28 protein-coding genes are annotated in these 42,435 nt (G+C 49.4%); 14 read left to right on the plus strand and 14 right to left on the minus strand.

From position 1 onward, the window contains the following. On the plus strand, positions 1-780 hold a 780-nt coding region (locus HAL07_RS08025), incomplete at its 5' end, for a PBECR3 domain-containing polyvalent protein (protein ID WP_503089850.1). 117 nt (positions 781-897) lie between these two features. Here the strand turns inward: HAL07_RS08025 and HAL07_RS05145 are convergent. Both HAL07_RS05145 and HAL07_RS05150 read right to left on the minus strand, forming a co-directional pair. Then, entirely contained in the window at positions 898-8,742 is a 7,845-nt protein-coding gene (locus HAL07_RS05145) for an outer membrane protein (RefSeq protein ID WP_053945356.1), read from the minus strand. A gap of 26 nt (positions 8,743-8,768) precedes the next feature. After that, the gene (locus HAL07_RS05150; RefSeq protein ID WP_053945357.1) at positions 8,769-8,972 is read right to left on the minus strand and encodes a hypothetical protein; all 204 of its coding nucleotides are present in this window, start codon (positions 8,970-8,972) and stop codon (positions 8,769-8,771) included. Between the two features lie 164 nt (positions 8,973-9,136). On the opposite strand from HAL07_RS05150, the gene HAL07_RS08205 reads away from it, so the two are divergent. After that, positions 9,137-9,460, plus strand: a complete 324-nt coding sequence (locus HAL07_RS08205; protein ID WP_053945358.1) for a hypothetical protein — start codon at positions 9,137-9,139, stop codon at positions 9,458-9,460. Between the two features lie 43 nt (positions 9,461-9,503). Continuing rightward, positions 9,504-17,108 carry an outer membrane protein gene (locus HAL07_RS05160; RefSeq protein ID WP_053945359.1) on the plus strand — a complete coding sequence of 2,535 codons (7,605 nt, stop codon included), beginning with the start codon at positions 9,504-9,506 and terminating at the stop codon, positions 17,106-17,108. A 216-nt stretch (positions 17,109-17,324) separates the two neighbouring features. Here the strand turns inward: HAL07_RS05160 and HAL07_RS05165 are convergent, their stop codons facing one another. The 3 genes from HAL07_RS05165 to HAL07_RS05175 are packed head-to-tail and all read right to left on the minus strand — an operon-like array spanning position 17,325 to position 20,575. Continuing rightward, positions 17,325-18,356, minus strand: a complete 1,032-nt coding sequence (locus HAL07_RS05165; RefSeq protein ID WP_053941066.1) for an outer membrane beta-barrel protein — start codon at positions 18,354-18,356, stop codon at positions 17,325-17,327. Next, positions 18,357-19,346, minus strand: a complete 990-nt coding sequence (locus HAL07_RS05170; protein WP_053945360.1) for a tRNA dihydrouridine synthase — start codon at positions 19,344-19,346, stop codon at positions 18,357-18,359. A gap of 5 nt (positions 19,347-19,351) precedes the next feature. Beyond that, a complete protein-coding gene (locus HAL07_RS05175; RefSeq protein ID WP_053945361.1) occupies positions 19,352-20,575 on the minus strand; it encodes a CCA tRNA nucleotidyltransferase in 1,224 nt (407 codons plus the stop codon). An 18-nt stretch (positions 20,576-20,593) separates the two neighbouring features. Between HAL07_RS05175 and queC the strand changes: the two genes are divergently transcribed. The 3 genes from queC to HAL07_RS05190 are packed head-to-tail and all read left to right on the plus strand — an operon-like array spanning position 20,594 to position 22,630. Then, entirely contained in the window at positions 20,594-21,334 is a 741-nt protein-coding gene (gene queC, locus HAL07_RS05180; RefSeq protein WP_082346378.1) for a 7-cyano-7-deazaguanine synthase QueC, read from the plus strand. A 57-nt stretch (positions 21,335-21,391) separates the two neighbouring features. Beyond that, complete coding sequence (locus HAL07_RS05185; protein WP_053942031.1) at positions 21,392-22,261, plus strand: DnaJ family protein; 870 nt, start codon at positions 21,392-21,394, stop codon at positions 22,259-22,261. Between the two features lie 9 nt (positions 22,262-22,270). After that, positions 22,271-22,630, plus strand: a complete 360-nt coding sequence (locus HAL07_RS05190; protein ID WP_053940577.1) for a heat shock protein transcriptional repressor HspR — start codon at positions 22,271-22,273, stop codon at positions 22,628-22,630. Between the two features lie 93 nt (positions 22,631-22,723). Here HAL07_RS05190 and HAL07_RS05195 read toward each other — a convergent pair whose 3' ends face one another. Both HAL07_RS05195 and uvrB read right to left on the minus strand, forming a co-directional pair. Continuing rightward, positions 22,724-23,728, minus strand: a complete 1,005-nt coding sequence (locus HAL07_RS05195; RefSeq protein WP_238374492.1) for an SAM-dependent methyltransferase — start codon at positions 23,726-23,728, stop codon at positions 22,724-22,726. Beyond that, positions 23,728-25,686, minus strand: a complete 1,959-nt coding sequence (uvrB, locus tag HAL07_RS05200) for an excinuclease ABC subunit UvrB (RefSeq protein WP_053945362.1) — start codon at positions 25,684-25,686, stop codon at positions 23,728-23,730. The genes HAL07_RS05195 and uvrB overlap by 1 nt, the downstream gene beginning before the upstream one ends. A gap of 58 nt (positions 25,687-25,744) precedes the next feature. Between uvrB and HAL07_RS05205 the strand changes: the two genes are divergently transcribed. From HAL07_RS05205 to HAL07_RS05220, 4 genes are all read left to right on the plus strand, one after another. Then, a complete protein-coding gene (locus HAL07_RS05205; RefSeq protein ID WP_053945363.1) occupies positions 25,745-27,616 on the plus strand; it encodes a primosomal protein N' in 1,872 nt (623 codons plus the stop codon). Between the two features lie 55 nt (positions 27,617-27,671). Next, complete coding sequence (locus HAL07_RS05210) at positions 27,672-27,902, plus strand: cell division protein ZapB (RefSeq protein WP_053941127.1); 231 nt, start codon at positions 27,672-27,674, stop codon at positions 27,900-27,902. After that, positions 27,899-28,117: a hypothetical protein gene (locus HAL07_RS05215; RefSeq protein ID WP_053941126.1), complete on the plus strand. Its 219-nt coding sequence runs from the start codon at positions 27,899-27,901 to the stop codon at positions 28,115-28,117. Before HAL07_RS05210 ends, HAL07_RS05215 begins: the two co-directional genes overlap by 4 nt. 62 nt (positions 28,118-28,179) lie before the next feature. After that, positions 28,180-31,323 carry an Eco57I restriction-modification methylase domain-containing protein gene (locus tag HAL07_RS05220; RefSeq protein WP_053945364.1) on the plus strand — a complete coding sequence of 1,048 codons (3,144 nt, stop codon included), beginning with the start codon at positions 28,180-28,182 and terminating at the stop codon, positions 31,321-31,323. Here HAL07_RS05220 and HAL07_RS05225 read toward each other — a convergent pair. The 5 genes from HAL07_RS05225 to HAL07_RS05245 form a co-directional block, all read right to left on the minus strand. Beyond that, the gene (locus HAL07_RS05225) at positions 31,315-31,827 is read right to left on the minus strand and encodes a DUF3972 domain-containing protein (RefSeq protein ID WP_053941129.1); all 513 of its coding nucleotides are present in this window, start codon (positions 31,825-31,827) and stop codon (positions 31,315-31,317) included. The genes HAL07_RS05220 and HAL07_RS05225 overlap by 9 nt on opposite strands. Before the next feature lie 2 nt (positions 31,828-31,829). Beyond that, positions 31,830-33,206 carry an aminotransferase class V-fold PLP-dependent enzyme gene (locus HAL07_RS05230; RefSeq protein ID WP_053945365.1) on the minus strand — a complete coding sequence of 459 codons (1,377 nt, stop codon included), beginning with the start codon at positions 33,204-33,206 and terminating at the stop codon, positions 31,830-31,832. Continuing rightward, positions 33,188-33,523 (minus strand): histidine triad nucleotide-binding protein, encoded by a 336-nt coding sequence (locus HAL07_RS05235; protein ID WP_238374493.1) that lies wholly within the window; start codon positions 33,521-33,523, stop codon positions 33,188-33,190. The genes HAL07_RS05230 and HAL07_RS05235 overlap by 19 nt, the downstream gene beginning before the upstream one ends. Before the next feature lie 56 nt (positions 33,524-33,579). After that, positions 33,580-35,829, minus strand: coding sequence for a TonB-dependent receptor family protein (locus HAL07_RS05240; RefSeq protein WP_202903482.1), 2,250 nt, complete (start codon positions 35,827-35,829; stop codon positions 33,580-33,582). An 81-nt stretch (positions 35,830-35,910) separates the two neighbouring features. Next, positions 35,911-36,582: an outer membrane beta-barrel protein gene (locus HAL07_RS05245; RefSeq protein ID WP_238374494.1), complete on the minus strand. Its 672-nt coding sequence runs from the start codon at positions 36,580-36,582 to the stop codon at positions 35,911-35,913. A gap of 112 nt (positions 36,583-36,694) precedes the next feature. On the opposite strand from HAL07_RS05245, the gene HAL07_RS05250 reads away from it, so the two are divergent. The 4 genes from HAL07_RS05250 to HAL07_RS05265 are packed head-to-tail and all read left to right on the plus strand — an operon-like array spanning position 36,695 to position 40,044. Next, entirely contained in the window at positions 36,695-37,807 is a 1,113-nt protein-coding gene (locus HAL07_RS05250) for an MlaE family lipid ABC transporter permease subunit (RefSeq protein WP_053941120.1), read from the plus strand. After that, the gene (locus HAL07_RS05255) at positions 37,800-38,573 is read left to right on the plus strand and encodes an ABC transporter ATP-binding protein (RefSeq protein ID WP_053941119.1); all 774 of its coding nucleotides are present in this window, start codon (positions 37,800-37,802) and stop codon (positions 38,571-38,573) included. Before HAL07_RS05250 ends, HAL07_RS05255 begins: the two co-directional genes overlap by 8 nt. After that, positions 38,558-39,412, plus strand: coding sequence for an MlaD family protein (locus tag HAL07_RS05260; RefSeq protein ID WP_053945368.1), 855 nt, complete (start codon positions 38,558-38,560; stop codon positions 39,410-39,412). Before HAL07_RS05255 ends, HAL07_RS05260 begins: the two co-directional genes overlap by 16 nt. Continuing rightward, positions 39,409-40,044, plus strand: coding sequence for an ABC-type transport auxiliary lipoprotein family protein (locus HAL07_RS05265; protein ID WP_053945369.1), 636 nt, complete (start codon positions 39,409-39,411; stop codon positions 40,042-40,044). Before HAL07_RS05260 ends, HAL07_RS05265 begins: the two co-directional genes overlap by 4 nt. Positions 40,045-40,120: 76 nt before the next feature. Here the strand turns inward: HAL07_RS05265 and HAL07_RS05270 are convergent, their stop codons facing one another. Beyond that, on the minus strand, positions 40,121-41,338 hold the full coding sequence (locus tag HAL07_RS05270; RefSeq protein WP_156295950.1) for a sensor histidine kinase: 1,218 nt from the start codon (positions 41,336-41,338) through the stop codon (positions 40,121-40,123). Continuing rightward, positions 41,320-41,940 carry a copper response regulator transcription factor CrdR gene (gene crdR / locus HAL07_RS05275; protein ID WP_274377885.1) on the minus strand — a complete coding sequence of 207 codons (621 nt, stop codon included), beginning with the start codon at positions 41,938-41,940 and terminating at the stop codon, positions 41,320-41,322. Before crdR ends, HAL07_RS05270 begins: the two co-directional genes overlap by 19 nt. Between the last annotated feature and the right edge of the window lie 495 nt (positions 41,941-42,435).

Here is a 42,435-nt window from a genome sequence, read left to right on the forward strand (position 1 = left end):
GGGGGAGGAAACAACAAGAAGCCATTTAGGGAGAGTGGAGGGAATGGAGGCGATAGAGCGGATAGTGGAGATGTATTCGACCCTAACAAGCCCCTAAGAAAAGTCAGCAAAGAGGACATCACCCCCGAGTTCTTAGAGGAGGTTAAGAGGCGCAAAAACGAGAAGGTGTGGCTAGGCGAGCTCACAAACCCGCAAATCATCGAACATTTAGGGTTTGACCCCAATAAGCCTGTTAAAATGGTTTTTGACGGGGACGCGCTAAAGCACATTGAGCAAAGGCATGGGGTGGATTCTAAACTAGCCAAGAATGGACAACCGCCTATCACGAGTGCAGACATCGCCATTTACCCGGACATCATCAATCATGGCGACTTAATGAAGGTAGAGGACACGCCTAAGGGCAAGTATCTTTTAATCGGCAAACAGATTAACGGGTATATGGCGGTGGTGGAGGTGATAGGCACGAAAAATAACCAATTAACCCTAAAAACGATGTATAAGGAAAACGGGAAACTAGCCAATGCCAAAGAGTTTAAAAAGTCCATCAGTAACCACGATGTGGCGGATTCACGCCCGCTAAACACGGGTGATTCCTTAGATACTGCTATGGACTTATCTAAGCCTACCACCCCAACCCTTAAAAAGCAAACCACAGCACAGGGGAAAAACTACCTAAAGAGCCTAAGCCCTGAAGAGTTAAAAAAGGCAGATGCACAAAAAAAACATGATGTTTCATGGGTTAGGATTTTTCAGTTTATTTTTCACTTTTGGAAAGGCTAAAGCAAGAAAGATCACTTAAAAACAAGAAAGGGGGCGTAGCCCCCTCTTAAAGACGAGCTTAAGGCAAAATCTAAAGGCAAACTCAAGGGAGCACAAGGCCCCCCCTTGGTTTATAACTTAGAAGTTATAAACATAGTTGAAGAAGACGGACACATTGCGTTTGTAAGCAATGTCTAGTTTTTGACCAGCGGCGCTCACACCCTTGAAGTAGTAGTTGGTTGCAAGGGGGATTCTCAAGCCGATTTCAAACCCATTGTGCTTATTGACATTGGTCCTAAAGCCAATGTTGATCGGGATTTGGAAGTAGCTCGTGTTCATTGTGGCATGCCCACCTGTGGCGTTAAAGGCATTCATCATGGCTTGGTAATAGCTTTGGCCTTTGACCGCCCAGCTAGAGCCCTCAAGCATCAACCCAGCAAATAAACCGCTGGTGTATTTGCCATCTTTGCTCTCATAGAAGTTGTAAAGCGCATCCACACCCGCCCCATAGACGAAGTTATCCAATTCGCTGGCATCGCTGGTCATGAAAGTGCCGTGTTGGTAACTGAAGTTGGCGTAGTAGCGCACACCCCAGCGTTTCTTTTTGCCAAAGAATTGTTTATAACCAAACTGCACATCGATGCCATACATGTTGCCATTGGAGTTCATGGTTTGCATGGGCATGTGAGAGGCAGTTCTGGTGGTTGCCACTGCCATGCTCTTCAGATCGCTGTTAAGCTTCATCAAGCTCGCCTTAGCGAAAGCAGAAGTCGATTGCAAATTCTGCAACAAGGTTTTGAGGGCGTTGATTTGCTGTTGAGGGTTGCCAGCGGGCATTTCAAAGAGCTTGCTACCACCCCCTTGTTTGTCAAGAGTCACCATGAGCACGCCGCTATGCGCCTCGCCTCCACCTTTCACCGATGCCATCACTTGGGCTCCGCCATTTTGTTGGGTTTGTCCTGCGCCGTTTTGTTGCATAAGCCCTGCGAGGGCGTTAACGACTTGATCTTGTAAAGAGCTGATATCGCTAACCAAGTTTGCAAGAGATTGTGTGGCGGCTGAGGGGTTAAGATTGCCGCTTTGCATGATGGTTTGATAAGCCGTTGCAATGGCTTTAAACACCCCTTGCCCATTGTTGCTGTCAAAATCGCTTTTCAAGCCGTTTAATTGAGCCATCAAGGCGGGCAAGTTGTAGTTGGCCGCCATGTACTCAGCCTGCGCTTGGGTAACGGTGGCGACCTCGTTAAGGTAGTTGCCGACCGTTTGGGAGTTAAACTGCGTGTTGCCCAATATGGTGAGTGCATTTAGGTTAGCGTTCATCGCATTTTGGGCTGTGATCGCCGCCTCAATTTGTTGCGCTTGTTTAGCGGCTGCAGAGGTACCGTTTTGGATCGCGGTGCTGGCGGCGGTGTAGGTCGCGCTGTTGGTTTTCATGTTGGCTAAAGTTTGCTCGATTTTAGCGATGATTTTGGACGGTAAAAGCCCCGTGCTAGAAAGCCCCGTGCTAGAAACATTGCCCCCACTCAAATCAGTGGCGCTGGGGTTTAATTTACTGAGCAAGCCTTGTAGGCTGGAGGCGTTGTTTAAAGCCGCATTTAAGATGCCCTGTATGCTGGCTTTAGAGCTATTGAGCATGGGTTGGAGCGTATTGCTGTTGTTGGTGTAGGTGCTAATTTGCTCCAAAACACTTTTGAGGGCGTTATCGACCACGGGTTGCATCATCGTTGTGGTGAGCGCAGAGTTAGACAGAGCCGCATTGACGGCAGCACTGAGTTGTGCTGGGGTGGCAGCAGTGATGGCGGCCCCTGCTTGGGTTACGTCTTTGATGGCAGAGACCCCTGGGTTTTGTTGTTGCAACTCATAAGCCACGAGTCCGGCAAAGGAAGCACTGCTTAGGGCGTTAGATTTAGGGATAGAAGCAGTGCTAGAAGTCTGGCTTTGCGCGTACTGCAAGGCAGCTTGATCGGTGTTTAACACCCCGCCTGTGTCGGTGGCACTAGAAGAAGAAGTGCTATTGCTCATGATCGCGTCTGCTTGGGTTACGATTTGGCTGATGATTTGGTATTCAGAGGGTTTAATGCCTATAGCAGTATCAGCAGCCGCAGAGCCCGGGAGAAGGACAGTGGAGTTGGCAGCAGCTGAAGCCACAGTGGAGGCTTGGATGGTTGTGTAAAGCGCTTCTAAAGTCTGTGCCTTTTGGATGAGCTGGGGGATCGCATTGACGATGTTGGCGCTGTTGGGGGCGATGTAGTTAGCCATGCCAGAGTTGAGGATTTGTAACAATCCCGCTAGAGATCCAGAGCCCCCATCTGTTTTAGCCCCGCCAGTTACGCCCTCAAGGCCCACGAGTTTTTGCGCCGCTTGCAAAAGGGTGACGGTGTTGGCTGCACTTGAGACACTGGGGGCGACATTTCCAGCATTCTCTTTGCCCACAATGCTTGTCAAAGCATTTTGTAGGCTTGTCCATGCCGCTGTCTTTGCACTGCTCCCCGTAAAATTATTATTAACAGCGGTCGCATCAATGGCAGTAGAGCTGTTGATGAGGCTAGCGGCAGTGGGGTTGTTCTCCAAAGCTTGCAAGACCTGCACCATCTTGCCGCTGTACTGATAGGTGAGACTCGCGTTAGTCGCGTAGTTGGTGCTGCCACCGGAGGTTTGGTTGAAATTAGACATCAAGTTTGCAATGGCAGCGTTGATAGCCCCCCCAGTGGCAGCTGTGATGTTGTTGCTAGGTTGGCCCGCACTGCTCAAAGTCGCGATGCTGTTTGTAAAATTAGTGTAGCCTGTGGAGGCAGCGTTGCCAGCAGCGTTGGATTGGATCGAACCAAACAAGCCGTTAAGATCGACAATCGCTTGCATGCCTTGCAACACGGTGGATTTATTGGTGGCCGCACCGGCTTGTTCTGTTGAAGCGGTCAAGAAACTAGAGAGAGAAGACACAGCCCCAGAGCCAGCAGCCCCACTAGCACCCGTAGAGAAAATCCCGGTGATGGTGCTGTTAGCCGTTTGCCCGGGGTTTAAGCCCAATGCGCTGTTCATGGTTGTGTAGGCGTTGCTGATGGTGTTAAAGCTCGAGGTGTTCGCGCTTGTGCCCCCAGCAGCCGTGGGCGCGCTCACGGGCGCAAAGTAGTTGGTGATGTTATAGACGCTTTTAGCGATGTTGTTTAATGCAGTTTGCGCCGCGCTCTGCTCAACGGTGGAGTTAGGGTTTAATAGAATGCTGCTGCTGGAGTTGCTCAAATCGGCGATCAAACCATTGTAATTGCTCAAATTCGCCATTTGATAACCCATGGTGCCATCCAAGCTGGCAAAGTTAGAGCTCATGTCGCTTGTGGGAGTGTAGGTGGTGACCCCATCTGCTGTCTTAGAGCTAAAGAGCGTGTTGCCCGTGGCAGTGTTGAACAAGCCCGTAGAGCTAGTAAGAGCCTTACCAGAGGCTTGCAAAGCCGTGGAGCTGGCGGCTTGGCTTTTGCCCATCACCAGCGCATAGGGGTTGTTGTCGATGGCCTGTTGTACTTGGGCTTGCAAGCCTTGGAGGTATTGCAAGCGGTTGAGCAAGCCTTCTAATTTTTGGGCATTCGCTTGACTCGCGGTTTGCAAGACATTGCCCATGCTTGTATTTTGTTGCAAGTAGTTTAGGATTTGCGAAGCCACGCTCGCCCCAGCTTGCGCCCCTGTGCTGGTGGGGGCGAGGTTGTTTAAGAGGGCGATGTTGTGGTTATAAGTGTTTAAATCTTGGATGAGCCCGATGACATTGCCAGCCACAGTGCTTGCGCTGTTGCTAGAGCTCACGCCTCCGTCTTTGAGCGCACTGATGAGTTGCCCTAGAGCTGTGGCAGCATTGGTGGCTTGGTTAAACGCCGCTGCATTGGTGCTATTGACACTGAGCAAGCTATTGCTAACTTGTGCTCCAGCCAACCCACTAGAGCCGGTGAGGCCAGCGTTGGCGTTGTATAGATTGTTGGCATCGTTTAAGAGCTGGATGACACCCGTAGCACTGGTCGCGGCACTGGCATCGCCCACTAAGGTTCCCATTTGTGTGAGCAAGCTTTGTGTCCCCGCTGGAGCGCTAGAGGACGCAAAGGCGATGGCACGCCAAGCGGTGAGGGCGTTGTAAAGGTCGCCACTAGAAGTCCCATTCCCCGGAGTTGTGAAGAACGCCTTGAGGGCATTCATATCTGCTGTCGAGATGTTGCCTAATGTCACGCCAGGGCCGATCGCGTTGCCCAATTTGATGAGCTCTTGCACAAAGAGCGTGGCATCTTCACCGGTTTTAAAACCAGATGCGGGGCTAGTGAGGTAGGCGAAGTTGTTGGCAGTGCTGCTGGTGTAGTTCATCACGCCATTGACAACCCCATTGGCAGTGCTACCAGCGCCATTGGTGACGCTAGTAGAAAAGGCGGTGGTGTAGTTGCTGCTGATGGCTGGGTTGCTAGCTGTCCCGCCCACGACATTGCCCAACAAGTCGGTGATGGTGTTTAAGTTCACCAAGTTTGTGAAGTAAGCGCTAGCCGAGGGGTTTTGTTGAAAGCCACCGCCCACGCTCGTAGAGCCGATGCCTTCAGAGGGGTTACCTTGCACTGCCCCGTTTTGTAAAACGAGGTTGCCGACATAAATATTGCTGATGTTGTTTAGGTTGCCCGCACTGGCAGTGGTTTGCGTGCCTGCAGCGAAGAATTTAGGGTCGGCTTTGAAAAGGGCGGCCACAGCGGTGTTGAGATTGTATAAGGTTGTGCCGCTGGTGTCGATCGCTCCTAGAGTGCTTAACGATTTAGAGAAGCTGCTGCTGGTGAAGGTTGTATTGCCCACTGCAGTTTTGATGGCATCTAAAGCACCTTGGATGCCATTAGCCGCTGTGGTGGCAAAGCCTAGATCGATGCCCGGTTTCGCCCCGGCTGCAGAAAGCAAGGAGCTTAGGGTGTTGGAGCTGAGTTGCACCCCACTACTATTCCATGTGGCGTTGGCGCCGTTGCCAAGTTCTTTCCAAGCGTTGTAGGCGTTTAAGTAGTTCTGCGCCTCGGCTTGCAAGGTTTGGATGGTCGTTTTGGGGTTGCTTGCCAAACCGCTCACGAAATCTTGTTGTTGGCTGGGGGTGAAGCTGGCTGCCACTTTATTGTCGTAAGTGGTGATCGCGCTTTGCGCAGTGGCGATGTTGCTAAGGCTACCCCCCACAATGCCAGAGCCCAAGAAAGTGCTCCCCCAAGCAGAAACAGCATTTGTAGTGACAGCATCGATTTTTGTGGCTAAATTGATGACATTTGTCACCTCTGTGCTGAGATCACTAATGTTGGTGTAGGCACTGGTAGCAGCGGTAAAGGCTGTTAGGGGGTTGGAAGTAGCAGAGTTGCCACTCATCCCCGCCGTGCCCCCAAGCAAGGAGACAATGGCGGCTTCTACCTGAGTTTTGTTAGGACCAGCCACTGTGATTTTGTCATCAATGGGACCTGCGGTGCTGCTCAAGCCGTTGAAAACCGTAGCTAGGGTGGTGGCAGTGGCAGTGGCACTGGTCGCCTTAATCGTGATCTCGCTTATGTTATCCACCACAAGTTGCAAGTTGGAGGCAAAATCGGTGGCTTTTGCCGCTGTGGCAGCAGCGGACATGCCAGCTGCGTCGCTGCCAGCGACTATGCCTTTTAGCTCAGTCATCGCACTCAAAGCTGCACTGATCTCAGAGATTGTGGCAGTGCCCTTAAAGGGGGTACCAGAACTCACCCCTAAATCCGTTGCAAGTGTCGCTAAACTCGGTGCGGTGATGTTGGCATTGCCTAGGGTACTTGAATTCAACAACCCCTTAATGGTACCGACGGTCTGGGCGATGAGCCCATTGTCCGCTTGGCTTGCACTCAAGGCTTGGTTCAAGCCGGTTAAAATCTGTGCTTGCGTGTCGGGCTTGATATTGTTATTAGGGTTAAGGGCAGCCCCGATGTAGGCGCTGAGCAACTCTTGCGAGCCATAGATCGCCTTGATTTGGTTGATGGTGGTCGCGGCTGGGTTGGTGGTGTTATCAGCACCTAAAAGGCTATTTGCCGCTGCATTTTGCAAGCCCACAGTCAAGATCTGCTGTGCAACAGACCCCCCACCTTTTAAGAGCCCGGCTAGAGTGCTTTGGCCACTGCTATAGGTGATGGCATTGCCTAGCAAGCTAGAGAGCGCAGTATACTCTGCCTTAGTGAGGGCGGTGGTGTTTGCCGCGCTTGTGGTGGTGTAGGAGGTGATGGTGGGGGAGGCGTTTGTCCCTGCGCCATTGATGGGGTATTGGCTGTTCTTATTTTGCGCAGTGCCTGAGCCATTCGTGGTCGTTGTGCTGCTGACATAAAGGGGGTTAGCCGCAGTGTTGTCGTTTGACACCCCTTTAAGTGCGCTCAAAGCGGCGTTGAGGGCGTTGAGCGCCGAAGAGGTGCCGTTTAAGGCGTTGTAAAGGGCTTGTGCTTGTGCATTGTTGCTAGACACACCCCCTTGGAGCAAATTAAATAGGCTACCACCGCCCACACTCACCGCAGTGTTGCCAGAATTGGTAAGTTGAGTGTACGCATCGCCAAACTGGACGAGGCTGTTGATGATGGCGGCGTTGGTGGTCGCATTGGTGAAAATGGCGGTGTAGCTAGGTTTGCTGGATGAGGCGTTGGTTTGGCTATCAGTGATCGCCTTAGCGATGGCATCGTAAGCGTCATAGACCGCTTTATATTGGCTGGGATTGACCAAGCCATTGAGGGCGGTTTGCAACTGGCCGGCGTTGGCGACCCCAAACCCATTTTTATTTAAAGCATCGATCGCCGCGGCCACTTGGCTGACACTCGCCCCATTTAAGATGTTGTTGGTGATGACATTTAAGTTGCTGCTTTGTGCGTTGTAAAGCGTGTAAGCGGCGGTGTAATTCGCGTTGGAGATGTAGTTGGTTGTGGTCGAATTTTGGGGAGTTTGGGTCGTGACGATCCCCCCATTCACAAGACCTTGCAAGGTGTCGATGTTTTGCAAGGCAGTGAGGGCTGCACCGGACACTGTGTAGGTGCTGTTGCCTAGAGTTTGTGGGGTGGCACCAAAGATGGCGGTGTTGGCGGTTACTTGATCGCTCGTGCCTAGGGCTTTGATGCCAAGAGCAGTAGAAAGAGTGTTGATGCTAGAGGCTAGACCGCTTAAAGAGCTGGCGTTGCCATTGTCACTGGCGATGCTATTGAGCGCGCCTAAAAAGGTTGCCCCCGTAGAGCCCACCGCCCCGCTAGAGCTGTAGTCGGCGACATAGTTAGCCACCCCCGTTGCCCCCGTGCCTGAAACATTGATGGCTTTGTTGATGTTGGTGATGGTGGTGTAAAGGCTGGTCAAAAGGGCATTGACTTGAGTTTGTTGCCCAGCGTTGTTGAGCAAAGAAGTACCAAGATTGCCCTTAGCCCCGCTGATGGCAGAGGCACCGTTTAAAGTCGTGTAGTAGTTGTTGGTGATGGCAGTGCCGGGATTTAAAAGGTTGTTTGCGCCTGTTGCCCCCGCCAAGGCGGTGCGGTAGCCATAATAAAGGCTGGCTAAGGAGAATTGATTTCCCAAGCTAGCTAGGGGGTTGGTGTAGTTGTAATTAAGGCCAACGCCATTGGAGTCGTTAAAATTACTCAACAAACCGTCTTTGCCGTAGAGATTGTAGTTGCTGATGGTGGGGTTGTTGTTAAGACCGCTGGTGGTGGCACCGGTAGTGGTGTTCCAGCTGCCCCCAGTGGTCCAAGTCCCAGAAGTCCCAAGCCCCACGGCATTGCCTTGGTCATTGACATAGATGGTGCCGGCTGCACTTGAGCCGAAACTGGTTTGCGTGGGGGAGGAGTTGGTGGGGTTATACTGCCCTCCTAGGATGCTGGAGACGGACTGCACGAGCTGATTTACATTCATGGGACCTTGAGGGGTGGAGTCCACCGCATCTAGGCTAGGCACAAAGCCAAAACAGCTGGCGAGGGCGAGGCTGACGGTGTACTTATAAGGTTTGCGTTTTGTGTTTTTTTTCATGGGTTGTTGCGTCCTTGAGGTTGGTGTTATTTAACTTGGCTGTAAGAGGGGATGCCGCCTTGAGGGATGGAAGTGGTCCCGCTATAATTGGTCACATTGTTGGTGTTACCACTGAAGTTAGGATCTGTGGCAGTGGCCGTGGAGCTCGCGCCCAAATAGGGGTTGCCATTGAGGGTTTGGGGCATCATCACCCCTCCCATCGCCCCATTCGTGCTTTCAGCTCTTGTCATATTCGAATACTGAAACCCCACACTTCCATAGAAACCGGAGTTTTCAGCAGAGAGCTACACAATTTGCAAAAAAGAGAAAAATTAAGCAAGCAATAAGCCTATTTATCCTAATATCCCATACTCGTTCGAGTGTTTTTATTTCTAAATCTCGTGAAAGGATTAACATGAATGTGAATGCATTTAAACCAAATCTTAGAAAACTCACTTTTCTTTCTCTAGGCATTGGCTTTTTAGCCCTGACTTCTCCGCTCTCTGCTGAAAACTCCGGTTTCTATGGAAGTGTGGGGTTTCAGTATTCGAATATGACAAGAGCTGAAAGCACGAATGGGGCGATGGGCGCGATGGGCGTAGGGCAACAACCCAATATGTTTGCCAACCAAGCTCCCGGAGCCAACCCTAATTTGGCCCCCACACCCTCTGGCAGCCCAAACAGCTACACCAAGCCACAGGCGAACGATACGCTCTGCGTAGGTGCCAACTGTAACTAGACAATCCTAACGCCGCACAACACAAACAAAGGACACAGAAACTATGAAAAGCCGTAAGAAAAGAACATTTAAAACCACCTTGAGTTTGGCCTTGCTCTCTTGCTTTGGATTTGCGCCCTCTGCAGATGCCACTGATGTAGATGTGGTGAGCATGGTCAATTCCATCAGCGGTATTTTGGGGGGCAACTACAGCATGAACACCAGTGGCTCATTCGACGGCCCCACTGGTGCCGCATGGCAAAATCCCACCACCGCACCCATCACGAATCCCGGAATTCCCGGGGCTACCCCTAGCTATGGAGTTTCGGGGGCGCTAAACAACCCTAGCAACGCCAGCAACCAACTTTATGGAAGTGGTGGCTTGCTCAATGGCCTGATCGGTGATCTGCCCAGCAGTCTCACAGGCAACCCCAACACGGATCAGCTAGGCATTTATAGCCTTTCAGCGGCGAATAGCCTTGAGCAAATCTTGCAAGGCAACGCCGCAGGTGCCTATGGCGCGCGCACGGCCTTTGGAGGTGTGAGCGCGGCTAACAATATCTTAAGCCCCAACACCGCCATCACCAACAACTACTTTAACATCAGCAACCAAGGGCCAGGCAACACGGCCTCAGTGAAGGGCGCATTGACGGCCTCTCAAATCGGGACAGCCTACACCACTAACCAAGTGAATGCCCTAGCTGGTGGGGTGTACACCAACATCACCCAACTCACCGATGCGATCAACACTCTAAGTTATAACACAGATACCCAAGGCTCTTTCACAACTTACAGCGGGGATTTAAACACCGCTTTGGGCACTATCAGCTCTGTGGGTGGGCAGTTTGTGAGCGCGAGCTCAGGGCTTAGCACGGCTCTAAGTGGCCTTAGCAGTGTTTTGGGTTTAAGCGGTGCCTTTGGTACGACGGACAAGTTTTTATTCCAAGACAGCGTGGCCGGCGATGGCACAGGGACAACCTACAAGGTCGCTAGCGGCGCGCTCAACACCTTGAGTGCCATTAACCAAATCAATAGCGACATTGCCGGTGGCGGGATTGCTTTGAGCGCGACTAAGATCAACCCCAACTATGTTACCCTCATGACAACCCTACAATCAACACCGGGGGGTTCGAGCCAGACTTTTGTACAAGACTTGCAGATCATCGCCGATAGCGTGCTCAACACGCCTTTGCAAGATGTGAGCAACAGCAACGCGGCGAGCACCTCCACCGCAGCGGCCAATCTCAACGCCGTACTCACTGCTTTGAGTAATTTAAGTGGGTCACAAACCGCTGCCAATCTGCAAACCGCTTTGCAGGGCCTTGTCAATCCTAACACCAATTACACTAGCGGCGCCCAAAAAATCAACAACAACGCCCCTATGGGGAGTGGCTACCAGGCCATTTACAACGCCTACACAGCGGTGGCAGCAGGTCTTGGCAAACTCCAAACCGTCTTTGGTACCTCTAATTTGGGCGACACTTTGATCAAGGCCCTAGAGGTCAATAATCTTTTAAGCACTGCTTCTAGTGGTTTGGCTTCTGGGGCAAGCCTTACCGGTGCTTTTACCGCCGCCACAACTTTTACCGATAGCTCAATTAGTGCTACGGGCTTGGGGCAACTCTTTAACGCCTTTGGCAACGGCTCTTCCTCAAGCTACGCCAGCTTAACCACACTCTTAGACAAGCTCGCAGGCTATCTTAACACTAACGGGGTAGATACAACCGCAAGCTCCACTTCTGACAATGTGAAAGCGGGCAATGGCACTTCTCAGCCTGTCTCCGGCACCACTGTTTACCCCATCACAGGTCCAGCTGCAAATAACACCAACACTTCTTGGATCACCACCCGCATTAGCAACCAAAGCAGCTACAACAGCGCCTACAACACGGCTTTGGGGCAACTCTTGGGCTATGCGATGAGTTACAACACCAACAGCACGGCGCTAGGCAAAATGCTCTCTAGCTCTAGCTTGCTTGGCAACATTTTGACGCAGGGCATCAACAACGCCGCGGCAAATGTGATGTTTAACAGCGGGGCGCAAAACGACGCCAACGGGCAAGCCGATGCGGCCAATAATCAGGCGCAACAACTCAACAACATCCAAGCCATCTTCCACTCAGAGGACTTGCTCAACAGCTATGTGGGCGCGATCACGAGAAATTACTCCAATTCCCCCATCAGCGTGCAACAAGCCCAAGCCAGCGCGCTCAATTATCTTTACAACGCTTTAAATGCTGGCGTGAATCAAGACGGCCTCATCGCCCAAACGAAGGCGGCGATCGCCAGTGCCTTAAATAACAACTTTGTGGCTTCCAATTTGCCCGTGGGTGCACTTAAAATCATCAATGCGATGGGGCCCAGTATGTTTGAGCCTTCGGCCACCAAAGCCCAAATCGCCGGCGGTTTAAACGATCTCAATAATGCACTTGGCAATTTTACCCTCACCGCGAGTGCCTCTGCGCTCAGCTCTCTTACTGCGGGCCAGCTTCCAACTGTCTTTGCAAACATTAGCGATGCCCAAACTCTTGCAAAGAGCGTTGTGTTGATCGATCAGCTGACCGCTGGTACCAGCTTTAACTTGGCGAATGTGTTGACAAGCATTATAGGTACTAGCGGCCGTAATGCACAGACTGTCGATGCTGCGGTGGGTACTTCTTTGAATACCCTCCCTGCTGGTGCTAAAAGTTCTGTGATCACCCTTTTAGGTGTTCTCACAGGCGCACGGGCCTCGGTTGTTACAGATTCTACCAAATTTGCTGGCTCCCCCATTGGCAGATTGATTCATGCCCTCAATACTGGTGTTGGTGGAAAAACGGTCGCCTTTGAGAATAGCGCCACGAGTGCCAGTACGGTTGAAGCTCTCATCAAGACGGCCAAAAGCATCCAATCTGATATGACAACAGTCATTCAGGGACTCAATGTCAGTGCTCTCACTAATCCTAGTCAGGCTAATGCAGTGCTTGGCTATCTCCGACAACTCCCCACTCTTGCTAAAGAAATCGGAGCAGCCACAGGGGTGAGCGCACGCCAAAACTTCTTGGATGGCAAACTCACTGTCGCCGACATCAGTAGCCAAATCCAAGCCCTCAAAGCCCAAATCGCCAACTATGAAAACATGGGCACCAACACCACAGGCAAAGCGGGTCTTAATATCGGCTTGTCTAGCTTGCTTGGCAGCTCCATTAGCTCCGTGCAAAACTTGGGCTTTGCTGACGCGGCGGTCAATACCCTAAACAGCCAGCTTTCTAATGCTCTGCCCTTGCTTGTGGGGGGCAACAGCTCTAGCTTCAACATCTCCACTGTGCAAGGGCTCGTGGCGGATTTGAATAAAGCTGTGGGCACGCTTTATAGTGGCACGAATGCCAACAACCTCTTTAACAATGGGGTGGTCCAAACCATCAGCAACATGAACAACAGCACGGTGACCGTGAATCCCAACACCTTTGGGCTTGGTGGGGGAGGTACGGGCTTGGCCTTAAACACCAATGGGACGCATGAGCTCACCAACCTCGCCAATCTCAACACCATCAACAGCCTGCTTTCAGGGGGGATTTTAACCTCTAATGCGATCAGCACGAGCTACAATGGGGCGTTTGGGACACAAAGCGGTAGTAATAATGGTTTTGCAGGGGCGATTGCTACGACAACAAATGCCAGCTACGGTTCCTCTCCTGCAACTGCTTATAAAGCGCTCACGAATCCAAGTTATTACAACTCTGGCACTACTTTAGTCTCTGTAATCAACGCCTTGCTCCCCATTGGACAACAATTGTCTAGTGGTGCAATTGACGCTTCCACAGCTAGTTCTGAAGCCACAAAAGCTTTAGCCTCCCTTATCAGCGGCGGTTCTACCAATGCGGGATATGTTTGGGCAGCCTATCAAGGGGTAATGGGGATAAGTAGTAGTGCTACCAGCCCAGTAGCTGGCCTTAACAACTTGCTTTCTACCAAGCAGGATTTGAGCACCGCTAGTGGCATCGCCCAAGTGATCCAAGATGCTAACTCTTTGATCACTGCCAACCATGATCTAATCAGCGTTGTGGGTGGGCTTAGTGGCTCTAATGTCTTGACAGTGGGGGGGGCTAATACCATCAACAGCGCAACCAACCTCAGCAACGCGATCGCGGCGGCCACGGCTCTTGGCAACCTCTTAGCCCAAATCAACCCCGCCGACTTGACAAACCCCGTGACTGGGAAAAGTACTGCCGTAACCAGCGCAACCACCGTCATCAATGCGATCAACAGCTACAACCACAATGTGCAGCTGCTCAACAACTTGACAGATGGCAATGGCGCAAAAATCGCCGGCGATGTGATTGCTTACCTCCAAGGCAACACCTCTTACAACAGCCTAACGGGTAATTCTGTTGGGACCACAGCGATCAACAACTTACAAAACCTCTTGAACCGCTACGAGTACTTGCAGGGCTTGCAATCCCAGGTGCAAGCGGCCATTGCCAACAACCCCTACGCTTTGATCATGCAGCAAAACCAAGTGCTCAAAAGCGATGGCTATCAAGAGGCCGCTAAAGCCCTTGTGAGCACCACTGGAGCGGATGCTAACACAGGCTTGTTCAATGTCGCCACTTCAAGCACGATCAGCCCCGGGACTTCTACCACCTTTGATTTAAACAACACCGCCTTTACCAACCTCTCGACAACGGTTAGCAACGACATTGCCAACGCCCAAGCGTGGAACAGCTATTTAACCAACCTAAACAGCACGAGCAACTCGATCCTAAGCGCACCCACCTTTGGCGGAGGTACACAAGCCGCGGCCGATCTTAACAACATCGCCAGCTCAATTTACAACCTTGCGGGTTACTTCACTCCCGCCGCAGTGAGCGATAATAAAGTGGTGACCACAGCCCTAACAAGCTCTATCAACGGCGCTCTAGGGGCCTACAACGCCATCAACACGGCTTTAGGCGCTTTAACCACCTCCAGTGCGGCCCATCTTAACCTCTCCGGCAACTTGCAATTAAGCAACATCACCACAACGGGAACTGGGAGTGGATTTAACACCACCGCAGCCACTGGAGCAACGGCTATAACGAATCTAACTTTCCTAAATGTCGCCCAAAGCATTGTGGATGTGGCCGGCATGCTCACCCCCGTTTCTGGCCAAACCAATGGCCTTACAAACAACCAAGCCGGCATCACAGCCGTTACAGCTGTCATGGGCACTGCCATGGCTACTGGCTCAAGCGCTACCATCCAAGGCACTGCGGGCGGTTTGGTGACTATCTTTCATCAAACCACCGGTTCCAACATCTATGACATGAACGGTGCCCTTCCCTCTGGCATGGGCTCGGGGAATGCCGATGGCCTCACTTCAATGAACCAAACCGCTGTCAATGTGGTGGGTGGGCTTGTCAAAGCCTTAGAGGGCAGCAGCACTTTAGCGCAGTATTTGGCCAGCCCCTCCACTTTTGCCACTGCGGTGGGTACTACACCTGCTCTTCTCACGGATTTAACAAGTCTCATCACGCCAGTCTTGGGCAAAGACAATGCTGAAAAACTCACCTCTGGAACCATTGCCCAACAATTCCTCGAGAACCTCAATCAATTTGTGGGTCAGGGCGGGGCTTTGCAAAGCCTAAACGCCACCTTTAAACAGGGAGTGCGCGTAGGCGTACCTAACTTCAACAGCCCCAATTTCACGGCCAGTGTGGATCAGATGCTCAAAAACGCCCTAGCTTGGAACACCAACTACGACAACGCACTAAGAGCGGTGAAAGATGGTGGACAGTTGGGGGGGTCTAGTGGCTCTGGGGCCATTAGCTCCGATACCGTCTATAACGCCATCAATAGCATCGTGCAAAACGCCAACGCCCTTTTTAACAGCCAAACCGCGAGCGGGGCAAGCAACTCAGGGGCACTGGCCACTGCCACCCAAGCCCTCGTGCAATACGGCCTAGACAATGGGTTAAGCAGTGCTAGCCCTAATATAAGCCCCATCCCCACTAGTGCCGCAGGTGCAGGCACCAGCCTAGCAGGGCTGATGGCTTTTTATTTGGCAAGCGATATGGGTCTCATCACCAGCAGTGGCACTATCAGCAACCCCTCTTTCAATAACATTGCCACTCTCATGAGTGCGGCTACTCCTGCCCAGTTAGCCCAAGCGGCCGCTCAAGTGCTTGCCAACAGCAGCGGTGATTTCACCTCTGCTATGCAACAGACCTTGCTCAACACCACTTTAGGCAATATGTTAAACCAAGCACAGACCTACAGCCAAGCAGCTACAGGGCAGACCGGTAAGTCCGGCTTGAGTGGCTTGCTCAATAGCAAAACCACGATCCAAGATGTGCTCCAAACCGCCATCGCCAACGCCGCGAGCATGCACAACCTTAATGGAGTGTTAAACCCTGCCAGTGGTGTTGCGGTGAGCAAGGGGCAACTTAGCACCACGAGCATCAACACGATCAATAAACTCTTAGGTGCGATGACAACCGCCAATGGCAATTTACCCACCATCAACCCCAACACCCCTGTGGGGGCTGAGGCTAAAATGCTCTTGGGCATGCTTGCTGCCAACAATGCAGCCTCGAGCGCGCTCACCTCGCTTGCTGCTGTCGGTGGAGCCACAAGCGACACGGCGCAAACCTATTTCCAAAATGTCACCACTTTGATCGACGACCAAGCCACCTTGCTCGCTAAACAAAGTTCCACAGTGGTGCAGTTGCTCGAGGGCATGACCCAAGCGGTGGCAAACTCCACCAGCACGGACCAACAGGCGCAAAGCGCCTTTGGTGCGCTTAAAGCCGTTTATACGCAAATTGCTAGCCCCACCATCAACTACACCAGCGCGATGAATAACCTAATTGGGGTGATCCACCAATTAGAAAACCTCCAACAATCTCTCGTGAATCAGTTGGCAGCCAACCAAGGCCAACCCGGAGTCAATACCGCGAGCGTGGATGGCTTAGGCACTTTAGTCGCCAAGGTGCAAGCTGAACAAAAAGGCTTTAGCGATCCTAACAGCCTAACCCCCCAACAAGTCGAAGCGGCCGCAAGCTTGCTTGGCAAAATCCAAAGTGCTCTCATCTACGCTAAAGCGGCGCAGTTGAAGATGAGCCAAATGCTCGCTAACCGCGGTATCACTTATGCCGCCTCACACATGCCCATGCAAACCATGAACTCCAATGGCAACATGTATGGCATCGATGTGCAGTTTGGTTATAAACAATTCTTTGGCAAAAAGAAACGCTGGGGTGTGCGCTACTACGCCAACTTCAGTTACCAACACGGCACTTTCATGACCAGCGATGCCAGCGAATTGGATAACTTCGTCTATGGGGCGGGTGTGGATGCGCTTTACAACTTCTATGAGAGCAAAGATGGCAAATACACCAGCGGTTTATTTGCTGGGTTGATGCTTGAGGGCTCTAGCTGGGCGGTCAAAGGCCAAAGCTATTACCAAGCCATGATGAATGCCTTTAACGCCACAGGTGGGCATGCCACAATGAACACGAGCTACTTCCAAATCCCGATCAACATTGGCTTTAGGACCAATGTCAATAAGCACAATGGGTTTGAAATCGGCTTGAGAATCCCCCTTGCAACCAACTACTACTTCAAGGGTGTGAGCGCCGCTGGTCAAAAACTAGACATTGCTTACAAACGCAATGTGTCCGTCTTCTTCAACTATGTTTATAACTTCTAAGTTATAAACCAAGGGGGGGCCTTGTGCTCCCTTGAGTTTGCCTTTAGATTTTGCCTTAAGCTCGTCTTTAAGAGGGGGCTACGCCCCCTTTCTTGTTTTTAAGCTTTCTGAACGATTCTTCTTAGGTTTGGTTTATTGGATTGGTGGGGTTGTTTGCGCCCATTGCTAAAAGAGGCAAAGACGCGATTAAAGCCACAAAACACAAAGGCCTTGCGCTTAAAACAAATACGCGTAGCTCACATAAAATTGGCTTTGGTGGGTGATGCTTAAGGATTGTTTAATGGTTTGCTGGGTGCCGGGGTTGGTGTTGCCGTAATTGTACCAGTTGTGGGCGGTTACAGAGTAGTAGGGCAACTTCCAGCCCAGATTAAAGCGGTTGTGTTGCCCTAAGTAGAGCTGGTAGCCCACATTGACATAAAAACCATTGCCCGCCGCAAAGAAGCGGGTTTTGTCAATGTGCCCCTTGCCAAGAGAGCTGCCTCCCAAAGCGCTTAGGGCTTGGTTGTTGAATTTGTCGTTCCAAAGCATGGCATACTCCACGCCCCCGCCCACAAAGATCCCCATTTTAAAGAAGATCATTTTGGGGTGGTGCTTTCTTAGCCAAATGTCAAGGGGCAGATTTAAGAAGAAATCCACATTCAAACCCAAACTCACCATGTACGCGGGGCTAGTGAGCAAGACCTCTTGGGGAGTGGGGGTGGGGCAAAGCCCTAGCGGGTTAGCACTGGTAAGAGCCGCGCAGGGGGAGCTGTAGCCCTGTGGGGTGCTGTAAGTGACTTGCCCGGTGTTGGGGTTGGTGGTGGCAATAGGGATCACCTGCCCCGTGTTGGGGTCAATGGCCTTGATGTTAGCCGGGTTGTAGTTTAGCCCGCCTTTATTTTGGATTTTATAACGATGCCCTAAGTTGGCGTTGGCGTATTCGATGTCCCCATAAATGCGAATCCCACTGATGGCGAATTTGTCAAAAAAGATTTCATCGCCCAGCGTGTAGGTGAAGGCAAAATTAGAATTTTTATTGCCACTGGGCTGATAAAAGCCCACAATCTCGTTGTTTTTACAAAGGTTGTCCGGGCAGGCATAGACACCGTTGTTGTCTGGCATGGTGCTGGGGTTGTTCATGCTCAGTTGGTTGGCAAATGTGCTTTTAAAGTTTTGCACCATCCCAAAGCGCGCCCCCGTAAAGACATGGTTTTTCACCGCCCCTAAAGGGTGCATAAATAGCCCTAGCAAGAGGAATCGTTTTAACATTCAAACGCTCTGGTTGTTTAAGCTGACGATCTGAGGCAGAGGGCTTAGGGGCGTGGGCGCGCTAAAAAACTCTTCAATTTGCGCCCGTGCTTCTTGGGGCTGTGTCATGGAATTGACCGCCGTTTTAAACGCCCCAGCGTTGGCATGCCCTTTGGCGTAGGCGTGTAGGTTTTTGCGAAACATCACCACCCCTCTATCCCCATAAAAAGCGACCATTTTATCAAAATGCTCCAAGACCAAATCTTTTTTCAGCACCGCGGGCAAGTCCTCTGTGTTGTTTTTAATTTGCCAAAAAATCCACGGCTGTGTGAGGCTGGATCGCCCAATCATCACTCCATTTGCGCCCGTGTAAGCTAAGACCTCCCTAGCCTTTTTGGGGCTGTCGATCTCGCCATTGGCGATCAGTGGCTTGTTTAACACTTGGCGCATTAAACGGACGCTCTCGTAATCGATGCGCTCTTTTTTGTAGCGATCGGCGCGGGTGCGCGCATGCACCACGACAAAATCCACGGGGGCATCGTTGAGGGCGTGGGCGATCTCAAGCGGGATCTTGCTCTCAAAACCCAAGCGCACTTTCACGCTGCTATAAGGCTTGTTGCTCTTCTCTTTGATGAGGCGCAAGAGTTGCACCAAGTGGTTTAAATCCTTTAAAAGCCCGCTGCCATTGCCATGGTTTGCCACTTTTGGGGCGGGACAGCCGCAATTAAAGTCGATGATGTCGATGCCCTTTAAGCCGTTGATTTTCTCCACCGCCTGGGCGACGATCTGCTCTTTCGAGCCGGCAATTTGCACGCTAAAGGGTTGTTCCTCGGGCGACTTTTCAAGCATTTTAGCGGTTTTGTTGAAGGCATGCACGAGCGCGTGGCTGCTCACCATTTCGCTCACCGTGACATCCACCCCAAAGCGTTTCACGACACTTCTAAAGGGCAAATCCGTATAGCCAGCCAGGGGGGCTAAAAATAAAAGATTCTCAAAAATTAATTTTTCCATAAACCTTATTTTAACGCATTTTCTCTTAAGTTTTTCGCCCAAACTTTGGCAAATTCTAGCAAAGTGGGGGCGTTGTTTTCTAACCTCTCTTGTACCACTGCGCACAAACACGCCTGCAAGCACGCCCCGATCTGCTCCCTGTGTAGCCCCAAGCCCTTTAAAGTTTCGCCCTTGATCGCTAAAAAGCTGAGAGTATAGACCTCTTTTTGGGCGCCAATGCGCTTAAAGTGGGCGTGCAAACTTTGCCATTGATCGCGATCATAGGCTTTAAGCCAGCCTAGCCACGCCCGCACTTGAGAGAGGCTTAAAGTTTGCATTTGCTGTTTAAGCCAAATTTTGCAAGTGGGCGGGCTTTGGCGGGTGTAGGGCAATAATTTTTCGATGTTTTTAAGCAACTTTTTAGGGGGCTTTAGCATCGCTAAAGCATTTAAGGGGTCTTTGCTCGCGGCAAGCAAGCCTAAAAAGCGGGTGGTTAAATTCAAAGGGGTTTGGCTTAAGGGGGCTAAAAGCGTGGGCTTTAAGGGGGTGTTTAGCGCGCACTCCAGCACGCTTGCATAGGCAACACACACCGCCCCGGCATGCGCACCCATTAAGATTTTACACAGCTCGGCAAAAACGCGCTCTTTGCTGATGTGTTGCAGCAGCGGGGCGTGTTTTAGCACCGCCTGCGCGCTCAAAGGCTCTAGCTTAAAACCAAGCACGCTTGCAAAACGCAAAGCCCTTAAAATCCGCAAAGCGTCCTCGCTCACCCGCTCACTTGCCACGCCCACAAAGCGCAGGCGTTTTAAGCGCAAGTCTTTCACTCCCCCGTGTAAATCCAAAAGCCCCTTTGTGGGGTGGTAGGCTAGGGCATTGATAGTGAAATCCCGCCTTTTTAGGTCGGTTTCTAACGTGGCGTTAAAGCGCACTTGCGGGTGGCGGTGATTAACATAGCCGCTCTCTTCTCTGTAAGTGGTGATCTCAAACACGCGTTTGCCAAAGCGCGCGCCCAGCGTGCCAAAGGCAAGTCCTAAAGGGATGGTGGGGATTTTATGCGCTTTTAAAAGTGAGGCTAGCTCTTCTGGCGTGGCGTTGGTGGCTAGGTCGCAATCTTTGGGTTTTAGCCCTAAAAGCCCATCGCGCACGCACCCGCCCACCACGACTGCCTCAAAGCCATTGGTTTCTAGCACCTCCAACAAGCGCAAAATGGGGGGGGGCAAGCTAAAATGGTGGTTTTGATCCCAAAGCACAAAAAGCCTTTTGCTATAATGGGCGCTATTTTAGCAAAAGAAAACCCGATGATTTTAGAAAAAACCTACAACGCCTCCTGTGTGCTCTGCTTTAGCGGAGGGCAAGACAGCACCACTTTAGCCCTTTGGGCCAAAAAGGCTTTTAGCGCAACCCACTTGCTCGCCTTTGATTACGCCCAAAAACACGCCATCGAGCTAGAGCAAGCGCAAAAAATCGCTGGGCTTTTAAACCTGCCTTTAAAAATTTTAGATGTGCGCTTTTTGCAAGAAATCACCCTCTCGGCCCTCTTTGCCAACCATCCGCAAAAAAGCCACGCCCCCCATCCCCAAAACCCCGACTTGCCCGCCTCCTTTGTGCCCGATCGCAACGCCTTATTTTTCACCCTAGCGCACGCTTACGCCTTTAATTTGGGGGCGGATTTTGTGCTTGTGGGGGTTTCACAGCAAGATTACAGCGGGTATTTTGATTGCCGCGCCGCGTTTTTAGAGAGCCTGCAAACTTCTTTAAATTTAGGGGCGTTTGGCGTGCCAGAGGGCATTACATTTTTAGCCCCCTTCATGCAAATGTCAAAGGCGCAAGAGTTTGGCCTCGCACGGGATTTGGGCGGGCTGGATTTTGTGCTAGAGTACACGCACACATGTTATGAGGGGGTGCGGGGCGTGCGCCACGCTTATGGCTATGGTTGTGGGGTTTGCCCGGCGTGCCAGTTGCGCCAAGCCGCTTACCAAGAATTTTTAGAGCACTATAAACAAAATTGATAGACAACGACTAAAGTTTTATGCTATAATGGGCTTTATTTTTTGAATGGAGTTTGCATGAGTAAAAGTTTATACAGCACCTTAGAAGTGGCCGAGGGGGCGAGCCAAGAGGAGATCAAAAAATCCTACCGCAGGCTTGCAAGAAAATACCACCCCGACCTCAACAAGGGCAAGGAAGCTGAAGAGAAGTTTAAAGAGATCAACGCCGCCTATGAGATTTTAAACGACCCGCAAAGACGGGCGCAGTACGACCAATTCGGGGACAACATGTTTGGCGGGCAGAACTTTAGCGACTTTGCCAGAGCGCAGGGGCGGGGAAGCTTGGACGACATTTTGTCCTCCATCTTTGGGCGGGGGGGCTTTAAAACCGACTTCATGGGCGGGGGCAATTACACCAATATGGGCGGGTTTAATCATTTTGGCTTTGCCCCTGATTTGGATTTGCAAGTGGAGCTACAAATCACCTTGCAAGAGGCCGTTTTGGGGGCTAAAAGGCGGGTGCAATTAAGCCACGACAGCTTTGAAATTAAAATCCCAGCGGGAGTAAGAGAGGGCGAAGTGTTAAGGGCCAAAGGGCGGGGGCGCAAGCAAGGCGGGATGGTGGGCGATGTGCTCTTAAAAGTGCATGTGCTTGAGGATGGCGTGTATCATCAAAAGGGCGATGACCTTTATAAAAACTTTGATTTGCCCCTAAAAACTGCCCTCTTTGGAGGCAAGGTGCAAGTGGAAACTCTCTATAAGGAGGTTACCTTAAAAATCCCGCCAAACACCAAGAACGCCCAAAAGTTTCGCCTAAGAGAGCTTGGGGTGAAAAACCGCAAAACGGGCGGTTTGGGGGATTTGTATTTGTTGGCCAATGTCATTTTGCCCCACACAGACACCTTAAGCGCGCCCTTCAAGCAAACCTTGCAAGAACAACTTCCTTAAAGGATTCTCATGGTCGATTACGATGCCCCCCTTTATTTGATCAGTGTCGTGGCTAAGATTTTAGGCGTGCATCCGCAAACCTTGCGCCAATATGAAAAAGAGGGCCTAGTCGAGCCCAAGCGCACGGGAGGCAAGATGCGCCTGTACTCGCAAAGGGATTTAGACAAAATCAAGACCATTTTGCGCCTAACAAGGGACATGGGCGTGAATTTGGCGGGCGTGGACATTATTTTGCGCCTCAAAGAGAGGCTTGACGAGCTAGATCGCCTCAACGAGCAATTACAAGAGCGCATGCAACAGGCCAACCCGCCTCAGACCAAACGCCTAGAGCAAACCTCTTACGAGCTCATTTTATTTAAAAAGCCCTAAAAGATTTTTGCCCTATTTTGCCCTAAGCGGACGCGTTAAGGGGCTATGCCTATAGGGGGGCTATGCCTATAGGGGGGCTATGCCTAGGGGGGGCTATGCCCCCCTTCCCACAATCAGCCCCTTAAAGCGCTCGCCTAACCCCTCGGGGCTAATGAGGGCATGGGCTTTAAAGGCTTCTTTTTGATAGATTGGATAGGGTACACTTTCAGCGAACAAGTCTAAAAGCGTGGCAAAGCCCATTTCTAAAAGCGTGGCGCATTGTGTACCATAAAAAACAGAGTGCGCGCCCTGCGCTTTGAATAAATGTTCTAAGAGCGCAAAATCTATGTCATAGGTCAAATCGATTTGTTGGTAAAGCCCCTTTAAATCGCTTAAAATCTCCTCTAGCCCCAAGACTTTATGCGCCCTGTAACCCCTCAAACTCAGCGAAGCGTTGCTCTCAAACCCATATTGCCCATAATCAAAACTCACAAGCCGCCAGCTTGCTCCCTTAAGGCTTTGGCACAAGTGCGCCACAAACGCCTCCCACGCAAAGGGTACACACCCCCCAGTAGGATAAAAGCCCTCAAGGCGCTTTAATTCGCCATCCTCCAAGCCACGCCAAACGGGTCTAAAATTTTGCACGCTTAAGATTTGCCCCCCTTGCACCAGCTCACACGCAAAGCTGTCCCATAATTCATTGCAATATAAAAAGGCATTCTGTAGCCCCTTTAACCCCCCAATATTTTTTACATGCTCTAAATTAATGCCCTCTTTGCCTAGCCGTGCTTTTTGTAATGTGGCAAGCTCATTTAAAGGCTCGACACACACAAAGCGCACTCCCTCTAAGACCCCCACGCTCAAATCCTTTAAAAAGCGCACCAAATCCGCCATTAAACGCCCCGATCCCGCCCCAATCTCCACCACGCTTAAGGGCAGTGCAAGCTCCCCGCTCTCCAGCAGGTGCAAGAGATAAAAGGCCAGAGTCCCCCCTAAAAAGCCACTCGCGCCCACAGAAGTGTAAAAGTCCCCTTTGGTGCCAATGTGCGCGCGGCGGTAATAGCCCCCCTTACCATAGAGCCACGCATGCATAAAGGGCGCAAAGCTGTGCCAATCCACTAAAGCCCTCTGATCCGTGCGATTTCATCGCGCAATTTGGCCGCCGCCTCAAAGTCTAACACCCGTGCCCTCTCTTGCATTTGGGCGCGCAACTTCTTAATCAACTGCTCTTTTTCTTTTTTAGGCATTTTGTCTGTAAATTTGGGCTTTGAGGGGGTGTAGTCTTTAAGCTCCTCTTCAAGGGGGCGTTGGGTGCTTTTGGGCGTGATGTTGTGGGCTTTGTTGAAGGCGATTTGTTTAGCGCGCCTGCCATCGGTGGTTGTCATCGCCTCTTGCATGCTCGCCGTGATTTTATCGGCGTAGAAAATCACTTTCCCGTGGATGTGGCGCGCCACCCGCCCCATGGTTTGAATCAACGCCGTTGCGCTTCTTAAAAACCCCTCTTTATCCGCGTCTAAAATGGCGACTAGCGACACTTCGGGCAAGTCTAGCCCCTCTCTTAATAAGTTAATGCCGATCAAAATGTCAAACTCGCCCAGCCTAAAGGCGCGAATCAAGTGGTTGCGCTCGATCGCGTCTATGTCGCTGTGTAGGTATTGCACCTTAAGCCCGCCCTCTAAATAGTGCTTACACAGCTCTTCAGCCATTTTTTTTGTCAAAGTTGTTACCAACACCCGCTCTTTACGTGCCACGACTTGCTTGATCGTGTTGTATAAATCTTGCACCTGATTTTGTGTGGGGCGGACTTCATACTCGGGGTCTAATAGCCCTGTGGGGCGGATGATTTGCTCGGCGATGTGCCCGCCTGAGAGCTCTAGCTCTAGGGGATTTGGTGTGGCTGAGACAAAGAGAAAATGGGGAGACTTCTTTATAAATTCCTCGTATTTTAAGGGGCGGTTGTCAAGCGCGGAGGGCAGTCTAAAGCCATAATCCACCAAAACCTGCTTGCGGCTAGAATCGCCGGCATACATGCCCTTAAATTGGGGCAAGCTCACATGCGACTCATCCACAATGACTAAAAAGGGGCGTTTCTTTTGGGCGAAGTAGTCTAGCAAGGTGTAGGGGGTGTCGCCGGCTTGCTTGTCGGTAAAATGCCGCGAGTAGTTTTCAATGCCCTTGCATATGCCCGTAGCCGCCATCATTTCTAAATCAAATTCTGTGCGCGTTTTTAACCTCTCATATTCTAGGGGCTTGTTGTGTTCCTTAAAGAATTTAAGCCGCTCGGCTAACTCGGCTTCAATGCTATCTAGAGCGCTTTTAAGGCGGCTTTGGCTCACAATGAAGGCGTTTGCGGCGTAGAGAATGTAACTTTCTAGGGCTTTAAGCGGTTTGTTCTCCAGCGCGTCAAAACTATAAATGCGCTCGATCTCATCGCCAAAAAATTCCACACGGATAAAGTTGGTGTCGTTGTAGGCGGGGAAAATATCCACGCTCTCCCCCACCACCCTAAACTTGCCCCGCTCTAATAAGTCGCAACGTTCATAACCCATGTCTATGAGTTTTCTTAAAAACTCTGTATAAGCCACGCTTTGCCCCACCTCGATTTTTTCTAGCATGCTCAAATATTCCAGCGGGTCGCCAAAACCATAATTTGCCGACACGCTCGCCACCACCACCACATCGTCATAGCCTAGCAGCGAAGTGATCGCACTTAAACGCAAACGCTCTAAATCCTCGTTGATCGCGCTGTCTTTTTCAATGAATAAATCCCGCCTTGGGATATACGACTCGGGCTGGTAGTAGTCAAAGTAAGAGATAAAATACTCCACATGGTTTTTGGGAAAAAAGCTTTTAAATTCGCTGTAAAGCTGGGCGCAAAGGGTTTTATTGTGCGACATGACTAAGGTGGGCATTTGCAATTTAGAGATGAGATAGGCCATGCTAAAGGTCTTGCCGCTGCCCGTAACCCCCAGCAAGGTTTGGTAAGCCGCCCCTTGCTTCACGCCTTGTAAAAGCTGTGACACCGCTTTTTCTTGCTCTAAACTCGGTTGGTAGGGGGCTTGTAGGATAAAGTCCATTTTGCTCGCTTTTGCTAAAATCAAGGCTTTATCATAGCTAAAAAAGAGAAGGATTTTTATGCTAAAGCACTACTTAGTGGCTGTGCTCAAACACAATGTCAAGCCCTTGACCTACCAAAGCCAAAGCCCCTTGCAAGTGGGCGACTTGGTGAAAGTTCCCTTAAATGGGCGCGCTTGCAGGGGCGTGGTGCTTGAAGAGTGCCCCAAGCCCAGCTTTGCGTGCAAGGACGCGCACCCTATGGATTTTTATTTCAACGGGCAACAAATGCTGTTACTAGAATTCATCGCCACTTATTACTGCGCCACGCTCTCTTTGTGCGCCACGCTTTTTATCCCCTTTAGCAAGCTTGCCCCCCCCTTTAAACCCGCCCACAAAGCCCCACGCCTAAGCCCCCTAAGCCCAGCACAACAAGAAGCCCTAAACGCCTTAAAGCCCTTAAAAAGCGCCCTGCTCTTTGGCGACACGGGCAGCGGCAAAACGCACATTTACAGCCATTTGATTTTAGAAAAGTTGCAAGAGCATAAAAGCGTGGTGGTGCTCGTGCCTGAAATCGGGCTCACCTCCCAAACACAGCGTCTATTGTTGCAAATCTTTGGCGCGCAGGTGGGGCTGTGGCACAGCAAACTAAGCCCCGCGCAAAAAAAGCAAACCTTAGCGCACATCGCCAGCGGGCAAATAAAAATCGTTGTCGGCACAAGGAGCGCGCTTTTTTTACCCATGCCAAATTTGGGGCTTGTGCTGGTGGATGAAGAGCATGACCAAGCCTATAAAGCCAGCCTTGCGCCCTATTACAACGCCAGAGATGTTGCCTTGTATTTAGCCAGCAAAATGCCCATCCAAGTCATTTTAGGCTCGGCGACCCCGCATTTACGCAGTTATTACAGGGCCAAGGAAAATAAAAGCCTTGTGCGCTTGAGGGGGCGTTACTTCAACAGCACCCAAGAGATGATTTTTGAGCAGAGTCAGACAGCCATCACCCCGCTTTTATTGGCGCACTTGTCTAAAAGTTTGCAAGAGCAACAACAGAGCATCATTTTTTTACCCACCAGAGCTTCGTTTAAAAAGTTGCTGTGTTTGGCGTGTGGGAGTGGGGTTGAATGCCCCTTTTGCAGCGTGAATATGAGCTTACACCTTAAAGATCGGTGCATGCGCTGCCACTATTGCCAACATGAAGAGCCTATCCCCAAGGTTTGCCCCACTTGTAAGCAAGAGAGCCTAGCTGGCAAGCGCATCGGTACACAACAATTCAAAAGCGAGCTGGAAAAGCTCTTGCCTAGCGCGCGCATAGGGGTTTTAGACAAGGATCACACCCACACAAATCAGCAAATCCAAGGCATTTTAGACTCTTTTAATGCCCATAAAATAGACATTTTAATCGGTACGCAAATGTTGGCGAAGGGACACGACTACCATCGGGTGAATTTGGCCGTGATTTTGGGCTTAGATGAGGTCTTAAACAATGGAAGTTATAGAAGTTTTGAGGAGGGGGTGGCTTTAATGCACCAAATTGCCGGGCGCAGTGGGCGCAAAGAAAAAGGGCGGGTGCTGGTCCAAACCCTAAACGCCCCTTTTTTGCAAAGCTACACGGCCGATTTTGAAGATTTTTTAAAAGCCGAATTGCAAGCGCGCACCCCCCACTTCCCCCCGCTAAGGCGTTTGGCACAAATTGAGTTTAGGGGCAAGGACATGGCAAGCGTGCAAGAGCACATGCAAGCCAGCTTAGACACGCTTAAAGGGCTTTTAGAGCACAATCAGGGCGTGGAGATTTTGGGAGCAGGGGCTGCTAGGGTCGCAAAAATTGGGGGGCAGCATCGCTTGCAAATCCTCTTGAGCGCCACTTCCACAAAGCAATTACACGCAGTTTTGCACGCCATGCAAAAGCACACAAGGGGGGTGTTTAAAATCGATGTCGATCCGCAAGGCATTTAATTTTTGGGCGGGAAGTCTGCTATAATGGATGCTTAATTTTGTTTAAAGGATGCACATGGGGGCCGAGGTTTTAGACAAACTCCATGAAAAAGTTGAGGACTTATTGCTAAGGTTAGCGCTTTTAGAAGAAGAGAATAAAAACCTACAACTCAAAAACGCCGCTCTAGCGACACAAAATGAGGAGAGAGATCGCCAAATTGGCGTTTTATACGAAGAGATTGCCGCCAAAGACAAGCGCATCCAAGAGATTTACGACAAAATCACCAAAGCTTTTGAAGAAACATGAATCCATCCGAGCTGATTGAAGTGAGCATCGGGGGTAGGCGCTATAAAATCACCCTCAACGAGCGTTTTAGTGCCCACACAAGGGCTGAGATTAAAGAGACCTTCCACAATAAAGAGATCGCGCCCATTGAGCTTTTTAAACTCCATTTAAACAAAATCCAAGAGATCGCCGACTTGAATGCCAAACTCGCGCAATTGTTGAGCAAAATTCCCTAGTTACTTAACTCCAAGCCTGACCTTTGCTAGTGGTTCTGGAGTGATGAGGATATTAATAAAAAATGTATGACTTTACTAAGCTAAACAAAGAGCAAGAATCTAAATATCTGACTTTCAAGCAAAAATTTTGTCGCAACGATTCACCCTTAAACAATGAGGAGTGCAAGAGCAGAGAGGACAATCTTAGAAACCAATTTGAAAACCACATCAACGCCTTGCTAAGAGAACTTGACTTTGTCCCTAAGAGTGGTTTTGAGGTGTTTAAACACGAGGTGGCGCACAAAAAGGGGAGGATGGATTGCCAATACGGCAACACTATCATTGAGTATAAAAAATACGGCTTATTAAGCAAGCCCACAGAACTTAAGAAAGCTCAAGAACAGATCAAGGGCTATCTTGAGGGCGGAGATTTTAGGGGTTTTGTGGTGTATGGTTTTTTGTTTGATGGATGCACCATCTATGCCTATAAAAGGGGTGAGGATGGAAGAATCTTTGAGGACAAAGAACATAGTGGGGAACTCACGGCGCTAAACTTTGACAACCTCATTAAAACCATTTTTATGGACGGGGTTTGTGCCATCAGCCCCCAAAATCTTAAAAAAGACTTTGGAATCCTTGACAAAGACGATCATCCCACAAACAATCAAGAAGTTTTGGCACTTGCCAAACACCTTTTTAACACCTTACAAAAGGGTGTAACAGAGAGAACAAAATTGATCCTCACAGAGTGGGAGAAACTTTTTAGGTTGGCTGAGGGGGGCGATCACGGCAAACACCAAGACATTGACAATAGGCGCATGGCATTTTCTAGGATTTTTGGCGTAGAAATCCACGCCAACAACGAATACAAGGCCCTGTTTGCTCTACACACCACACTAAGCATTATTATTAAGCTTTTATTAATAAGAATCATCAACGATAAACCAGAAGTTACTGCAAAAACCGATCTACACAAGCTCTATAAAACCAGTCATTTATCTAAGCTCAGATCGTTTTTTGGTGAGATTGAGAGGGGGGTATTTTTTAGGCAAATTGGCGTGGCGAACATGATAGACAATGACTTCTTTTCTTGGTACACCCAAGAGGATTTTAACGATGAAATCAGGACGGCACTCCAAACAATCATCTTTAAAATGTGTGGGTATGCCAGCATCGGCATCGCCACCACTTCTGCAATGCTGGACCTATTTAAAGAACTCTACCTTAGTTTTATCCCCAAATGTGTGCGGCACAGTTTTGGAGAGTACTACACGCCCTATTGGCTGGCCGAGAGAACATTTTTACTCGCCACAAGCAATGAAACGGGCAGTCTTGAGAACAGAACTTTTATCGATCCTAATTGCGGCAGCGGGACATTTTTATCTGTATTTTACAACCATAAACGCAAGGATAGCAAAAATATAGATTTTAAGGATTTTGTTAAGGGCGTTGTTGGGGTGGACATCAATCCCCTTGCAACTCTCATGGCAAAGGCCAATTTGTTGATTCAAGGGCTCAAAACTTGTAACTTTGACTCCGCAAAGAGGTATGAGTTGCCCATTTACTTGGCCGATAGCCTCTACATTCCCCAAACAATCACGATCGGCAACACAGAATGTTTTGATTATGAACTTTACACAACGGGATTACAAGAGGCTTTTAACACTGATAAAATCCGCATTTGTCTGCCAAAAAGTCTTGTGAATCGGGAGGGCTTTTTAGAAATACTCGATGAAATTGAAGCATGCATTGTCAAGAAAGACAGAAAAAGAGCCTTAAAAATCTTTGAGACGTACTTAGACCTCAACCAAGAAAAAGACTTAAAAAGAGAAATAAGCAAGAATATAGATGAACTCATTAGGTTGGAAGAAAAGAATCTAAATTCCATTTGGCTTAGAATTTTTGCCAATTACTTTAGAATGGCAAGCTACGACAAATTTGACTACATCATAGGCAACCCCGCTTGGGTACAATGGTCTGTCTTACCCGAGGCGTATAGAAACAACATTAAACAGAACATGCGCATGGATGGGCTCTTCTCTGAAGATAAAAATGTTGGGGGCAATAATTTGAACATTTGCGCCCTGATCGCCAATAAATGTTGCGAGCGTTGGCTAGCACCCAGTGGCAATTTTTGTTTTTTAATGCCAAAATCCATCTTGTTTAATAAGTCGTTTCAAGGTTTTAGAAACCTTATCATCAACACAAACGAGAAATTATATTTTAATGAGATCTTAGACTTTAGCAGGGGGGGCGAGATATTTGAGGGGGTCGGACTTGACTTTTGTGCCTTTAAAATCAACCGAGTTAAAAATAATGGAGTCATCCCCTTTGTGGATTTTTCAAAAAACAAAGATTTAAAATCTAAGGCCACCCACAACGACACTTGGGAGATGGCAAAAAAGTATTTTGAGGAGACCACAAAAGTGGCGTTGCAGCTACACACCAGCACAAATAATAATTTTCTCATCACAAACAGCCTAAAAAAAGCCCGAGAATTAAAAAGCTATCTTGGCAAATGTGCATACAAATTCAGAAAGGGCGTGAGTATAGAATGTTTAATGCGGCTTAAATTTATCAGGCTGGATGGCGAGGATCATTCTTTGGGGGTATTTCACCCCTACCATAAAGTGGGCAATAGATTACACCCCAACCAAGACAAGACAATTAAGCTAGAGTTGCAATACATCAAACCCTTCATCACTGCCCCCATGCTTATAGATGGGGGAGTTATGTTTGCAAACTCTTACGCCATTTGCCCCTATGAACCTCACACCAAGAAGCCCATGCCAAAAGAGGTGCTCCAAACAAAAGCTCCGCACATTTATAAATACCTTTTGAGCGTAGAACACGAGCTAGGCAAGGGCAGCAATTACAATAAACGAGTCCAAAGTTTTGATGAGTCTTATGGAATTTTGCGCATGGGGGTTTATGTTTGGGGAAAAAACTTTGTGTGCATCAGAGACAACACCAAACTAGCCCCCAATTTAATCCAAAAAATCAAAACAGATTGGGGTGATGAGGTTACCCCTTTATTTGATAACCACATCAGTTACATCAGCCAAAGCACAGACGGCACTGAGTTTATCCACAAAGTAGAGGCAGATCGTATTTTATCTATTCTCAAGAAGCCAGAGATTCAAGAAATCATCATGCAATCGCAGGACTGTAGAAGCATTTCAAGCCGCCTGCCCATTAAATTGACAAAAAAGGGCAAGTTACTTTAAATTCCCCATGTCTGTCACCTTGCCCCACATGAGGCGGTACTTGCGCCTCATAAACTCCACTTCCTCGCGCACGCGGTCTAATTCCTCTTGCAAAAGGGCGATGGTCTTTTTGTCCTCATCGTAAATTTCTTGCATCGAGATCAGGGCTTCTTTTAATAAAGTGTTTTCGTTTTTATAAGCAGCGATGGTCTCGTCTTTTGCCCCCACGACTTTATCGTGCAAATTTAAAATGGTGTTGATGGTCTTTTCCACATAGGCAGGGTCGGTGGGAGTGTTTTCTAGTAAAGTGGGGTAGCCCGCCTTAGCCGCCACGAGGCTTTTACTGCCCCCTCTTTTGGCAAGAATTTGCGCCGCGCTGTGTAAATCCACCCAAATTTTCTGGGCATCATGCTTGCTCTCAATACTCTTATCTTGTATAAGTGCCAAAACCCGCTCTTTAGGCAATTTAGACACGGCGACAAATTCCTCTAATTCAATCCAAGTTTTCTCGGGTTGTTTATCCATCTTTAGCCTCCACGCAAAGTTTTAACCGCCCTTTGGAGTCTATCTAAGAGATGATCGATGTCTTCAAGGCTGTGGGTGTAGTGCAAACTCACGCGCAACCACCCCGGGGCTTGCCCTTTGGCTTTGAGCGCGCAAAATCCGCTATCTTGCAAACCCAGCAAGTCATGCCCATAAGGCCCAGCGCAAGAACAGCCCGCCCGTGTTTCAATGCCATAGGCGTGGCTAAGAAGAGGGGCTAAGTCGTAGCAAGAAACCCCACTGGCGTTAAACGCCACATTGCCCACCCTCTTAGCCTGCAAATGCCCATAGATGTTTAAGGCAGGGATGTCTTGCAAACCTTGCATAAAAACCTTAGTGAGCATGCTCTCTCGGCGGCCAATAAAATTTGTGCCCAATTCATTGCGCAGTTGCAACGCCAGCGCGGCCCTTAAAAGCGGGATCAAGGCGTAAGTGCCCACTTCCTCGCGCAAGTGCGCGTCTGTGATGTACTCGTGCGTACTGCGACTCACATAAGACACCACCCCCCCACCGCTAAAGCTAGGGGGTAGGCTCGTGTCAATGAGAGATTTTTTGAGCACCAAAAGCCCACAGCTACCCACCCCGCCTAAAAACTTATGCGCCGCCACAAAACAAGCGTCTAGGGGCACGGGGCTTAAATTGCCATGCGGGGCATAGGCGGCTAAGTCAAAAGCCAGAAGGGCGTTGTGCTTTTGGCAAAGTTTAGCAATTTGCTCATAGGGCACAATGAGCCCGGTTACATTAGAAGCCGCCCCCACAGACACGATCAAAGGGCGCTCTTTGGGGTGCTCCTCTAAAAGTTTAGCAAAGTGCTCGAGTGAAAACAGGCCTTTTTTATCCAGCCCCACACGCACCACTTGACACAGCCCCTCTCTCCAGCTCACCTCATTAGAGTGGTGCTCGTAAGGGCCTACGATGACTTGGGGCAAGTCTAAATGCGCTAAATCGCCCAGCCTTTGGCGGCTTTTAGGGGGCAAGTAGATGCCCAAAATCTCTTGCAAGCGTTTAATGGCGTGACTCGCCCCAAAGCCGGCACTAAGCACCAAAAAATCTTCATTGAGCCCCAAGAATTTGCGGATGTTTTCTTTGCAACGCAAATAGACCAAATCCATTAAGCGGGCGTGTTTAGACACGCCAGAGTGGGCGTTGGCATAGTAGGGCAAGAGTTTCGCCACCCGCTTTTCTACTAAAGTGGAGGCCAGCCCTGAAGCCGTCCAATCAAAGTAGCGCACGCCCTTTTTAAGTACCACGCTTTGGCGGATGTGCTCTAGTTGCTCTTGCTTGCTATGTTCAGGCAAAAGAGGGGCAAAAATGCCCTCTAAAAACTTGTTTTGTTCTTTGTCTAAGAGAGTTTTGGCCATGCAAGCTTTGCGCCCCCTAAAATGTGAAAGTGTAAATGGGGGACTTCCTGCCCGCCATCACCGCCGACATTGGTGATGAGCCGATAACCGCTCTCTTTGATCCCCAGCACCTCCACGACCTCTAAAATAAAACCACTCATTTGCGCCATTAACTCGGGGCTGGCGGCGTTAAAATCTTTCACGCAAACTTTGGGGATCACCAACACATGCACGGGGGCTACTGGGTTGATGTCGTGAAACGCCAAAAATTGGGCGTTTTCTAGGACTTTTTGACAGGGAATTTCCCCCGCCACGATTTTTTCAAACACATTGGACACGCAAAAACCTTTAGAATTTCTGTTTATTATAGCTGATTTTAGGCCATTCATTGCGCTTAAAACTCATAGCTTAAATAGGCGGTTACTGAGCGCCCCGGGGCACTCTGGTAGCCTGTAGGGCTTGTGCCAATCCCTCTAAAGTAATACTTCATGTCAAAAATATTATTCACCTGCAAGCTGCCCACGATTTTATGCCGTCCGCTTTTCCAAAAAACTTGGCTGACTTGTAAATTCCACACCCAATACCACGGCAACAACCCCACGCTGTTACAGCCATAACTCACCCCCCCCGTTTTAGCTCCGCTTAAGGGAAAGCACGCCGTCTGTGAGCGGGCTTGATTGAGCATGGACGAGTAGGCGCGGCTGTAAAAGTAGCTAGAGAGCCCGATGGTGGTGTATTTATAGGTGTAGGTCGCGCCTAGGATGAATTGATGGGGGCTGACATAGGGGAGTTGCTTGCCCTTGATGTTAAAGGGGTGATTGACGATGCCCACAAACCACTTGGTTTCATCTAGGGCGTTGTTGGTAACCACCGCATTAATGTAGGTGTAGGCCACATGCAAGTTTAGCCCCCTTATGGGGGAGTAGTAAAGCTCTAGCTCCACGCCCTGACTTCTGGCATCCACGGGGCCGGGGCTATACCCGCCTGAGTAATAATTTTTGGCAAAAATTAAAAAATAGTTGGCATTAAAGCTCAATTTATTTTTATAGGTGTAGCGACTCCCAAACTCCATTTCGTCAAAAAGTTGGTTGTAATTGCTCGAATACAGCGCAATCATGCGATTTTGCGGAGGGATAAAACTGCGGCGGTAGTTGCCATAAAAGAGCCAACTATCTGTGGGCCTATAACCGATGTTTAAAGCCGGACTCCACTCGTTTTGGTGGGTTTTAATGGTTTGCATAGCCGTGTAATTAGGTTTTATAGGGACCTTGCGATCGTAATTTAAAAAGGTGTAGCGCAGCCCCGGGGTGAGAGTGAGTTTGCCCTTAAAAAACTCTAATTTGTCGCTCAAATAAAGGGCGGTGTAGTTGTTGTCCATGTCTTGGCTGGATTTAAGCAGAGGGGTGGCAGAGGGCATTTGGCACTTGCCATTAATTAAAGTCTTGCAAGTGGATTGCGTGGGGGCCATCACAATGTCGTTGGTCATGAAACGCAGGCCAAAATTAAGGCTTTGGGTAAGGTGTTTAGAGGCGATGTGTAAATTCACATCGGGCTCAATGGCGTTTAAGAGAAAGTGGCGGATGTGATTGACGATGAAAAAGCCGGGGTAGTTCTCGTTGGTATAGACCAGCCCCCTAGAGGGGTTGGTATTGACATTGAGGTAGTTAGAGTCGAATTGAAAATCGCGGCTCATGGCGTGCCCGTAATAGGTGAGGGTGAAGTCCCCTCCCAGTTTAGACTCATCTCCAAAGAAGCTTTTATACACCACGCCCCAGCGGTTAGCATCCCCGCTCTTTGTGTTGTTGGGGCGGTTGTTTTGGAAGCGATTAGAATCGTAAGCACTGGGGGCTAAGGACCCCGGGTCGGTTAAAGAAAATTTATAATACTGGTAGTAAGTCGTGAGTTTGTTGTTTTCATTGATTTGGTAAATCCCATCAAACATGTAGTTTTGGATGATCGTGGGGCTGTTGTAGCGAAAACCCTGTCCGGTGATGTAATTGGCCTGCGCTTGGATGCCGACATATTTATTAAACATGCCCCCCGTTTTTAAATAGGTGTTGTATAAAAAGCTGCTGGCTAAACTTTTATCTGCTGACCCAGCGCTGGAGGTGATGAACCCCCCATTAGAGCGTTGCCAAAAGGTGGTGCGCTCTGTGATTTGGTTGCTCCACTTGGTGGAGATGGGCTTGGTGATGATGTTGATCACCCCCCCAAAGGCATTGGGCCCATAGCGCACGCTCTCCCCCCCCTTAGTAACGCTGATTCGATCGACAGCTTGGAAAGTGACGGGAAAAATAGAAATGCCAATGAGCGCGTAGGGGGCAACATAAATGGGGATGCCATTGACTAAAACCAGCCCCGTGTTGCTATGCCCAGGGCTGCCCCCTCCAAAGCCCCTAATAGAAAAGCTAGGCATCGCCCCCGTGCCGGTGAAGTTGCGGATATGCACCCCAGGGACATTTTGCAAGGCTTCTTCGATGCTCTGATTGGCCTGCTGTGTGAGCTGCTTGTGTGAGATCACCGTGCGGCTGCCTAAATAGTTTTTCACTCCCGGGCTTTGCCAGCTTAAGGGGGCTTCTTCATAAGGCAAAATTTGCGTGGTCTGCACTCTTTGTAGGCGCTTTGTCGGGATGGCGTGCAACATGAGGGCTGCACTGCAAAGCAGAGTGGCTTTTCTCAAAATAACTCCAAAAATGGGACTTTTTCTATTCTAACACCCCCCGCCTTAAAACTTATACAGATACACCACATTAAACATTTGGGAAGTTTCAAAACGATCAGAGGCCAATAAAGTTTTATTGGTCGGCAAGATTTTAAAGCCCAATTCAATGCGGTGTTTAGAAAAGAGGGTCAAAGCCGCGCCCGCTTGGATGATGAGCCCAAAGGTTTTAATTTCTTGTTGGTTGCGCAATTGGAATTGGCCGTTGTCCATGTAAATCACCGCCCCCCCGCCCACGCCCGCATAAAAGCCCAAAAAATGCTGGTAAGAGGGGGTGAGGCTAAACTCAATGGGGATTTCTAACCCCGCTGAGGCCACGCCGTAAAAAGAGTCTTGGCGGGGTTTGTTAAAACGCCAATTAACTTCAGAAGTGGCTAAGTCTAAAGCCGCAAACACCTTAAGCCCTACAAAACTTGAAAAGAAACTCTGATACCCCCCCTTAAAGCTTAAAATGACGGGGAAGGTTTGGGTTTTGCCCTGCGCGGTGTCTTTTTTAATGTCGATCATGCCAAAACCCATGCCAAAAAACCCCCCATCTTTGGCCTTGCGCTGTTTTTGTTTGTTTTTTAGGCGCTCGTATAGCCGCGCTTCTTTTTGCAAGGATTTTAAAAATTTTTTAGCGTCTGTTTGTGCTTGCAGGGGAGAGGCTAGCCAAACAAAGCCAAGTAAGCACAGCAAAAACCCCAAAAAGCGCATGGAATTGATATTTACCCCGAATAGTGTATAATCACCTATCATAACATAAAATGGTGGTTAAAATGTCCGGGTTGATGGCACACAAGGGGGGGGTTTGCTAAACCAAAGCACGGCTTATATACAGGCCAAAATCTTAGTTTTGCAGGGAGATTGGGACTTTAAGACCTCGGCGCGCTCCTTGTCCCACCTTAAACAAATTCTAAAGGACGCGCCCCCTATTGAAGCGATTGACTTTAAAGAAGTGGGGAGTTTGGATTTTGTCTTTTTGATGTTGCTTTATGACCTGCTGGGGCGGCGCAAACCTAAATTTTTAAACCCGAGCGCTTACAACACCCGGGTGTTAGAAGTGGTGGAAAGCTGGGTCAGGGCAAACCCTAGCATTTTACAAGAAGAGCATGTGTCTCGGGTGTTTAAAAACCCCTTAGAGCGGCTAGGGCGGGGCGTGACTTCTTTTTACAACACTCTATTAAACACCTTTAATTTCTGTGGCATGGTGATTTATTTTGTAGGGCTGGCCCTTATCCGCCCTAAATCCATTTGTTGGACTCCGCTCACTTACCACATCCACGAGAGCGGTTTTAAGGTCTTGCCTGTGAGCATTTTAACGGTCTTTGTGGTGGGCTTTGCGATCGCTTTGCAAGGGGCGATGCAATTACAAGAGATGGGCTTTCCCATGATGAGCATTGAGATGACGGCCAAATTAGCCCTAAGAGAGATGGGCCCCTTTATTTTGGCTTTAGTGGTGGCAGGGCGCAGTGCCTCTAGTTTTACCGCCCAAATTGGGGTGATGAAGATCACTGAAGAGCTGGACGCAATGAAAACGATGGGGCTTAACCCCTTTGCCTTTTTAGTTCTGCCTAGGGTGTTGGCTTTGATGATCGCCATGCCCTTGATGGTCTTTTTGGCCGATGTCTTTGCCCTGCTCGGGGCGATGATTGCCATTAGGTATCAATTGGGTGTGGGCTTTGCCCACTATGTCGCCCGCCTGCATGACAATGTCGGTGTGTCACACTTTTTTGTGGGGCTGATCAAAGCCCCCTTTTGGGGTTTTGCGATCGCGCTGGTGGGCTGTATGCGCGGGTTTGAGGTGAAGGGCGACACCGAGTCGGTGGGTAAGCTCACCACAATCAGTGTCGTGAATGCTCTTTTTTGGATCATTTTCTTAGACGCCGCTTTCTCTGTGATCTTTGGCAAGCTCAATGTCTAACCCCTTAATCTTGGTTGAAAATATCCACACCGCCTATGGGGATCGCGTGATCCACAGGGGGGTGAGTTTTAGCGTGGATAAGGGGGAGGTGATGGCGATTTTAGGGGGGAGTGGGAGCGGTAAAAGCACGCTTTTAAGGAGCATGATTTTATTAAACCGCCCCATTAAAGGCACGATCAAACTCTTTGGCACAGACATTTGGAAACTGAAAGAGCGGGAGCGCAATAAGATTTTCCAGAGGATCGGGGTGTTGTTCCAATTTGGCGCGCTCTATAGCTCACTCACAGTGTTAGAGAATGTGGGGGCGATGCTTGAGGAGTACAGCTTTTACCCCCAGCACAACATCATTGAGATCGCCAAAATGTGGCTGGAGCGCGTGGGGCTTAACAAAAGCACTTACTACCTTTACCCCTACGAGCTCAGTGGCGGGATGAAAAAGCGCGTGGGGCTTGCTCGGGCAATGGCGACCAACCCTGATATTTTATTTTTAGACGAGCCCACAAGCGGGCTAGACCCCTACTCGGCAGACAAATTCGATGAGCTCATCCACGCACTCAAAGAAGCTTTGCGGCTCACCGTGGTGATGATCACCCACGATTTAGATTCTGTGAAAAACACGGTGGATCGCTTCATCATGCTCAAAGACGGCTTGATTGACTTTGACGGCACGCTGGCAGATTTTACAGAGCGCGCCAGAAGTAAGCCCCTTGAGGAGGGCAATTTGTTTAATTCCACACGAGGAGAAAAGTTTTGGAAAGGCATGTGAATTACACACTCATTGGTGGGCTTTTTCTAGCTTGTATGGTGTGTATGGTGTTTTTCATTTTATGGTTAGGCCATGTCAACTTAGAGGATAAAAACTACCTAAGCTATGTGGTCTATACGGATAAAGATTTAGGCGGAATCAGCACAAACACCCCCGTCAATTACAAAGGCATCCAAGTGGGCTCTGTACGCCAAGTGGGTTTTGACAAGGTGCATTTAGGGGTAGTGAAGATCACTTTGCGCATTTTAGGCCGCGTGCCCGTACGTAGAGACTCTTCTGTCAAGGTCGAATCGCAAGGCTTGGTGGGGATGAAGTATTTGAGTCTGATCCAGAGTGATTCAAAGGAATTTTACAGCAAAGACGATTCTGAGCGGGTGCTAAACTACCAGCAAAGCTTTTTAGAGCAACTTGCGGGCAACGCCGGGCACATTTCTAGCGAAGTGCTCTACATCATCCGCAGCATCGATAAAATTTTAAGCCCCCAAAACATTGAGAACATCACCAAAACCATCGCCTCTATCCAAAAAGCCACACAGGGCCTAGACAACACCCGCGTGGCCCTAAACAACTTGCTAAAAGATGCCAGCACGACTCTAAAAAAAGGCGACACTCTTGTGGCTGATGGGGATGTTTTAGCCAAACACACCGATCAGCTCATTAGAGACATCGACTCTAAGGTCCGCGACAAGCAATACGATTTTAAAACCATGCTCTCCCCGCTGATCATGCAAATGCAACTGAGTTTGCGCCACATCGATAACTTTGTGCAAAAAGGCTCTAACTTGATGGATAAATTTGATGCCAACCCCTACAAAACGATATTTGGGGATCGAAAATGAAAGCAAAAACCGGGCTTTTTGTACTCCCCTTACTTTTTACGGGGTGCTTGAATTTAAACCTGAAACAGATTTTGCCCTCCGTGAAAGACTACGATTTAAATGTAGGGGCCATAGAGGCACAAACCTGTAAAAGCACCTTGAGCGTGGGCTTGCTCGAAGTTTTGAGCGCGGATTTATACAACACAAAATCCATCGTTAAACGCACTTTAGGAGGGGAGATCACCTACCTTAAAGAACAAAAGTTCGCCGATGCGCCGACCAATATGTTTAAGCGCATGCTCTTCTTGCAAGCCCCCAAACATTGCATCTCCATCTCACCCGCCCCTTATGCCAACGCCCCAAGCACGCTCCAACTCAATGTCCTAACCCTTGCTCTTTTAGACGACAACACGGCTGAGGTGGTGCTGGATTACACCTTAACAACGGGTGCAGAAAGCCAGCACAAGCGCATTGTCCAAAAACAACCCATCCCAAAAGAGCAAGACCTTTCACAAATCCAAGCCTTGCAACGCGTGAGTTTAAAAGCCATTGATCAGCTCTTAGCCCAAATCGAGCAGATCACGCCTAAAAAGGAACAACAAAGTAAAGACGAGGGTTTGAAGGGGCCAAAGTTAAACAAACCCATATTTTAAGGGAAGCGAGCATGGCTCGCGCGTAGCTCGCACATGGCTCACGCACAGCTCGCGCCAAGTTTGGTTGTTGCTTTTCTTAAAAGTTAGGGAAATGCACTTTAAAGACATTACAAAATTGATGAGGGGTTTGCGTGGGGTGGCTCTCAATCTCTAGTTCCAGTCCATAGCGCATGCAAATTTGTTGCACCAAGTCCAGCCCGATTCCATAGCCCTTTTGGGCATGATCTAGGCGGCTGTAACGCTCAGTTAAAGCCTTAATTTTGGCTTCTGGGATGGCTGCTCCGCTGTTTTTCACTTGCAAACAATCGTTTAAGATCACTTCTACAAAACCCCCCGGTTGGTTGTATTTAATGGCATTCATTAAAAGATTGCTCACCAAAGCGGTGATGTCCTCTTCGCAGGCCTTAAAGGTTTTGGGCTCTAGCTGGCTGGTGAGGGTTAAATGATAAAAGGCAGCCATCTGCTCGAGTGTAACGATTTGCTGTGCCACAAGACTTTGCAGGTCTAAAAGGCGGGGCTCTTCTTGGCGCAAATCCTGAAAACACAGGTAGGACAAGCGATCGTAAAGGTGGGAGATGCGTTGCGCGCTGGCTAAAATCCCCAACACTTTAGGATCGCTGCCTTGTTTGTGTAGGGCCTTTGCAGCGATCAAAAGGGCAGCTATGGGGGTGTTGAGCTCGTGGGCGGTGTTTTGGCTAAAGGTGTTGATGCGGCTGCGCTCACTGGCTAGGGGCTGTAAAAATAGCCGCGCTAAAAAGAAAGACATCACCCCCACACAAGCAAAAACCCCAAAAAAGATCAAGAAAACCCGGCGATAAAGCGCGGTGAATAAATGCGCGGGGTGCTCCTCTTCTAAGATCACCAAATCCACGCCCAAGTGCCCAAAGGTCTTATTATCGACCAAGTAAAAGGCGTTGTCTTGATCCAAAAACACGGGAAAAGGACCCTCCCTGCCAAAGAAAGCAAGGCTTGTGGCATCGCCAAAGTCGTGGTTGTAGAGTACATGCCTAGCCGCATCCAGCAGTGCAAAATGTAAATGGCTGTATTTATGGGCTAAAGTCTTAAACGGCTCGTCTAAGTGGTGCATGTGCGCTTGGATGATGTCTTGGGTGAGTTGGTTACTCTGGCTTTGCAACCGACTTTGGGTGTTTTCTAAAAAAATGCTCTTGGCGTTGTGCAGGAATAAAAGGGCGATGAAGACAATGAGGACAAAGGAAGAGCCCAAATACAGCCCGACAAAACGGCGCAACGATTGCTTTTCATAGGTGTTGAGTTTCATGGAATTTTTAAACAATAGCCTAACCCCTTGATGTTTTGTAATTGCTCTTTGCCTAAGAGTTTGCGTAAATTTTTAATGTGGCTGCGCAGGGTCGAGCTGTCTATGCCCTCATAATCCCACACATTGGCGATGATCTGCTCGCTGCCCAACACTTGGTTTTTATGGCGGATAAAAAATTCTAAAAGGCGTTTTTCTTTGGGGCTTAAAAAATGGGGTTTGTCGGTGTGCAACACCCCATTTTCATAAAAACACTCAGGGCCAATTTGCAACTTGGGGGGGGCAAGCAAGCGCTCCATGCGCAGGCGCAATTCCTCCAAGTCAAAGGGCTTTTTAAGGTAATCGCTCGCCCCCACGCTAAAAGCGCGGCGCAGGGCGTGTATGTCGTTACGCGCGCTGATAAAAATCGCCGGGGTACTGATGTCTAAATCCCGCAGGGTTTGCAACACCCCAAAGCCATCGCTCTCGGGTAACTGAATGTCCAAAAGCAAGAGATCAAAGCTCTGTTGGCTCAAAATTTCTAAAGCCCCCGCTTGGTTATACGCCCCCACGAGTGCAAAGCCCGCATGCTCTAAAAACTCCGCTAGGACTTTATGCAACAAGACATCATCTTCTAGCAAAAAAAGCTTTTTCATAGCGCGTATTCTAACATTTTTTGCTATATGGGGGGGTTTTACCCAAAAATCCAAGCTTTAGCCAAAAAACCCCTGCATTTGGGTTTTTTTGGATTTTGTCAGGGGGAATTTTAGCTCTTTTAAGGCTTTTTGGTGTCCCACATCAACCCCACTCGTCCCAAAGTGGTTAATCTGCTAAGTCAAAGACCACAGGAAAACTCCAAGTGCCCCATTATAGCACCCCCAAACCTTAAGCCATTTTGGGGCACATCAGGGCACAAATCCCCTAATCTTGGGGCTTTTGAGGCGCTCAAAGCACGGTTAGCCACATTCACCACAAAAACCCTAAAAACTCCTCTAAACCCCCCAACGCATGGCCATGCCTTGAGCGGCCAAAAAAGGGCAAATTAAGGATTAACCCTTGCTAACCATTCCCCTTTTCTATAGATTATATCTTATCAAAACCACATTGGAGGTAACATATGCTAAGAGCCATTCTAA

This window comes from Helicobacter ailurogastricus (genome assembly GCF_001282945.1).
GTDB lineage: Bacteria > Campylobacterota > Campylobacteria > Campylobacterales > Helicobacteraceae > Helicobacter > Helicobacter ailurogastricus.

Excerpts from the sequence above, each read along its gene's own strand:
- HAL07_RS05145 (WP_053945356.1), bottom strand. The coding sequence starts at position 8,742 with ATGAAAAAAAACACAAAACGCAAACCTTATAAGTACACCGTCAGCCTC.
- HAL07_RS05150 (WP_053945357.1), bottom strand. The coding sequence starts at position 8,972 with ATGACAAGAGCTGAAAGCACGAATGGGGCGATGGGAGGGGTGATGATG.
- HAL07_RS08205 (WP_053945358.1), top strand. The coding sequence starts at position 9,137 with ATGAATGTGAATGCATTTAAACCAAATCTTAGAAAACTCACTTTTCTT.
- HAL07_RS05160 (WP_053945359.1), top strand. The coding sequence starts at position 9,504 with ATGAAAAGCCGTAAGAAAAGAACATTTAAAACCACCTTGAGTTTGGCC.
- HAL07_RS05165 (WP_053941066.1), bottom strand. The coding sequence starts at position 18,356 with ATGTTAAAACGATTCCTCTTGCTAGGGCTATTTATGCACCCTTTAGGG.
- HAL07_RS05170 (WP_053945360.1), bottom strand. The coding sequence starts at position 19,346 with ATGGAAAAATTAATTTTTGAGAATCTTTTATTTTTAGCCCCCCTGGCT.
- queC (WP_082346378.1), top strand. The coding sequence starts at position 20,594 with ATGGGCGCTATTTTAGCAAAAGAAAACCCGATGATTTTAGAAAAAACC.
- HAL07_RS05185 (WP_053942031.1), top strand. The coding sequence starts at position 21,392 with ATGAGTAAAAGTTTATACAGCACCTTAGAAGTGGCCGAGGGGGCGAGC.
- HAL07_RS05190 (WP_053940577.1), top strand. The coding sequence starts at position 22,271 with ATGGTCGATTACGATGCCCCCCTTTATTTGATCAGTGTCGTGGCTAAG.
- uvrB (WP_053945362.1), bottom strand. The coding sequence starts at position 25,686 with ATGGACTTTATCCTACAAGCCCCCTACCAACCGAGTTTAGAGCAAGAA.
- HAL07_RS05205 (WP_053945363.1), top strand. The coding sequence starts at position 25,745 with ATGCTAAAGCACTACTTAGTGGCTGTGCTCAAACACAATGTCAAGCCC.
- HAL07_RS05210 (WP_053941127.1), top strand. The coding sequence starts at position 27,672 with ATGGGGGCCGAGGTTTTAGACAAACTCCATGAAAAAGTTGAGGACTTA.
- HAL07_RS05215 (WP_053941126.1), top strand. The coding sequence starts at position 27,899 with ATGAATCCATCCGAGCTGATTGAAGTGAGCATCGGGGGTAGGCGCTAT.
- HAL07_RS05220 (WP_053945364.1), top strand. The coding sequence starts at position 28,180 with ATGTATGACTTTACTAAGCTAAACAAAGAGCAAGAATCTAAATATCTG.
- HAL07_RS05225 (WP_053941129.1), bottom strand. The coding sequence starts at position 31,827 with ATGGATAAACAACCCGAGAAAACTTGGATTGAATTAGAGGAATTTGTC.
- HAL07_RS05230 (WP_053945365.1), bottom strand. The coding sequence starts at position 33,206 with ATGGCCAAAACTCTCTTAGACAAAGAACAAAACAAGTTTTTAGAGGGC.
- HAL07_RS05240 (WP_202903482.1), bottom strand. The coding sequence starts at position 35,829 with ATGTTGCACGCCATCCCGACAAAGCGCCTACAAAGAGTGCAGACCACG.
- HAL07_RS05255 (WP_053941119.1), top strand. The coding sequence starts at position 37,800 with ATGTCTAACCCCTTAATCTTGGTTGAAAATATCCACACCGCCTATGGG.
- HAL07_RS05265 (WP_053945369.1), top strand. The coding sequence starts at position 39,409 with ATGAAAGCAAAAACCGGGCTTTTTGTACTCCCCTTACTTTTTACGGGG.